This is a genomic window from Streptomyces sp. NPDC001137 (assembly GCF_040298885.1).
In the GTDB taxonomy this organism is placed as follows: Bacteria; Actinomycetota; Actinomycetes; order Streptomycetales; family Streptomycetaceae; genus Streptomyces.
Genome location: NZ_JBEPBA010000008.1, coordinates 55,914 through 113,584, shown reverse-complemented (window position 1 = coordinate 113,584; position 57,671 = coordinate 55,914). Strand labels below are relative to the sequence as shown.

The 57,671-nt window shown below is 69.1% G+C and carries 49 protein-coding genes and 3 pseudogenes (2 of these 52 cut by a window edge); 19 read left to right on the top strand and 33 right to left on the bottom strand.

Going from position 1 to position 57,671, the window contains the following annotated elements; all coding sequences use genetic code 11:
• The 4 genes from ABT254_RS17880 to pgfA form a co-directional block, all read right to left on the bottom strand.
• Positions 1–3,186, bottom strand: the 5' portion of a protein-coding gene (locus tag ABT254_RS17880) for an alpha-(1->3)-arabinofuranosyltransferase (protein ID WP_351470446.1). Its footprint begins 1,212 nt before the window's first position; the window shows 3,186 of its 4,398 coding nt (coding positions 1–3,186); the start codon lies at positions 3,184–3,186; its stop codon lies beyond the left edge, outside the window.
• Positions 3,183–3,959, bottom strand: coding sequence for a class I SAM-dependent methyltransferase (locus ABT254_RS17875; protein ID WP_351471090.1), 777 nt, complete (start codon positions 3,957–3,959; stop codon positions 3,183–3,185). Before ABT254_RS17875 ends, ABT254_RS17880 begins: the two co-directional genes overlap by 4 nt.
• A 50-nt stretch (positions 3,960–4,009) precedes the next feature.
• On the bottom strand, positions 4,010–5,161 hold the full coding sequence (locus ABT254_RS17870; protein WP_351470443.1) for a glycosyltransferase family 4 protein: 1,152 nt from the start codon (positions 5,159–5,161) through the stop codon (positions 4,010–4,012).
• A gap of 206 nt (positions 5,162–5,367) precedes the next feature.
• Positions 5,368–6,342, bottom strand: coding sequence for a cell envelope lipid trafficking protein PgfA (gene pgfA, locus ABT254_RS17865; RefSeq protein WP_351470440.1), 975 nt, complete (start codon positions 6,340–6,342; stop codon positions 5,368–5,370).
• 199 nt (positions 6,343–6,541) lie between these two features.
• Here pgfA and ABT254_RS17860 point away from each other — a divergent pair, with 199 nt between their 5' ends.
• Together ABT254_RS17860 and ABT254_RS17855 are read left to right on the top strand one after the other, a co-directional pair.
• Positions 6,542–6,694 (top strand): hypothetical protein, encoded by a 153-nt coding sequence (locus ABT254_RS17860; protein WP_351470437.1) that lies wholly within the window; start codon positions 6,542–6,544, stop codon positions 6,692–6,694.
• A gap of 3 nt (positions 6,695–6,697) precedes the next feature.
• Entirely contained in the window at positions 6,698–7,939 is a 1,242-nt protein-coding gene (locus ABT254_RS17855) for a PucR family transcriptional regulator (protein WP_351470434.1), read from the top strand.
• Positions 7,940–7,966: 27 nt separating this feature from the next.
• On the opposite strand, the gene ABT254_RS17850 is transcribed toward ABT254_RS17855, so the two are convergent.
• Positions 7,967–9,010, bottom strand: coding sequence for an NAD-dependent epimerase/dehydratase family protein (locus tag ABT254_RS17850; RefSeq protein WP_351470431.1), 1,044 nt, complete (start codon positions 9,008–9,010; stop codon positions 7,967–7,969).
• A 31-nt stretch (positions 9,011–9,041) separates the two neighbouring features.
• Positions 9,042–11,078, bottom strand: a complete 2,037-nt coding sequence (locus ABT254_RS17845) for a TerD family protein (RefSeq protein WP_351470428.1) — start codon at positions 11,076–11,078, stop codon at positions 9,042–9,044.
• Positions 11,079–11,351: 273 nt separating this feature from the next.
• On the opposite strand from ABT254_RS17845, the gene ABT254_RS17840 reads away from it, so the two are divergent.
• Positions 11,352–12,125, top strand: coding sequence for an IclR family transcriptional regulator (locus tag ABT254_RS17840; protein ID WP_351470425.1), 774 nt, complete (start codon positions 11,352–11,354; stop codon positions 12,123–12,125).
• Positions 12,122–12,967: an SMP-30/gluconolactonase/LRE family protein gene (locus ABT254_RS17835; protein WP_351470422.1), complete on the top strand. Its 846-nt coding sequence runs from the start codon at positions 12,122–12,124 to the stop codon at positions 12,965–12,967. The genes ABT254_RS17840 and ABT254_RS17835 overlap by 4 nt, the downstream gene beginning before the upstream one ends.
• 257 nt (positions 12,968–13,224) lie before the next feature.
• Here the strand turns inward: ABT254_RS17835 and ABT254_RS17830 are convergent, their stop codons facing one another.
• Positions 13,225–14,463 carry a DUF6545 domain-containing protein gene (locus ABT254_RS17830; RefSeq protein WP_351470419.1) on the bottom strand — a complete coding sequence of 413 codons (1,239 nt, stop codon included), beginning with the start codon at positions 14,461–14,463 and terminating at the stop codon, positions 13,225–13,227.
• A complete protein-coding gene (locus ABT254_RS17825) occupies positions 14,460–15,032 on the bottom strand; it encodes a toxin-antitoxin system, toxin component family protein (protein WP_351470416.1) in 573 nt (190 codons plus the stop codon). The genes ABT254_RS17830 and ABT254_RS17825 overlap by 4 nt, the downstream gene beginning before the upstream one ends.
• A gap of 256 nt (positions 15,033–15,288) precedes the next feature.
• Between ABT254_RS17825 and arfA the strand changes: the two genes are divergently transcribed.
• Positions 15,289–16,800: an arabinosylfuranosidase ArfA gene (gene arfA / locus ABT254_RS17820; RefSeq protein WP_351470413.1), complete on the top strand. Its 1,512-nt coding sequence runs from the start codon at positions 15,289–15,291 to the stop codon at positions 16,798–16,800.
• A gap of 4 nt (positions 16,801–16,804) precedes the next feature.
• Here the strand turns inward: arfA and ABT254_RS17815 are convergent, their stop codons facing one another.
• Positions 16,805–19,786: a beta-galactosidase gene (locus tag ABT254_RS17815; RefSeq protein ID WP_351470410.1), complete on the bottom strand. Its 2,982-nt coding sequence runs from the start codon at positions 19,784–19,786 to the stop codon at positions 16,805–16,807.
• Positions 19,787–19,877: 91 nt separating this feature from the next.
• Between ABT254_RS17815 and ABT254_RS17810 the strand changes: the two genes are divergently transcribed.
• Positions 19,878–20,336, top strand: a complete 459-nt coding sequence (locus ABT254_RS17810) for an RrF2 family transcriptional regulator (protein ID WP_115908355.1) — start codon at positions 19,878–19,880, stop codon at positions 20,334–20,336.
• Positions 20,337–20,340: 4 nt separating this feature from the next.
• On the opposite strand, the gene ABT254_RS17805 is transcribed toward ABT254_RS17810, so the two are convergent.
• Complete coding sequence (locus ABT254_RS17805) at positions 20,341–20,835, bottom strand: DUF3515 family protein (protein ID WP_351470406.1); 495 nt, start codon at positions 20,833–20,835, stop codon at positions 20,341–20,343.
• Positions 20,836–20,952: 117 nt separating this feature from the next.
• Here ABT254_RS17805 and ABT254_RS17800 point away from each other — a divergent pair, with 117 nt between their 5' ends.
• From ABT254_RS17800 to ABT254_RS17790, 3 genes are all read left to right on the top strand, one after another.
• On the top strand, positions 20,953–21,420 hold the full coding sequence (locus ABT254_RS17800; protein ID WP_351470403.1) for a hypothetical protein: 468 nt from the start codon (positions 20,953–20,955) through the stop codon (positions 21,418–21,420).
• Positions 21,417–21,974: a TlpA family protein disulfide reductase gene (locus tag ABT254_RS17795; protein WP_351470400.1), complete on the top strand. Its 558-nt coding sequence runs from the start codon at positions 21,417–21,419 to the stop codon at positions 21,972–21,974. The genes ABT254_RS17800 and ABT254_RS17795 overlap by 4 nt, the downstream gene beginning before the upstream one ends.
• A 200-nt stretch (positions 21,975–22,174) precedes the next feature.
• Positions 22,175–22,825, top strand: a complete 651-nt coding sequence (locus tag ABT254_RS17790; protein ID WP_351470397.1) for a DUF4360 domain-containing protein — start codon at positions 22,175–22,177, stop codon at positions 22,823–22,825.
• A 405-nt stretch (positions 22,826–23,230) separates the two neighbouring features.
• On the opposite strand, the gene ABT254_RS17785 is transcribed toward ABT254_RS17790, so the two are convergent.
• The 10 genes from ABT254_RS17785 to ABT254_RS17740 form a co-directional block, all read right to left on the bottom strand.
• Positions 23,231–24,094, bottom strand: a complete 864-nt coding sequence (locus ABT254_RS17785; RefSeq protein WP_351470394.1) for a cytochrome P450 — start codon at positions 24,092–24,094, stop codon at positions 23,231–23,233.
• A 287-nt stretch (positions 24,095–24,381) separates the two neighbouring features.
• Positions 24,382–25,572, bottom strand: a complete 1,191-nt coding sequence (locus ABT254_RS17780) for an MFS transporter (RefSeq protein WP_351470391.1) — start codon at positions 25,570–25,572, stop codon at positions 24,382–24,384.
• Positions 25,573–25,653: 81 nt separating this feature from the next.
• Complete coding sequence (locus tag ABT254_RS17775) at positions 25,654–27,255, bottom strand: B12-binding domain-containing radical SAM protein (protein WP_351470388.1); 1,602 nt, start codon at positions 27,253–27,255, stop codon at positions 25,654–25,656.
• A 22-nt stretch (positions 27,256–27,277) separates the two neighbouring features.
• Complete coding sequence (locus tag ABT254_RS17770; protein ID WP_351470385.1) at positions 27,278–28,003, bottom strand: cupin-like domain-containing protein; 726 nt, start codon at positions 28,001–28,003, stop codon at positions 27,278–27,280.
• A 6-nt stretch (positions 28,004–28,009) separates the two neighbouring features.
• Positions 28,010–29,275: a tetratricopeptide repeat protein gene (locus tag ABT254_RS17765; RefSeq protein ID WP_351470382.1), complete on the bottom strand. Its 1,266-nt coding sequence runs from the start codon at positions 29,273–29,275 to the stop codon at positions 28,010–28,012.
• 140 nt (positions 29,276–29,415) lie between these two features.
• Positions 29,416–30,549, bottom strand: a complete 1,134-nt coding sequence (locus ABT254_RS17760; protein ID WP_351470379.1) for a HesA/MoeB/ThiF family protein — start codon at positions 30,547–30,549, stop codon at positions 29,416–29,418.
• A gap of 91 nt (positions 30,550–30,640) precedes the next feature.
• Complete coding sequence (locus ABT254_RS17755; protein WP_351470376.1) at positions 30,641–30,799, bottom strand: hypothetical protein; 159 nt, start codon at positions 30,797–30,799, stop codon at positions 30,641–30,643.
• A gap of 194 nt (positions 30,800–30,993) precedes the next feature.
• Positions 30,994–31,860 (bottom strand): ParB/RepB/Spo0J family partition protein, encoded by an 867-nt coding sequence (locus ABT254_RS17750; protein WP_351470373.1) that lies wholly within the window; start codon positions 31,858–31,860, stop codon positions 30,994–30,996.
• Between the two features lie 64 nt (positions 31,861–31,924).
• Positions 31,925–32,233, bottom strand: coding sequence for a hypothetical protein (locus ABT254_RS17745; RefSeq protein WP_351470370.1), 309 nt, complete (start codon positions 32,231–32,233; stop codon positions 31,925–31,927).
• Positions 32,234–32,239: 6 nt separating this feature from the next.
• A complete protein-coding gene (locus tag ABT254_RS17740) occupies positions 32,240–32,419 on the bottom strand; it encodes a hypothetical protein (RefSeq protein WP_351470367.1) in 180 nt (59 codons plus the stop codon).
• Positions 32,420–32,787: 368 nt separating this feature from the next.
• On the opposite strand from ABT254_RS17740, the gene ABT254_RS17735 reads away from it, so the two are divergent.
• Positions 32,788–33,768 (top strand): helix-turn-helix transcriptional regulator, encoded by a 981-nt coding sequence (locus ABT254_RS17735; RefSeq protein WP_351470364.1) that lies wholly within the window; start codon positions 32,788–32,790, stop codon positions 33,766–33,768.
• A gap of 54 nt (positions 33,769–33,822) precedes the next feature.
• Here the strand turns inward: ABT254_RS17735 and ABT254_RS17730 are convergent, their stop codons facing one another.
• Together ABT254_RS17730 and ABT254_RS17725 are read right to left on the bottom strand one after the other, a co-directional pair.
• A complete protein-coding gene (locus tag ABT254_RS17730) occupies positions 33,823–34,092 on the bottom strand; it encodes a DUF397 domain-containing protein (protein WP_351470361.1) in 270 nt (89 codons plus the stop codon).
• A gap of 44 nt (positions 34,093–34,136) precedes the next feature.
• Positions 34,137–34,247: pseudogene (locus tag ABT254_RS17725) on the bottom strand (transcriptional regulator); the annotation flags it as partial.
• Between the two features lie 130 nt (positions 34,248–34,377).
• Here ABT254_RS17725 and ABT254_RS17720 point away from each other — a divergent pair.
• Positions 34,378–34,850 (top strand): annotated as a pseudogene (locus ABT254_RS17720) (ATP-binding protein).
• Between the two features lie 5 nt (positions 34,851–34,855).
• Here ABT254_RS17720 and ABT254_RS17715 read toward each other — a convergent pair.
• The 9 genes and pseudogenes from ABT254_RS17715 to ABT254_RS17675 all read right to left on the bottom strand — a co-directional run bounded on the left by ABT254_RS17715 (position 34,856) and on the right by ABT254_RS17675 (position 47,566).
• Entirely contained in the window at positions 34,856–36,895 is a 2,040-nt protein-coding gene (locus ABT254_RS17715) for a dynamin family protein (protein ID WP_351470358.1), read from the bottom strand.
• Positions 36,896–37,220: 325 nt separating this feature from the next.
• Positions 37,221–38,906, bottom strand: coding sequence for a pyridoxal phosphate-dependent aminotransferase (locus ABT254_RS17710; protein WP_351470355.1), 1,686 nt, complete (start codon positions 38,904–38,906; stop codon positions 37,221–37,223).
• A gap of 172 nt (positions 38,907–39,078) precedes the next feature.
• Positions 39,079–40,140: pseudogene (locus tag ABT254_RS17705) on the bottom strand (aldose epimerase family protein); the annotation flags it as partial.
• Positions 40,141–40,193: 53 nt separating this feature from the next.
• Positions 40,194–41,441: a multiple monosaccharide ABC transporter permease gene (mmsB, locus tag ABT254_RS17700; protein WP_351470352.1), complete on the bottom strand. Its 1,248-nt coding sequence runs from the start codon at positions 41,439–41,441 to the stop codon at positions 40,194–40,196.
• A complete protein-coding gene (gene mmsA / locus ABT254_RS17695) occupies positions 41,438–42,988 on the bottom strand; it encodes a multiple monosaccharide ABC transporter ATP-binding protein (protein WP_351470349.1) in 1,551 nt (516 codons plus the stop codon). Before mmsA ends, mmsB begins: the two co-directional genes overlap by 4 nt.
• A gap of 85 nt (positions 42,989–43,073) precedes the next feature.
• Entirely contained in the window at positions 43,074–44,183 is a 1,110-nt protein-coding gene (gene chvE, locus ABT254_RS17690) for a multiple monosaccharide ABC transporter substrate-binding protein (RefSeq protein ID WP_351470346.1), read from the bottom strand.
• 137 nt (positions 44,184–44,320) lie between these two features.
• Positions 44,321–45,289, bottom strand: coding sequence for a glycosyltransferase family protein (locus ABT254_RS17685; RefSeq protein ID WP_351470343.1), 969 nt, complete (start codon positions 45,287–45,289; stop codon positions 44,321–44,323).
• A 109-nt stretch (positions 45,290–45,398) separates the two neighbouring features.
• On the bottom strand, positions 45,399–46,406 hold the full coding sequence (locus tag ABT254_RS17680; RefSeq protein WP_502971993.1) for a zinc-dependent alcohol dehydrogenase: 1,008 nt from the start codon (positions 46,404–46,406) through the stop codon (positions 45,399–45,401).
• Positions 46,403–47,566 (bottom strand): mandelate racemase/muconate lactonizing enzyme family protein, encoded by a 1,164-nt coding sequence (locus tag ABT254_RS17675; protein WP_351470340.1) that lies wholly within the window; start codon positions 47,564–47,566, stop codon positions 46,403–46,405. Before ABT254_RS17675 ends, ABT254_RS17680 begins: the two co-directional genes overlap by 4 nt.
• Positions 47,567–47,822: 256 nt before the next feature.
• Between ABT254_RS17675 and ABT254_RS17670 the strand changes: the two genes are divergently transcribed.
• The 6 genes from ABT254_RS17670 to yjfF all read left to right on the top strand — a co-directional run bounded on the left by ABT254_RS17670 (position 47,823) and on the right by yjfF (position 55,004).
• Positions 47,823–48,620, top strand: a complete 798-nt coding sequence (locus ABT254_RS17670) for an SCO2400 family protein (protein WP_450751239.1) — start codon at positions 47,823–47,825, stop codon at positions 48,618–48,620.
• Between the two features lie 433 nt (positions 48,621–49,053).
• Positions 49,054–50,100, top strand: coding sequence for a LacI family DNA-binding transcriptional regulator (locus ABT254_RS17665; protein WP_351470334.1), 1,047 nt, complete (start codon positions 49,054–49,056; stop codon positions 50,098–50,100).
• A gap of 135 nt (positions 50,101–50,235) precedes the next feature.
• On the top strand, positions 50,236–51,240 hold the full coding sequence (locus ABT254_RS17660) for an ABC transporter substrate-binding protein (RefSeq protein ID WP_351470332.1): 1,005 nt from the start codon (positions 50,236–50,238) through the stop codon (positions 51,238–51,240).
• Positions 51,241–51,337: 97 nt separating this feature from the next.
• Entirely contained in the window at positions 51,338–52,876 is a 1,539-nt protein-coding gene (locus tag ABT254_RS17655; protein ID WP_351470329.1) for a sugar ABC transporter ATP-binding protein, read from the top strand.
• Positions 52,873–53,982, top strand: coding sequence for an ABC transporter permease (locus ABT254_RS17650; RefSeq protein WP_351470326.1), 1,110 nt, complete (start codon positions 52,873–52,875; stop codon positions 53,980–53,982). Before ABT254_RS17655 ends, ABT254_RS17650 begins: the two co-directional genes overlap by 4 nt.
• Positions 53,982–55,004, top strand: coding sequence for a galactofuranose ABC transporter, permease protein YjfF (gene yjfF, locus ABT254_RS17645; RefSeq protein ID WP_351470323.1), 1,023 nt, complete (start codon positions 53,982–53,984; stop codon positions 55,002–55,004). Before ABT254_RS17650 ends, yjfF begins: the two co-directional genes overlap by 1 nt.
• Before the next feature lie 104 nt (positions 55,005–55,108).
• On the opposite strand, the gene ABT254_RS17640 is transcribed toward yjfF, so the two are convergent.
• Positions 55,109–55,555 carry a MarR family winged helix-turn-helix transcriptional regulator gene (locus ABT254_RS17640; RefSeq protein ID WP_351470320.1) on the bottom strand — a complete coding sequence of 149 codons (447 nt, stop codon included), beginning with the start codon at positions 55,553–55,555 and terminating at the stop codon, positions 55,109–55,111.
• A gap of 123 nt (positions 55,556–55,678) precedes the next feature.
• Between ABT254_RS17640 and ABT254_RS17635 the strand changes: the two genes are divergently transcribed.
• Both ABT254_RS17635 and ABT254_RS17630 read left to right on the top strand, forming a co-directional pair.
• Positions 55,679–56,677 (top strand): NADP-dependent oxidoreductase, encoded by a 999-nt coding sequence (locus ABT254_RS17635; protein WP_351470318.1) that lies wholly within the window; start codon positions 55,679–55,681, stop codon positions 56,675–56,677.
• Between the two features lie 104 nt (positions 56,678–56,781).
• The gene (locus ABT254_RS17630; RefSeq protein WP_351470316.1) at positions 56,782–57,201 is read left to right on the top strand and encodes an organic hydroperoxide resistance protein; all 420 of its coding nucleotides are present in this window, start codon (positions 56,782–56,784) and stop codon (positions 57,199–57,201) included.
• An 84-nt stretch (positions 57,202–57,285) separates the two neighbouring features.
• Here ABT254_RS17630 and ABT254_RS17625 read toward each other — a convergent pair whose 3' ends face one another.
• Positions 57,286–57,671, bottom strand: partial view of a serine hydrolase domain-containing protein gene (locus ABT254_RS17625; protein ID WP_351470314.1) — the 3' end only. Its footprint extends 766 nt past the window's final position; 386 of the gene's 1,152 nt are visible here — the last part of the coding sequence; its start codon lies off the right edge, out of view; its stop codon occupies positions 57,286–57,288.

The following is a 57,671-nucleotide window of genomic DNA, read 5'->3' as shown; positions in this document are numbered from 1 at the left end:
CTCGGTCAGGCCCACCGGGAGCTGCAGGTCCTCGTCGGCGACGGGGTTGTGCAGGGTCAGAGGTGCCGTCCGGGTGATCGTGACGTCCAGCCGGTCGGTGGTGATCGGGTCGAAGCGGACCACGCCGTTCTCGTCGACGCCGGCGATGGTCGCGCCGTCGGGGGAGCTGATGTCCACCTGCGTGGGGCGGGTCGACAGTCCGCCCGCGGGCGCCAGCACGATCTCGCCCACCGGCTGTTTGCCGCTCCAGCTCAGATGGATCGTCGGCCGGTCGCCCGCGATCCACGCCGTCGTCAGATCGCCGTCGGTGAGGTTGCGCGCCGACAGGCCCGCGCCGAGGTCCGCCGTGGAGTCGGCGGTGGCGACGATGCGGTTCTGCTGGTCCGGGGCGACCTCGTACAGCAGCTTGTCCAGTGCCTCGCCGCTGACCGGCACGGCGCCCGCCTTCACCTCGTACGTCCCCGCCGTGGCCGTGGTGAACAGCCGGTGCAGGCCGGCCTCGGTGCCGGTCGCGGAGAGGCCGGTGGGGTCGGGGGTGCGGTGCAGGGAGATCAGGGTGGCGGCGGCGTCGGAGTCGTCCGCGTCCGTGGGCAGCCGCAGCAGCCGGGTCACCTGGACGTGCGGGAGGGCGACCTCGGAGAAGCCCGCCCCCGTCAGACCCGAGCGGCGCTCCACCGAGTCGACGATCGTCAGCTTCATCCAACTCGTCGCGCCCGCAGGTGCCTTGATGCTCTGCGTCTGGCCGTTCGGCCGCAGGAAGCTGGTCCTGGCCCCTTTCTCGGTCTCCACCCGCACCTTCGTCGCCGCCGACCGCACGCTCTCCTGCGGCAGCGGGGTCACCTTGAACGAGGACGGCATGTCGTACGAGCCGGTGAACCCGATGCGCAGCCACTGCCCGTCCGCCGAGCCGGGCGCGCCCTCCGCCCACGCGGTGTCAGGGTTGCCGTCGAAGGCGTTCACCGGGTCGTACTGCGGGAGGTGGAAGAGCCAGTTGCCGCTGGAGGACGCCGTCACCGAGCGGGCGCCGCGCAATCGGGCCACCGTCTGGTGGTCGAGCCCCGTGGTCGGCAGGATCTGGTGCGGTTTCTTCCCCGCGTCCTGTACGGCGTCCGGCGCGTTCCGCTCGGAACTGGTGTACGTGTACGAGGTGTTGCCGCTGACCAGCCCGAACCGGGTGTCCGCGCGGCGCAGCCCGTCGCCGACCACCTGGAGCGGCGGGGAGCCGAGCCCGGGGTGGTTGTCGCCGGTCAGCACGGTCGCACGGCCGCGCAGTTCGGAGGCGAGCGGCAGCAGGGCCTCGGGCCCGCCGGAGACGACCGCGGTGTCGGAGACGGGCAGCAGACGGGCCTGCCCCGGCCGCGGGACGTCCTTGTTCGAGGGCTCGTAGATCTCGACCGCCCGCTGCCGCGGATACAGCCCCTCCACCTGCAGCGGCGCGTCATGCGCGATCCGGCCGCCGGTCATGACCGGCCCGAACCCGGTCACCCTCACATACCCCGACTGCTCCAGGGTCCGCTTCACCGTCGTGGTCGGCACGGAGCCGATCTGGTCGGGATCGAGGTCGTTGCGTACGACGACGTAATAGATCCCCGCCCGGCTCAGGTAGTCGGCGAGCCCCGGGACATCGCTCCCGGAGGCGAGTGCGTCCTCCACCGCGTCCATGGCACGCCGGTTGCCGGGGGTGCCGAAGGGGACGTAGTCCCTTTGCGCCCAGCGGGACTCGGCGAGGACGTCGAGGGGCTGGTCGATGGGGGAGCCCCAGGTGTAGATGCCGTGCGAGGTGGCCGGGACGACGAGGGCGCGGGAGTCGGGGGAGTACTTCTCCAGCCAACCGGCCGTGGTCTTCCAGTACCTGGGGAGCTCCTGGAAGGACCCCGGGTTGAGGATCGAGCCGTTGAGGTACGGCCACAGCAGACCGGGCAGGATCAGCACCGCGGCGATCAGCGGGGCGAACCGGCGGCCGCGCACCTGCCGGGCACCCCGCGGCTCGGCCGCGATCCCCACCACATGCGCGAGCCCCAGCACCAGCGTCAGAGCCAGCCCCGTCTGGAACTTGTAGATGTTCCGGAAGGGGACGAGCCCGCCGTTCAGCCAGTCCTGCACGACCCCGTGGAAGGGTGCGCCGAACGCGCCGCCGTACCCGGCGAGCAGCACCAGAGCCGTGGAGATCACGGTCAGCACCAGCCACCGCCGCTCCGGCATGTCCCGTCTCGCGAGGCCGGCCAGACCGAGCCCGGCGGCGAGCGCCGAACACACGACGACGATCACCGACGCGGCGACCGTCCACCCGGCGGGCAGCCAGGCCTGCCCGAAGTGCAGATAGGCGACCCAGTTGCCGGCCCCGCGCAGGGCCTCCGTCGCCGACATGGTGGCCGTCGTGGTCTGCGAGGTCTCCACGTACGGAAGGAAGTTCTCGCCGTAGACCCCGAGCATGACCAGCGGTATCCACCACCACGCGGTCGCCACGATCACACCCGGCACCCACCAGGCGATCAGCTTGCGCTGCCGTGGCCCGGGCGGGCGGGAGAGCAGGTACAGCCCGACCGGCAGCAGCGAGGCCAGGGTGGAGGCGCCGTTGACACCGCCCATGAAGGGGACCGTCAACGCCGAGCGCAGGGCGGCGACCCGGGCGGTGTACCGCTCGTTCGTCAACGGCAGCAGCACCCATGGCAGAAAGGCACCCGGCAGCGCGGCCGCGGACGTCGACCCGACGACGATGGTGAAGACGGGCCACAGCGCATACGCGACCCCCGCGAGCAGCCGCGACCCACTGCTGCCCACCCGCAAGCGCTCGGCCAGCCGCAGCGCCCCCCAGAAGGCGACCGACACGATCAGCGACATCCACAGCCGCTCCGCCAGCCACACGGGCAGGTGCACGGCGTGGGCCAGCCAGTAGAACGGCAGCATCGGCCAGAGGTAGCCGGCGTACTGGTCCTGGATGCCGCCGAAGCTGCCCTGGTCGTGCCAGAGCTGCCCCAGGTCGGAGAAGAAGGCACCCGGGTCGACCGTCACACCCAGCTTGGTGTCGAAGGTCTGCCGACCCGGGTGCACCACCAGGAACAGCAGCAACGCCACGGCCCAGAACCCCACCAGCCAGCGCCGCGGCCTCGGGCCCTCCGGCGGGCCCGAGGTGGCCGCGGTGGTGGGGACGGCTGCCGGAGGAGGGGCCTGGACCGTGGTCGTCATGGGGGACACCGCCGGAGGATGAGGAGAAGGTTCCAGGTGGCCACCTCACGTATCCCCGGCGCTTTCACGACGGTCTCCGCGAGGAAGGGCCAGTAGCGGGAGCGCGCCGAGACGACCGTGACGTCGTCGCGGGCACGCACCTGCCGCAGGGTGGCGCCGATGTGCACGGCGAAGAGGTTCTCGCCGAGGGTGTGCTTGGCGGGCTTCCCGGTCCGCCGCCGGTAGCGGGCCCGGGCCCGCTCGGCACCGAAGTAGTGCCACGGCGCCCACTCGTGACCGCCCCACGGGGACAGCCAGTTGGTGAACGACACATAGATCAGCCCACCGGGCCGCGTCACCCGGGCGAGTTCACTGAGGAACGTCTGCGGATCGGCGACATGCTCCAGCACATTGGAGGAGAAGGTCACGTCCGCGACACCGTCCCGCAAGGGCAACAGATACCCGTCGGCGATCACGGCCCCGTCGGGCGGTTTTTCACCGAGCTCCTGTACGTCGGGCTCGAAGAGGTAGGCGTTCGCGCCCCGTCTGCGGAACTCCTCCGTGAAGTACCCGCCTCCGCCGCCGACGTCGACGACAGTGCGATCGCTGATGGGCCCGTCGTAGGCCTCGACTTGATCGGCGGCGTCACGGGCGAGCAACTCGTAGCAGGCCTCGGGGTCGTCCTGTTCGTGCCGAAAGGCTCGGAAGAGGGCGAGGGATCGGCGAAAGGAGGGATCTTTAAAACTGCCGGGTACTGGAGCGCCCCTAAAGGGGCGCGGGGCTGTTTTGAATATGCGGCTACCGCCGCGTGCGCGCGACAAGCCACGACGAACCCGCACCCGAGTCACGGAGCCCAGCTCCGCAGAGCCTCCGCGGCCACCGCCCGAAACTGTCTCACCGTCCGGTGCCACCGATACCGCGCCGCCCGGTCACGGGCAGCCTTGCCCATGAGCTCCCGGCGGTGCCCGGACAGGGCAAGCGTGCACCAGGCCGCCGCAAACGAAGACTCCCCGTGCGCCAGCACCCCGGTCTCCCCGTCCACGACGGAATCCCGCAGCCCCGGCACATCAAAGGCAATGGTCGGCGTCTCCCGAGTCGCAGCCTCGGTGACGACCAACCCCCACCCCTCCACCGCGGAGGGGTGCAGCAGCAACCAGGCCGCACACAACAGCCGGTGCTTCTCCGCCTCGGAGACATGACCCACGAACTCCACGCCGGGCCCGGCAAGCTGCTCCAGCCGCCCCCGCTCGGGCCCGTCCCCGACGATGACGAGCCGGCCGCCGGTCACCGGCCGCACCCGCTCCCAGAGCCTCAGCAGCAGATCGATCCGCTTGTACTCCACGAGTCTGCCCACCGCCACGAACAACGGCTCGGCCGACCGGTCGGCACGCGGCCCGGGCTCCTCCACGCCGTTGTGCACGACACGGATCCGGTCCCGTGAGACACCGATCCCGCGCAGGGCATGCGCCGTGGAGGGAGAGACCGCGACCAGCAGGCTGCGATGCTGCGCACCGGTCAGCGCCCACTGCTCGAGTCTTCGGCCGATCCGCGCGGCCGGCGCGAGGGGCCCGCCGAACCGCATCTTCCACAGATCGGTGTGAACGTGGTTGACCAGGCACACCGTGGGCCCGTGGTGCCAGTAGGGCGCGAGGTACGGCATCCCGTTGCAGACCTCGACCAGCAGATCGGTCTCGCCGACCTGACGGGCGAACGCGGAACGGGCACGCAGATAGTGGCCGAACTCGCCGCCGGCCGAGACGACCCGGTAGTCCCGGAAGGCCGCAGGGCCCCCGCAGATCAGGGTCACCTGGTGGCCGAGTTCGGTGAGTCCCTCGGCGAGCCGGTCGACCAGCAGCTCCGAGCCGCCGGCCGCCGGGTTGCCGAGATCCCGGTGGGCGAGGAAAACGATTCGGCGCGGTTGTGGGGGGAGCGCCGAGGGGTGCTGCGGAGCCCAGGGGTGCGTGGCGCGCAGCGGGGAAGGCACGTGCTGGGGCATGGGTGCTCCAACTCGTCTCAGGGTGCGGAACTCAGCAGTGACTTTCAGGACTTGCTGTGGGGGGACTGAGCTCTTCATGGGCGGGGGGTGTGGACACGTTGTGCTTGGGTGGGGTTGGACAGTTTTCGCCCAGCCGTTCGCCACGGCTACTCACCGGGGTGACAAATTTCCGCCTTATTAGAACTGACGTCATGTCACAACGTGAGCTAAGCCTGTGAAGTCCGGGACGTCTCGGGCGAATCGGGGCGCTTCCGTCCTCGTACCACGAAAACCCCACCCACCACCGCCAGTACGAATCCGGCCACAGCGGCGGCAATCGGCAACGTCTGCCCCACCATGAGCAGCTGACCGCTCTCCTTTTTGGCCAGCTTCACCTGGTCCTTCTGGGTGGCGGTGGTGAACCCCAGCTTCCGGCTGTCCAGCAGCACCACCGCGTCCTTCCTGGCGCCCGGCGCCCGCAGCGCGCGCCGCGGGCCGACCTGGGCGTAGAGCACCCGGCCGGTGCGCTGGTCGACGACCAGCTCGATGCCGTGGTTGGAGTACCACTCCTCGGCCAGGACCTGCGGTTTGTTCTTCTGCCCGACGATGGTGCCGGGGACCAGCCGGGTCCCGATCTTCGACGGTGGGACGGTGCCGGTGAAGCGGTAGCCCTGGTACCCCTGGATCTTCTTGGTGCCGGAGTAATGCAAAGTGACGGTCGAACCAAGTGAGTTGTCCCACCACTGGTACGACTTTCGGCGCACGTCGAAGGGGAACTTCAGATAGGCGTCGCCCTCGAAGTACGGGTTCTCCTTGCAGCAGTGCACCGGCTGGTTCGTGTGGCGGTTGGTCACCCAGCGGTTGAGGAAGAACTCCAGCGCGTCGTGCGGATCGGCGGCCGGCAGCGACTTGTCCGTGTCGACCGTCGTCGTCACGTCCCACACCGCCCGCCCGCTCTTCTCGCTGTCCGCGACGTTGCCGCGCACCTGCTGGGTGACCGTGATCCGCTTGTCGTGGACTGTCTTGATCTCGTCGGTGTCGAAGTAGCTTCCGGTGCCTCTGTAGACGGCGGTGGTGTCGATGTCGATCGGGTTCACGGCGGCCCGCGGTTCGACGTACCAGGCCAGCATCGGCGCCAGGACCAGCAAAAACGTGCCCAGTCCCAGCAGGATCAGCGAAAGGGGGGAGGCTGTACGGCGCATCCGGACACTCCAGGGGGAGGGATGGCGGAGTTGGGGCCGCTCCGGCCCGCGACGCCGGACTGGCGGGAAGACGGGGCCTTGGGCCGGGAACCGTAGGCTGCTCTTGACGGGGTGTCAATGCTTGTCGAAACTGGGGCCGACAGGCAGGGGTGGGGGCACCGGGGTGGGACGACCTCCGGACAGAGAGGCTGACCCTGCGATGTCCAGACTGCTCGCTGCCCTTCTCACCATCGTGGCCGCCGCCGCACTCGCCGTGGGCGCCGCGCTCGGCATCGTCGCCCTGCTCGACGCGACGCCCGCCCAGCCCGACACCCCCCTGATCACGTACGAGCAAGCAGGGCAAGGGAGTTGACCCGTGACGCCCGCTCACTCCCCGGCCGTCACCACCCGCTCGGCCTGGCACGACGTGCCCCGTCTCCAGGTCCGCCGGTTCGCCGCCCTCGCCATGGCCGAGGCGCCCGCGCTCGCCGAGGAGATCCTGCGCGAGATCCGCCGCGAGTACCCGCACCTGCCGGTCGTCCTCGACGAGTCGGGCGAGCCGATGGCCCTGGTCGGCATCCGCCGCGCCATCGAGGTCTTCGTCCAGCACCTGGAGCAGTCGGAGGGCCGCCCGACGGTCCCGCCGGGCGTCTTCCAGGAGTTCGGCCGCGGCGAGGGCCTGCACGGACGCTCGCTCGACTCCCTGCAGGCGATCTACCGGATGGGCGTACGGCTTGCCTGGCGCCGTTTCGCCGAGATCGGGCAGCGGGTCGAGATCCCGCCGCCCGCGATGTACGAACTCGTCGACGCCGGTTACGAGTACCTGGACGGCCTGGTCGATCAGTCGGTGCGCGGCTACGCGGAGGCGGCGGCGAGGCAGGCCGGGGAGCGGCTGAGGCTCCAGCGGCGGCTGATGGAACTGCTGCTCGCCGAACACCACCGGGGTGACCCGGCCGACGCGCTGACCGAACGGGCGGCCCGGGTCGGCTGGACGCTGCCGCGCAAGGTCGCCGTCGGCGTGCTGCTCCGCCCGGCCCGCGAGGCGGTCGCACCCGCCGTGGGGCAGGGCGTGCTGCTCGACATGGAGTACGAGCAGCCCCGCATGGTCGTCCCCGAACCCGACGCGGCCGGCCGCCCCGAACTGCTGCACCGGGCGCTGACCGGCTGGTCCGGGGCGATCGGGCCGCCCGTGCCGCTGTCCGACGCGGCGAAGTCGCTGCGCTGGGCCGAGGCGGCCGTACACCTGATGGAGCGGGGGCTGCTGCCCGCCGGGGACGTCCTGTACTGCACGGAGCACACCGAGGCCCTGGTCCTGCTCCAGCCCGAGGAACTCATCGACGACCTTGCGCTGCGCTGTCTGGCCCCGCTCGCCCACTGCGGTCCGGCGCACGGGCGCCGGCTTGCTGAAACGTTACTGGCGTGGCTGGAGACAAGAGGTGGGGCGCCGGAGGTGGCCGCCCGGCTGGGCGTCCACCCCCAGACCGTCCGCTACCGCCTCCGCCAGATCCGTGAGCTGTGGGGCGACGAGATCGACGACCCGGACCGCCGCTTCGAGCTGGAACTGGTGCTCAGGGCGCAGCGGTTGAGGGGGGTGCTGGGGGACGCGGGGCGGTCGTGATCGCGCGGCGTCCAGTGCCGGGGAGCGCTACCGGGACCGCTGCTTCCGCCACGCTTCGTAATGGTCCAGGAGGGTCTCCTCGACGGGCCGGTAGCTGACGCCCAACTCCTCGACGCTACGGCTGTTGTCGACCCGGAACCGGATCCCCAGGTGCTTGCGGATGTAGTCCTGAGTGAGCCCGAAGGCGGGCCCGAGGACACGGACGGGCCAGTGCGGAAGACGGTTTCGCGGCAGCCGCAGATCTCTCGGATACCGCCCGCGGATGATTCGCGCCATGTCGTGGAAGGACGTCATGGTCTCGGCCGCGAAGATGTACCGCCCGTGGGCGTCCGGCGTCTCGGCAGCGGCGATGTGCGCGTCCGCCACATCGCGCACATCGGCCGTGGTGAAGCTGAAGTCGGGGGCGCCGTAGAAGAAGTACCCCTTGAAGAGCTCCTCGAGGAGGAAGAGGCTGCCGGACTCGGAGGCGGGGGTGAGGGAGGGCCCGAGCACCAGCCCCGGATTGACGGCGACCATGCGCCAGCGGTCCTGGGAGCGTTCGGCCTCCCAGGCGGCCTGCTCCGCCACGGTCTTGGCGTAGTGGTACGGGTTGTTCTCGACGGTACTGGTGGTGTTGAAGTACGCCTCGGTGAGGACCTGCCCCTCCATCTCCCTCACGTCCGCGTAGTCGCCGAATATCGCGCCGACGGTGGACGTGAAGACAAGCCTGCGCACACCGGCCGTCCGCTCGACGCTCCCGATCACATTGCGGGTGCCGACGAGCGCAGGCTCGACCATGTCCCGCTGCCCGTCCTTGATCTTCTCCGGCATGAAGAAGGGCGAGGCAACATGAAAAACGACCTCGCACCCCTTCATGGCCTCGTCGAAGGCCCCCTCGACGAGCAGATCGGCTTCGAACAGCTCGAGCCGACCGGGGAAGCGGGCCTGGAGACCGCGCAGGGGTGCCACCTTCACGGCGTTGGCAGTGCTGCGTACGGTCGTGCGCACGTCGTAACCGCGCTCCAGCAGCCGCCTCACCAGATGACAACCGACAAATCCGCTGCCACCGGTCACGAGCACATTCACGCCCACTCCAATCTTCGTCCGGTCGGTCTTAACTCCCTTACCCCGCACGTTCCTTCGACGAAGCCCGCCGCGGTGTCGCGGCGTCCAGGTGGACCACCACCGTCGTGTAGAAGCGCTGTACGGCGTCGTCCACGCTGCGGATGAAGCCAGTCTCGGCGTTGCCGCGGCCGCTGCCCATGCTTTTCAGCAGAGACAGCCGGAATCCGGTGATCCGGGTGGCGGTGTTCTTCGGGAGCAAGTCGGCCGGCTCGGGGCGCAGGCGCTCCAGAGTCCCCCGAGGGCCGCCCGCCTCACCTTCGACCAGGGTCTCGACGTGGAGATCCGCCGGTGCTTCGTCCAGTCGGCGGATCAGCCGCTTCGCCCAAGTCAGTGGGTAGCCCTGGTCCGGTGCCGGGATCTCGACGGACGTGCGCAGCTTGCCGGTCCGCAGGTCGGCCGTGATGGCCAGCAGACCCGGCGCACCCTCGACACGCAGCTCCGCCTGGAGCCGCCCGTCGACGCAGAGCTGGTCCGCCAGCCGGGCCCGACGAGCTCCAGGATCGGCACCGCGCTTGGCCCGTTGGACGGGGAGGACCTTCTGCCCGAGTTCGCCGCCGAGACCGAGACACACCTGGCGGACGAGCCGCTCCCAGCTTTCCACCACCTCCAAGGCCCGCGCGTCACCCTGGCACAGGGTCTCGTCGTCGATTCCGTTGCGTACGGGCACCCAGGCCGAGCCCATGTTCTGGAAGCCGTGGCAGCCGGAGTTCTCGTGCTGCAGATACTGCAGAAGCTCCTGCAGCAGCCAGGCGTGCGCGGCGTTGCCTACGCCCTCGTGCCGGATCAACATTTGCGCCTGGTGGGCGACTTCGGCCCAGGACAGATGCCGCAGGGCCACCTTGTGCTTGCGCCGCCCGTCGATCTTGACGTCGACGAGCGGGCTGCCCTCCAGGGCAACGTCGTTCGAGAGCGTAATCACGGCCTCGTAGCCACGACGGGCGGCGATGTCCATGTACGCCTGCACCTGTTCGGCCCTGAGGGAGTTGCCGTTGGTCTTGGTCTCGATGAGCGCCGTCCACAGCTTCCCGGCCCGTTCGACACGGATCACTCCGTCGGGCCGCCGGGGTGTGTCGCCGTGCGGCAGGGAGACCTCGGTGAACGTTTCCATGCGGCCCGCCGGTGCCCCGAACGCGGCCGTGAGTCTCCGGCCGAATTCCGGCACCTGCGCTATCACCGACAACAGCACCGAGGTCGCACGCGTCTCGCGGTCCCGGTCGCTCTTGAGCACCGAGACCGGGAAGAGCCGTGCTTCCTTCCAGGACTCGTTCTCGGCCAGGGACTTCCTGGTCTCCCTGGGCAGCGTGACCTTCTTCTTCGCCGTGCGAGGTCGTGGGGCCGGCTTCCTCGGCTCGGCATCGGACTCACCGGCGGCCCTCCGGGGAGCCGGGATGGCATCAAGGGCAGCGGTCCGCGCAAGAGCCTCGACGGGCGCGGCGGGGAGCACCGCTTCGAGGTGCTCTCCACCTTCCGATGCTTCCGCCTCGGCCGCGTCGTCGTCGATATCCACGCCGAAGTCCGTCGCCAGGCCCGCCAGTCCCGCTTCGTAGCCCTGCCCCACGGCCCGGAACTTCCACTCGTCCGCACGCCGGTACAACTCGCCGAAGATGATCGCGCTCACCGAGTCGGCGTCGTCGATCGTGAAGCGCAGCAGGTGCTCGCCCGCACCGTCGGCCAGCGTCACCCTCACGTCTTCCAGTTCTCCGAACCGGGCACCCTCGTAGCGGCTCGCGGCTACGACGATCCGGTCCACGTCTGGCGGCACCGCGGTCAGGTCGAAGCCGATGCGGTCCTCGTTGCCGTCCGCCGTCGGTGTCTTCCCCAGCAACTGCACGCTTCCGTCGGCGGCCACCGGATTGTTGTAGAAGTAGAAGTCGGTGTCGCTGCGCACCTTGCCGTTCGCGTCCAGCAGTAAGACGGACACGTCCGCGTCGCCCTCGCCGCTCGGGCTGACCCAGCCCAGACCGACGACCACCGAATCGACGTTCTCGCTCAGGGCCGCCAGAGATACGTTCGAGCCCTTGACCATTTCATGCATGGAACCCCCCAATCACACAGCAGGGACGCCGCGGCCCCTCCCGCCGCGGCTGTCCCGTGCACGACATGATGTGACGTGTCGCACATGGGGGACAGTAGTACCACAGGGGTCGTCAGGTGGTCTGCGCAGAACCATTGCCCGGGCAAACGCACTATGCGTAGCCTGTGTTCGTCATGCCGATCGTCTGTTGAAATTTCGAACAGGCGGCCAGGGTGAGTACCTCAACAACCTCAGATCCTCAACAACCTCGGACAACAAGGGAGGGGGCCGGTCGTGGGACGCCTTGTACCTGCCGTGACTCGGGCTCTCGACATTCTTGAGCTCTTCCTCGACGGGGACGGGACGCTCTCCGCCCCCGACATAGTGCGCAAGCTGCAGCTGCCGCGCACCACGGTGCACGAACTCGTCACCACGCTCGCCGCCCGGTCGTACATCGTGCAGGTGCCCGGGCAGCCGGGACGCTACCGGCTCGGTGTGCGTCCGTACCAGCTCGGGAGCCGGTACGCCGAGCAGCTGGACCTCGCGGCCGAGGGACAGCAGGTGGCCCGGTCCGTTGCCGAGACCTGTGACGAGACGGTGCACGTGGCGATCCTCGAGGGTACCGACGTCATCTACATCGCCAAGGTGGACTCCACCCACGCGGTGCGTATGGTGTCGGCGGCCGGGCGGCGGCTGCCGGCGCACTGCACGTCGGTGGGGAAGATGCTGCTGGCCTCCCTTCCGGAGCAGGAGCTCACGGCGCGGATCCCGGACGACGCCGAGCTCGTCGCGATGACTCCCAACAGCATCACCGAGCCGTCCGCCCTGCGCGAGGCCCTGGCGCAGATCCGGCAGCGTGGGATCGCGGTCGAGAGCCGCGAGTCCAACCCGGACGTCAGCTGCGTCGCCGCGCCCGTGCGGGACCGCACCGGGCAGGTCGTGGCCGCCCTCTCGATCTCCGTGCCCATGATCCGCTGGAGCGACGAGCGCCGCGCCGAGCTGGAGCAGCTCGCCGCCAAGGGCGCCGTCGAGCTGTCGGAGCGCCTCGGCCACCGGACCGTCGTATGACGGCGTACGAGGTGGCGGTGCGCGCCGAGGCCACCCTGGGCGAGGGGCCGACCTGGGACGCGGCGGCCGGGCGGCTGATCTGGATCGACATCCTGGGCGCGCGCGTGTACACGTACGACCCGGTGACCGGCCGTCGTACGACCCGTGTCACCGACCAGCACGTGGGCGCGGCGAAGCCGAGGGCCGGCGGCGGGCTGGTGCTCAATCTCCGCGACGGGGTCGGCCTCGTCGACCCCGACGGCACCTTCCGCTGGCTGCACCGCGAGGTCGTCCCCGGCCGCCGTGCCAACGACGCCGCCGTCGCCCCCGACGGCTCCCTGTGGGCGGGCACCATGCGCTACGACGAGGCGGCGGGCGGTGGCACGCTGTCCCGGATCACCGGTGACGGCTCGGTCGAGCTCGTCCTCGACGATGTGGCCGTGAGCAACGGCACCGGCTGGAGCCCCGACGGCCGCCTGATGTACTACGTCGACTCGCCCACGCGGCAGGTGGACGTCTTCCACCACGAGGACGGCCGGGTGGCGGACCGCCGCCGGTTCGCGCAGATCGAGGACGGCGCCGGCTTCCCCGACGGCCTGACGGTGGACGCCGACGGCTGTGTGTGGGTGGCGCTGTGGGACGGCGGAGCGGTACGCCGCTACACACCCGACGGCGAACTGGACCGCGTGATCGAACTCCCCACCCCCCGCGTGACCGCCTGCGCCTTCGGCGGCCCGGACCTCACGGACCTGTACATCACCACAGCCCGAGTGGGCCTCACGGCCCCCCACCCGGTGGCGGGCTCCCTCCTGGTGGTCCCGGGCGCGGGCAAGGGCCTGCCCCAGCCGGCCTTCGCAGGCTGAGTGAGGGGCGGAGTGGCGTGACTGCCGTAGCCTGCGGCAGTCGTGCGGCTGTGCGTAGCCTGCGGCAGTCGTGCGAGCGTCCGTAGCCTGCGGGCGGTCGTGCGGCTGTCTGTAGCCTGCGGCAGTCGTGCGGCCGTCCGTAGCCTGCGGCAGTCGCAGCCTGCGGGCAATCGTGCCGCCTAGGGCGGCACGGGTGGGCGCAGGCGGCACCCCGCAGGCGCGGGCAAGCACACCCCCCACCCCAGGCCCCGCACCGCTCAGCTCCGAACCCCCGGCCGCTGAACACCCCCCACCCGAGCCCGCACTGCCGCCAGCTCGTCGGCCCGCCGTAGAGCCTCGGACACCGCCCCGATCTCCCGCAGCAGATCAGTCGTGTCCGGGTCATGCCCACCCTCTTCGCTCACCGACCAGCCCCGTGCCGCGATCGCGTCCTGAATGGCCACCGCGGCGGCGAGCGCCTTTGCCCGCGCAGGGTCGTGGCCCAGGGCGAGCGCCGCCTCGTACGCCCGTCGGCGACCGCCCTCGTCGATACGCCGGGCCAGCGGAAGCAGCGCGTCCCGGATGAACGTCTCCCGGCGGATGAGCCGCAGCTCCGGGCCGGCGCGCAGGACGAAGGAGACGCCGCTGCCGTTGACCGTGCGCATCAGCAGATACAGGGGGCGGAGCCGGTGGTGGGCCAGGCGCAGTCGCCACCGCTCGGCCAGGTACTGACCCGCGTGCGGCAGGATGAATCCGACCGCGATCAGAAGGGCGGAGAGACAGGCCAGCGGCGGTGCCACGGCCGTGCTCAGCCAGTCCAGGTCATGGCCCGTCCAACGAGCCACCACCGCGGGCAACTTGACCGCGTAGAAGGAGAGTTGGGCCGCGTAGCCCACCCCGAGGAACTTCAGGCCCCAGCGCAGCCACGCGTCGAGCCCGTCGGTGCGCACCCAGTTCCAGATCAGCCCGGAGGTGATCACCGTGGCCACCGCCTGCGCGAGCAGATACAGCAGGATCATCTCGCGCATGTACGGCGTGTTGGCGTAGTACGTGTCCAGGTCCCGGAGGCGCTCCACCGGCGCGTCCGCCAGCGCGAACAGCACCCACAGCGCGGCGATCACCCCGAGGGAGCCCGCCACCACCCAGCGCACGGCGCGAACGGTCGAGGCCGAGCGGTCGGACAGCCCGTTGCGCCACGCGATGATCAGCAGCAGGCACGAGCCGCAGAACGCCGTCAGCAGCGAGTACACCCAGGGCGCCGAGATGTTCGGCACGCCCGTGACCCGGTTGACCCGGGCGATCGTCGACGGCGCCACGAACACGAACACCGCGCAGGCGATGAGGAGTACACCGCCGACGGCGCGCAGCAGCGGATCGCTCCACAGGCGCACGATGGTCGGCAGCTTGATCGCCAGCGCGGCGGTCAGCACCCCGGCCGGGATCCACCAGAAGGAGGGGTAGAACTCGTTGACGAAACCCGCGGGGGACCAGGCCAGTCGGGCGAGGGCCGCTGTCACCGCCCCGTTCCCCCGCGCCCGCGGTAGCCCAGGGACCGCTGGATACGGCCGAGCGGCACGTCGGCGTCCCGCCCCGACAGCAGCGGCCGGAACGCGGCCGCGAGCCGGTGCCCGAAGTCGTCGGCCTCCGCCTCGTCGGCGACGCGGGAACCGTCGCGCGCGGCCACCGACAAGGCCGCGTCCTTGAAGGTGTTCCACTTGCGGCGGTCGGCAAGGGCCGCCCCCGCCACATGGTGATGGCTGTGCCCGGCGTGCAGATGCCACAACTCATGGCCGAGGATGACCAGTTGCTGCATCGCCTCGGCCCGCTCCTCGACGATCACCAGGTCGAAGTCGGAGAACTCCACCCACAACCCGGTGACTTCGATCTCGTCGGGAAACCGCTCGAAGCGCAGCTCCACCGGCCGCCCGCCGCGCAGCACGCTCATCTCCTCGCACAGCGCCCGGCACAGCTCCCGCGCATCGGCCGGCGGGCGCGGTCTGGCCCGCACCGCCGCCCCGAGGCCGTTGGTCAGCTTCCGCATCCCGGAGACCCTCCGCGAGCGCCGCAGTCCGGCGGCGATGTCCATCGCTCCCCCTTCTGACGCCACAGACAGGCCGTCCGAGCCTACGCCGTCGTTCAACCCCGAACTGTCGCCCTGGCCGGAAAGTCTGCCCAACCCATTGACTGGCAAGCGCTCCCTCTTTACGGTCCCGTTCGAAGTTCCGAGCGTATTTCGAAATACCGAACAGTGTGCCAGGGCAGGATACCGAGCAGTCAGGGCAGGAAGGCAGGGCATGGGACGACCCGAACGGCAGGCGAATCTGAACCTTGGAAAGGAAAAAATGAGCACCGCCCGCTTCACCCTCGACCCCGCCTTCACCATCGGTGAGGTCAACCCCCGTCTCTTCGGTTCCTTCGTCGAACACCTCGGCCGCTGCGTCTACACCGGCATCTTCGAACCGGACCACCCCACCGCGGACGAGGCCGGCCTCCGCACCGACGTCCTGGACCTCGTCCGCGAACTCGGCGTCACCGCCATCCGCTACCCCGGCGGCAACTTCGTATCGGGCTACAAGTGGGAGGACTCGGTCGGCCCCGTCGAGGACCGCCCCCGCCGCCTCGACCTCGCCTGGCGCTCCACCGAGACCAACCGCTTCGGCCTCTCCGAGTACATCGCCTTCCTGAAGAAGATCGGCCCCCAGGCCGAGCCCATGATGGCCCTCAACCTCGGCACCCGGGGCGTCGCCGAGGCCCTCGAACTCCAGGAGTACGCCAACCACCCCGCCGGCACGGCCCTGTCCGACCTCCGTGCCGCGCACGGCGACAAGGACCCCTTCGGCATCAAGCTCTGGTGCCTGGGCAACGAGATGGACGGCCCCTGGCAGACCGGCCACAAGACCGCCCAGGAGTACGGCCGGATCGCCGCCGAGACCGCCCGCGCGATGCGCCAGATCGACCCGGGGGTCGAACTCGTCGCCTGCGGCTCCTCCAGCCAGTCCATGCCGACCTTCGCCGCTTGGGAGGCGACGGTCCTGGAGGAGACGTACGACCTCGTCGACCACATCTCCCTGCACGCCTACTACCAGCCCGAGGACGGGGACGTCGACTCCTTCCTGGCCTCCGCCGTCGACATGGAGTCCTTCATCGAGAACGTGGTCGCCACCGCCGACCACATCGGCGCGAAGCTGAAGTCGAAGAAGAAGATCAACCTCTCCTTCGACGAGTGGAACGTCTGGTACATCTCGAAGTGGCACGAGATCGAGAACTCCGGTGCCCGGGACTGGGCGGAGGCCCCCCGCCTCCTGGAGGACAACTACAGCGTCCTGGACGCGGTCGTCTTCGGCTCGCTGCTCATCGCACTTCTCCGGCACGCGGACCGCGTCACCGTCGCCTGTCTCGCCCAGCTGGTCAACGTCATCGCCCCGATCATGACCGAGCCCGGCGGCCCGGCCTGGCGCCAGACGACCTTCTTCCCCTTCGCGCAGGCCTCGCGTTACGGCCGCGGCCAGGTCCTCGACGTGCGGGTCGACTCGCCGACGTACGAGACCGAGAAGTACGGCGAGACGGACCTCCTGCACGCCACCGCCGTGCGCGCGGAGGACGGCACCGTCACCCTCTTCGCCGTCAACCGCGGCCGCACCGGGGCGCTGCCCCTCGAAGTCGCCCTGAGCGGCCTGGACCTGACGGAGGTCGTCGAGCACAGCGCCCTCGCCGACGCCGATCCGGACGCCCGCAACACCCTCGACGACCCCGAGCGGGTCGCCCCGCACACGGTCGAGGGCACCGCCCTGCGGGACGGCGCCCTCACCGCCGTACTGGAACCGCTGTCCTGGAACGTGATCAGGCTCGCCTAGGACGTCAGGTCGACCGGCCGGGGGAGGCCACCGGTGCCACCGGCACTCCTCCGGCCGCCGCGCCCAGCAGCGTCAGCCGTACGTCCGACGGTCCCGAGGGTGTGGTGCCGTCGGACAGGACGGCCAGGGCGAGTGTGTTGGCGCCACGTGTGCGCAGGATCCCGTTCGGGAGCGGGAAGGTGTGCTGGGGGCCCACGTCGTTGATGTACTGGCCCATGTTCCAGCCGTTCAGGAAGATCTGGACGCGGTACGCGCGGGCCGGGTCGTCGTCGAGGACCAGACCGATGGAGGCGTCGATGCCGGCGTCGACCGCGAGCCGGAAGGACGCCCGGTACCAGGTCACCCCCTGCCGCCGGTCCGCCCGCGGCAGCTGCACCGGCTCCCAGCCGCCGTCGCCGTACCCCGGCAGATGCCAGCCGCTGCGCTCCCCGTACAGCCCGCCGTTGTTCTGCGGCCCGCGCACGGGGTCGTGCGCCGCCTCGCCCTGGAGCCGCCAGGTCAGCTGGGGGGCGGCCCCCGCGAAGGTGACCGCCGTCAGCCCGCGCGCCACCTTGTGCGTGTCCTGCGAGGTGCCGTCCTGGTCGCGCTGCATACGGCGGACGAGGACCGAGAGCACATGCGGCTCGTCCGTGCGCAGCTCCTTCGGCACGGAGAACACGGCCGTGGCCGCCCAACTCCCCTTCCGTACCGTCTTGTTGTCCGGAACGGGCATCCGGTGCGTGCCCAGCGGCCGCCCGTCCAGCCAGGCCATCAGCAGCCCTTGCGTGCCCGTGCTGTAGGCCAGCGACACGGACTCGGCGCCGGTCGCGTCGGTGAAGCGCCCGCGGTACCAGACGTCGCCGTAGTGGAAGGAGTAGTCGTCGGCGAAGAGGACGGGCTGTCCGGCGGGGACCGGTGTGGTGCTGTGGCTGGTGGTCTTGTCGGCGGGCGTCCAGGAGGAGTCGTCGAAGGCGGGGGCCGACTCGGGGTTCTCCGTCTTCCGCAGCCAGCCGTTGCTCAGCGCGGGCAGGGCGACCGCCCCGACACCGGCCAGCGGCTGCGCGGCGCGCAGGCTGCCGGAGGAGGTCGCGTGGGCCTTCAACGCCCTTTCGTTCCAGGTGAGTTCGTGGATTCCGCGGGGGCCCCACACTTCCAGGTCCGCGGCTTCGATGGTGTCCCCGGTCAGCCGGACCGTCGTTCCGTCGACGGCCGCGGTCCGCAGCAGGGCGGGCCCGTACACGAGGACCGGGCCGGACGGGGTGTCGTGCGGCCACAGTCGTACGGAGGTCTCGTCGTCGGCGAGGAGCAGGAGGAGGGGGGTGGAGGTTCCGCCGTCGCTCACCAACACCCGGGTGAGACCGTCGAGCCGGGCTTCGATCCGCAGCAGCCCGTCCGCGTACGAGTGCTCGGCCTCCCCTTCCAGCACGGTGACCGCCGGCTCGCTTGCGCACTCCAGTGCGGTCACCGTGTCCTCTCCCGGCCGCCCGGTGAGCACGGCGATCTCCTGCCGCCCCGCGGTGACGGCCAGCATGGGCTGGGCGTTGGAGTGGCGCAGCTTCCGCCGCCCCAGTCTGATCCCGGCGGCCAGCAGCCGCGCGTCCTGCGCCGGTACGGCCACGGGGACGGGGAGTTCGGCGCCGTGCAGCGGCAGCTCGGAGGCGACCGGCACCTCGCCGTCGTTGCGCAGGACGTACACATGGGCGCCGGTGTCGGGGTTGGTCAGGTGGTACACCTTCAGCCCCTCCGCCGCGGCGTCCGCCTCGACGTCCGCCGCGCGGTCCAGCTTGGCGAAGTCGGGGAAGTGCCGCAGCAGATGACCCAGTTGGTGCATCGGGATCAGCTTGGCGGTCGGCTGCCTGCCCTCGTCGATGGCCGCCCCGTAGTCGTACGAGGTGTAGACGACCGGCGCGGGCAGCCAGCCCCAGGAGGTGCCGCCGAAGGTCATGTAGACGCTGTGCAGGGTGATGCCGTTGGCGAGGTTGGTCAGGTAGAAGCGCCGCTCGTACGCCGCGTCCCGCAGTCGCCGCGACTCCGCGTAGCCCTTCCCGCCGAACCAGGCACCGCCCCACGGATCGAACCAGCCACCCCCGAACTCCGGTACGAAACCGGGGGTTTGGGGGCTGGCGGTCGCGCCGCCCTTCGCCCCGCCGACCCCGAAGTGCCCCCAGTCGGGCGGGGTCAGGGTGGGCGACGGATAGCCGTCGAAGCCGTACAGCCAGCGGCCCTTCTCGCCGCCCGTGTCGAAGGAGCCGGGGATCCAGTACCCGTTCCTGCCCTTGTCGTTGTGGAAGAGCGGTACGTCGATGCCGTCGGAGCGGACCTTGCGGTACAGGTGGGCCATGTAGTCACGGCCGGTGGGCTCGTTGACGAAGGCGTCGTACTCGTTCTCGATCTGGTAGAGCAGGACCGTCCCGCCGCCCTTTGTGTACAGATGCCGGGCGACGATGGCGTTCACCCGGGTCAGCCACTCGTCGGCGTACGACAGATACGTCGGGTCGGCGGTGCGTGCCCGGCCCTCGGTGGCCGTCAGCCAGCCGGGGAAGCCGCCACCGTCGATCTCGGCGTTGATGTAGGGACCGGGGCGCAGGATGACGTACAGGCCGGTCTCGCTCGCCGTCCGCAGGAACAGGTCCAGGTCGCGGATGCCGGTGAAGTCGTACTGCCCCGGGGCGGGGGAGTGGTAGTTCCACGACACGTAGATGCTGACCGTGTTGTAGCCGTGGGCGCGCATCTTCTGCAGGACGTCGCGCCACAGGGACGGGCTCGGCAGCCGGAAGGGGTGCATCTCGCCCGACCAGACCACCAGCCGTCTGCCGTCGACGAGGAGCGAGTAGCGGTCGAAGCCGACCGTGTGCCGCCGCCCGTCCGCGCCCGGTGTGCCGGGCGGCGGGCCCGTGGGGGCGGTCTGGGCGGCGTAGGCGCAGGTCATGGCCCCGCTGCCGCCCAGGGCCAGACCGAGGGCCGTGGTGCCGGCGAGGGCGTTGAAGGTACGTCTGCTGAGCCCCAAGGGAGCCTCCCGTCGGGCCGGCCGGTCGGCGGCGCGTGTGAGGTCATTGTGCGAGGTCATTGTGTACGGCCGCACCCAGCACAATGGTCGTATGAGGATCTCGGCACGGGCGGATTACGCGGTACGGGCGGTTCTTGAACTTGCGGTGCGGCAGGACGACGGGCCCGTGAAGGCGGAGGCCATCGCCGCCACGCAGGAGATCCCGCACAAGTTCCTGGAGGGGATCCTCGGCGATCTGCGGCGCGGTGGCATCGTCGACAGCCGGCGCGGGGGAGGCGGCGGCTACCGGCTGGCCCGCGAGGCCGCGCGGATCACGGTCGCGGATGTGATCCGGGCGGTCGACGGCCCGATCGTGTCCGTGCGCGGGGAGCGGCCCACCGGCCTGGAGTACACGGGGTCCGCGCAGCCGCTGCTGCCGCTGTGGATCGCGCTGCGGGCCAACGTCCGCCGCATCCTGGAGGGCGTCACCATCGCGGACATCGCGGCGGACGCCCTGCCGGAGCCGGTACGGGAACTGGCCGCGGAGCCGGCGGCCTGGGAGAACCCGTAGCGGGTCAGCCGCGCTCGATGCAGTGGGTCGTCTGCCTGACGGAGGAGACCGTCCGGGAGAGGTCGATCAGGGCCGCGTCGGTCTGGCTGGAGCCGTCGAAGACGACCTGGGTCGCCGGGTCGCGGCCGTAGGTGACGATCACCTTTCTGCTGGCGGTGGACTGCGCCAGGTCCATCACCCAGTCCACGCCGTCGACCGCGAAACACGGGTCGCCGGTGACTCCCGGAGGCGTGACACCGCAGCGCAGCACGATGTTCCGGTCCCCCCAGACGGCGATCCCGGGAAGGCTGCTGTCCCGGCGGGACAGGCCGCCGAGGGAGGCCGGGGCACTGTCGGCGATGCGGTGGCAGTGCGGTGCGCCGGAGAACCTGGCGGGTCGTACGCCGGCGTCGGCATCCGTGTAGGTGAAGCCGTGGACGGCGAGGGCGGCACCGCCGGCGAGGAGGCAGGCGCCCACGGCCAGGGTGAGCCGGGTGGGGCGCGGACGTATCGACGGCATGGACAGAACGTTAGGACAGCCCGCCGCCGACCCCGGACCCGGTCCCCGCGGTGCCGGGGAGCACAATGATCGTGTGGCGGGCCGCAGTTGGGGCCCGCCGGCGAAAGGGGGAGTGACGTGACTGTCACTTGGCGGGGCGCCGTTTCCTACGCGCTCACCGTCGTTGTCCTGTCCTGGCTGGTCGGGGCAGGCGTGGACCTGGCCTGGCAGGCCGCGCCCGGCGGCAGTGTCGGGGGCTGGGCCGATTTCTGGTGGAAGAACCCGTGGCACGCGGTCTTCGTGGGCGCCGCGACCATCTCCCTGGTGCTGGCGCGACGGCTGCTGGCGCCCCTGCCGCGCTGGCGCGTGATGCTGGTCGACGGGTCCGTCTACCTGGCGGCGCTGCTGGTCTGCTGGGGGGTGGCGGCATGGGCCGAGGACGACGGCGCACCGGCGGACTGGGCGTTCGTCATGGCGATCGTGGCGCTGTACACGCTCCAGCTGCCCGCCGCGTGGGTGCTGTGCGTCTGGCGGTCGGGGAGCCTGGAGGTCGTCCTCAGCGGGACGGGGACGGACGAACTGCACGGGGGAGTGGCCGGCCGATGACGAGGACTCGACGCCTGTGCGCGGTGGTGGCGGCGGCTTGTGCGGCGGTCCTCGCCGGCTGCTCCTCCCCGGCGCCGATCAGCGACACCAGTCCCGGGGATCCGCTGGTCAGGACCTGGAAGGAGGGCGAGCGGCCCACTGTTCCGGACCTTTCCGGGCCCTCCCTGGAGGGTGACAGGGTCAGCCTGTCCGACTACCGGGGCAAGGTCGTCCTGATCAACGGGTGGGCCTCGTACTGCCCTCCCTGCCGGGCGGAGGCGCCCGAGCTCAACAAGATCCAGAAGAAGTACGGCGCCCGCGGGCTGCGCGTACTGGGTCTCGACAACGACGGCGGCCGGGGTGCCGGTCTCGCCTTCCAGAAGCAGTACCGGCTGGACTACCCCTCCCTGCACGACCCGTCGGGAAAGCAGCTCCTGAGGCTGCCGCGGGGCGTGGTGACCACACAGGGGCTGCCGTTCACCATCGTCGTCGACTCGTCCGGGAAGGTGGCGGCCGTGCGGATGGGAGCGGTGACGCAGGCACGGCTCGCGAAGATCATCGAGCCGTTGCTGTGAGCGCGGCCGCGGCTTCCGTGGACCGGACGTTCGCCATGTGAAATCCCCACCTGTGAATGGCTTGAGTTCGCCCTGACCGGTTCGGGTGCGCCTCCCTACGATGCGATCGCCTCGCGCCTTCACAGGATCCCCATGGTTTCTTCAAGGGTTCCGGGCCGGGCCGAGGTGTGCCACCCCCCACTCACAGAACCGGAGAGACCATGCCTGGTGCACTCCTTCTGGGCGGCGCGGTAGCCGCTCTGCTCACCACAGCGATACCCGCGCACAACTCGTCCGGGGTGTTCGACAACCCGCCCCCGGACAAGATCGTCATCGATGTGGCGACCGTGAACGGCTCCGGCTGCCCCCAGGGCACCGCGGCCGTCGCCGTCTCCCCCGACAACACGGCCTTCACGGTGACCTACAGCCAGTACCTCGCCCAGGCCGGCGGCAGCTCCGACCCCACGGCCTTCCGCAAGAACTGCCAGCTCAACCTGATCGTGCACGTCCCCCAGGGCTTCACCTACGCCATCGCCAGCGCCGACTACCGGGGCTTCCTCTCCCTCCAGCCGGGGGCGTCCGCCACGCAGAAGGCCTCGTACTACTTCCAGGGCTCCTCGAACACGGTGCCCAAGACCCACCCGTTCAGCGGCTCGTACAACGACGACTGGCAGGCCACCGACTCCACCGACTGGGCCCAACTGGTCTGGGCCCCCTGCGGAGTTCAGCGCAACTTCAACATCAACACCGAACTCAGAGTGAACGCGGGAACGGCGAACCCCGGCAAGGTCAGCTTCATGACCATGGACTCGACCGACGGCAACATCAGCACGGTGTACCACATGGCGTGGAAGGAGTGCCCGGCAAACTGAGGCACACGGCCCGTGGGGTTTCCGGTGCGGCTTTCGGAACCCCACGGGGCTGTTTCTGCTGCCAGGACGAGACGGGTCGTGATCGCGAGTACGCGCGCCGCAGCACCATGCGTGTCCTGGGCGAGTATCTCGGGCAGGTGGAGATCCTGCGGCGCCGGATCCAGTTCCTGGACCTGGGCAAGCGGCGTCACCGCGCGGTCGTGGAGCGGTTCACGGCGATCGCCACCGTGCTCAACGAGGACGGCGAATCCCGCCTCGGGTACGCCGAGTTGTGCTGGCGCCTCGAGGGCGAACCGGAGTTCGCGGCCTGGCGTCAACCCCCTGCTGGAGAGCTTCGACGAACAGGCCCGCAGCACCACTGTGTTGTGGGGACCGGGGACAGGTCAGCTCTGGTCCACGTTCCGGCTACCAAGTCACGGGGAGCGATTCCACCTGGGGCGTGAGCCGCTTCGGAACCCTCCTGATGTCCGACATGTCCACTGCAAGCCGAAGGCCCGGGAAGTGGGCGGGCAGCCGCTCGAACAACTCCTCCATCTCGAGCCGGGCGAGAGGGGCGCCCGGGCAGTAGCGTCGGCCATGACCGAAGGTGAGATGCCGGTTGGGGCACCGACTGATGTCGAAGACGTCCGGAGAGCCGAACTCCACCGTGTCCTGATTGCATTTCAGCTTCTGGATCATGACCAGATCGCCCTTGCGGATGATGGCCCCGTGACCGTCGGCGATCGCGATGTCGTCGTGGGCGTAACGAACGATGCCGAGATGCCGGTTCTCCTCTTCGGCCGGCAGGACGTTCGCGAACCGCAGTGTTTCTTCGATGGCTGAGGCCCTCGTCGCCGAGTCCCGCCCCAGCGAGCGATACGCCTCAGGATGAGAGAGCAGCAACAGCATGGCCTTGTCGAGTGCCGCCACCGTCGTCTCGTATCCGGCGAACAGCAGGGTCGCGGAGAGCGCCACCATCTCTCGGGTCGTGACCTGCTCCGCGGTCGAGCCATGGCGGATCAGGTCACTGATGATGTCCGGGCCGAGATCGCCGGACCGTTGCTCCACCAGGGAGGCGAAGTACTCCAGCAGAGCGGCCTGTCCGGCCCGCGCCGCATCCGGATCGGCGATGGACGTCCAGGCGTCGGCCCAAGCCGCGAACCGGCCTGAATCGGCCTCGGGGACACCGAGCATCAGGCCCATCACACGGACGGGCAGCGGCCGGCACACCAGGCGGTGCAGGTCTGCGGGCCGGTCCGCGGCTCCCAGCTCCTCCAGGCACCGTGTCACCACAGCCCCCACGGCCGGACGCAGACGCTTCATCCGGCCCGGACCGAAACTCCGCGACAGCAGTCGGCGGAACCGGTCGTGTTCCAGCCTCTCGTCCTCGGGTGAGCCCCAGGGCCTACCGAACAGCGGAGAGGCGGAATACCGGGGCGCTTGCCCGACTGCGGGGTGGGAGCGGCCCAGTCGGCTGTCGGCCAGCAGAGTCCGGCCAAGGGGATAGGACGTCACCACCCACGCCTCATCCCCGGCCGGAGTCTGCACCTTCCGGATGCCGTGCTTCCTGATCGCATTCACGAGCCCACCTCCTGGGGCAGGGACGGTTCGGTCAACTGCCGCAGCGTGGGAGCTGCCGCCACGGTGACGCTGATCGCGACGATGGCCGTGAAACCGACCAGTGGCATCACACGCAATCCCAGGGCGCTCACCAGCCCTCCGACGACCGCCATGGACGCACTGGTGGTGACCAGACCCATGATCTGCTCCACCGAGACGACCCGGCCGATGACGGACTCGTCGATCGCGGTCGCCACCAGGCCGCCCCACAGGGTGGACCGCAGAGCGAGCCCGCAGCCGCTCACCGCCTGGGCCGCAGCGAGCAGCAGCAGGCCGCCGTTCACGCCGATGACCAGGACGGGCAGCGCGACGGCGAGGAGGCAGACAGCGGCGGCCTGGGCCGGACGGCGGAAGTGATACCGCCGCGCCACCACTCGCCCGGTGAACCAGCCGACGCCGTTGCAGGCCTGCACCAGGCCCCACGCCTTGGCGCCACCGTGAGTCTGGGCGGCGTACACCGGGCCCGCGACATTGAGCAGCGCTACACCGAACAGCAGCACCACGTTGGTCTGCACCCCCAGGCGCCACAGCCAGCCGATGCGGAAGTAGTCACGGAAGCCTGCCGCGACGCGGCCGGCATCTTCGCTGCCGTGGCTGCGTCGTTGACCTGTCCGGCGGGGGACGGTTCGTCCGACGGCCGCGAAGAGCAGGGCACTCGCGAGGAACGACATCCCGTTGAGCGCCACCACGCTTGCGGTCCCGGCGGCGGCGACCAGGAACCCCGCCAGGGTCGGACCCAGAATCCTGGAGACGCTCGAAGCGATGCCGAGGTTGGCGTTGAGGTCCTTGCGGCGCTCCTTGGCGAAGCCTGTGGATATGAGCTTGAGGGCGGCGGGATCGAAGAAAGAGGTCGCCGCGCCGAGCAGGACCGACGCGGTCGCGAGCATCACGACGCTGTTGTGTCCCGTCGCGATCATCACCGCGACGAATGCGGTCACACAGCCGGCCGCCAGATCGCCCAGCATCAGTATCGAGGCCGGCCGCCGGCGGTCGCTCGCCCACCCCGCGAGCGAACTCAGCAGCAACTTCGGCAGCATCTCCGCGGCGAGTACGACGCCGATGGCGCTGCTGCCGCCCGCCCGCAGCGCGGCGAAGACCACGGCCACGGTGTACATGTTGTCGCCCATCGTCGATGCGGAACGGGCCATGAGAAAGAGGGTCTCCCCTCGCCTGCCTGCATCCGCTGCCGGTGTCATCAGGAGCTGCTCCTCTGCAGGATCGGTCCGGACTCAGGAGCTCAACAGCGCGTCGAACTCACGTGCCGCGTCGGCCGACACGGGCCGGTCGGGCAGTACCCCGCGTCGCCGGGCCAGAGCTTGAATGCTTTCCTGCGCGCGCCGCAGGATGCCCGCCCCGGCCGTTCGGAGTTCACCCGCCGAGGCCGCGGTCACCAGTTCCTCCAGCACCTGGTACGGCAGTCGGCGGGCGGTGTACATGCTGTCGACGGCCAGTTCCCTGACAGTGTCGTCCCCGCGGCTGTTGCTCTCCCGGTGGATCCGGCGCCACGTGTTGACCTCGTCGTTGATCCCCTGCTGGCAGGCGGCACGGAACTCTGACAGGGCCTGCCAGACCTCGCGGACGGCCGGGTCCCGGAACCACTGCGGGTCGTCCTCGTCCACGGGGCCTTCCGTCGTCCAACGGTCGTACAACGGAGTGCCGGGATAGAAGGTCAGTCGTGTGTAGACGGCGGTGGGAAAGCCCGCGTCCGTACGTGCGGCCCTGAGGAACGCCAGGTTCTCCCGGAGCTCGGCCAGGCTGGTCCAGGGATCGAACATGATGAAGTCCACGATGGTGCGGATCCCGGAACGCTGGACGAGCTGGATCGCCTTCAGGTTCGTCGCCACGTCCAGATCCTTGCGATAGCGGTCGAGCACCGGCTGGCTGCCGCTCTCGATCCCCATCTCGATCGACGAGCAGCCTGCCCGGGCCAGCAGATCCAGCAGTTCCGGGTTGCGCACGATCTGGTCGGCCCGGCCGGCGAACGAGAAGGTGCCCGGTTTGCCGTGTTGTTCGAGGGCCGTTGTGAAGCGCCGGATCCAGTTGGGTGCGTAGGGGAAGAGGTCGTCCATGAAGGCGAAGTGGAGGTCCGGGTAGTCCTTGCGGATCAGCGACATCTCGTCCACCACCCGCTCCGGCGAGCGCACCCGGCGCATGGGCCCGCTTTCCCGGCGGTAGAACATCTGGATGTCGCAGAACGTGCACCGGTAGGGGCAACCGCGGCTCGCCGCGAGCGTGGCACAGGGCACCACGTCGAGCGTGGGCCATCGTCGTACACCCGCGTACTCGGTCAGCGGCGGCAGGAGGTGCCGAGCGGGCAGGGGCAGGCTGTCGAGGTCGTTGATGAGGGAGCGCCCGGGGTTGCCGCGGACACCGGCGGGTCCGCGTGCCACGGTCCCGGCGATCGTCGTGCAGTCCCCGTCGTGTGCGCGCCGCGTCACCAGTTCGAGGAAGGCCGCCTCGCCCTCACCCATCACCGCCACATCGAGCTCCGGGGCCTCCTCCAGGGCTGTGCGGCCGCCGATGGCACTGACATGGTGCCCGCCGATGACCAGCAGGGCCTCCCCGCCCGCTGCGCGGTAACGCCGCGTGACCTCCGCGACGTACGGGTAGGAGGGCGAGGTCGCGGAGAAACCGATCACCCCGTAGCGGTCGGCCAGGCACGCCCGGATCAGGTCGTCGACCGTGGCCCTCAGCCGGTTGCCCTCCAGTATCTCGACCTCGTGCCCTTCCTTGGCACACACCGCCGCAAGATAGGCAAGCCCCAGCGGCTGAGTGCTCCGGCCGAAGGACAGCTGCGGCGGGGTGGGCATGTTGATGAGGAGAATACGCACTGTTGGTCTCCCAACTCCGCGACTACGCGCGCAATACGAGGGATATGGAAGGGGCGGTGCACACGATGTCGTGATGCCAGCCCCGCGGGATGTACAGGGCGCTGCCCGGCGAGAGCTCGGCGCGGAAGTGTGCCCATGCCTTCTCCGGTCGCGTGACGTACGCGTCCAGCAACCGTTCGGATGCGCGGATCCTGGAACAGTCCTCGGGGGAAAGGGCGGACGGGTGCAGGAGACGGGCGCGTTTGACACCGGCCACCTGCACCAGGATTCCGTTTCCGGCGTCCTGGTGCAGAGGGGTCCTGCTGCCCACGCCGGCCAGCCAGACGGCCGAGTACTCCATGCGCGGAGCCTCCGGAAGCCAGGGTCGGTACGCCGTGAGCAACGAGCGTGCGAATGCGGCCAGTTCGGGGTGGTCGCGCAGCCTGACCCGCAGTTGCCACGGGTGGCGCGGGCCGACGGCGTGGGCCTCCCGCCAGAACTGCGCGGCGCTCATGCGGTGTTCTGTGACCTTGTCCCGGTAGTCACCTGCCGTGGATATGGAGCCGTCTCCCTGCAGACTGCGGTAGCAGGGATACTCGCGCTCTCCGAGCATCGTGAGCACCGCCTGCGGCGAGGAGGGCCCGCCGGCCGCCGCGAGACCGTTCCAGAACAGGGCCGGCGCGGCCCACCGCGGATCACCAGTGCGCCCTTCGCCGTCGCAGGTGTGCAGGGCGTCCTGTGGCCCGGTTTCCAAGGAATTCGCCGTCATGGTCGTCTACTTCCCTCCCGGGACCGTCACGTCGGTCGTCGACACGGAGGCCAGCAGCCTGTGAAGGGCCGCCTCGGCATGGCCCGCCAGGGCCGGGAATCCGCATCGGCGCGCCAGGGCCGCGATGCTCCGGTAGGCGCTCACCGCCCCTGGGTCCACGTGGACGCACGCGAGGTAGTGGGACAGCGCGGTGTCGAGTTCCCCGAGGTTTTCCCGGCACTGTCCGGCCATGTACCAGGCCATCGGCGTCAGGGGTGGTCCGAGAGCGGCCGCCCGTTCGAACGCCGCGGCCGCCTGGCCCCACCGTCCGCGGTGCGCGAGCACCTCGCCGCGCACGCTGTGCCGCATGGGATCCAGCGGGTTCATCGCAGTGCTGCGGGTCACCAGGTCCTCGGCCCGGTCGAGATCACGGTTCCACTGCGCCTCCCGCGTTCGTGTTTCAAGCAGGATCATGAGGTTGTCGCGCTTGAGGAGGTGCTCGCTGTCATCGCGCGGCTCAAGGGCCCGCGCATGGCTCTCCGCTTGGTCCAGGACCCGCCGCAGGGCGTCCCGGTCGTTCGCCATCATGGGTTCGAAGCTCACCGCACGCAGATACTTGCTGGCCAACAGCCTGTAGTGGAACGAGCCGTCGTCCTCGAAGGTGGCGAACTCCGCCGCAGCGGCCCGCGCGTACCGGTGGACGAGATCCCGGTCCCGTAAGACCTTTCCCGCGAACACGCACAGCCGCATGGCCGCATCGAGCCGGGCGCGGGAGCCGCGGGGTGCCGACTCGTGGAACTCGATGAGGTCCCTGGGCCAGTAGGCGATCTGCCGGGCGGGTGAGCCGAGCGAATAGCCGGTTGCGTAGTTGGCTCGCACGGAGAAGAACGCGTAGGCGCATGCCGCCCAGTTGGCGTCGGACTTCCAGCGTTTCCTCGCGGGCCGGGGCAGCTCGGTGAGGATGTGCCGGTAGAACCCCAGTGCGGCCAACAGTTTGACCAGGGAGTACAGCTGACGGGCGGACAACTCCCGGGCGTTGTGGACATGGTCGAGGACTATGGCGACTCCGGGCGACGTCTGCCCCGCCCACGCACGGCCGGGGTCACTGTGGGCGACCTCCGGGCTGCCCAGCGCGTGGGCGAGCAGACTCCGAAACGCCGGAGGATGCAGTTGCTGAGACCAGTCCGGCTGCACCCGGCCGGTGACCAGGTGGTCGTACGCCAGCAGGACACCGTCACCGTGCAGGGCGACCTCGCCGTCCTTGGTGAGATCGAGGTACGGACGGTAGAGCACACCGTGGAACGAGTCAGAGGGAGCGCCCGCCCGTGAGGTTGTATAAGGGGCGAATTCCGGGACCCTGGGGTTCGCCGACGTCTCGCGCAAATTGACGCTGTTGGTGCTGACCGACTTCAGACGGTGCAGTTTCATTAGCGTCATCGGGACTCCTGCAGATGCGCCGATGGACTGCAGAGCCGGCACACCGGGCTGCGCTGCAGGGGGATGCGCTGCGACTGCCCCGCGACCGGATCGACGGCGATCATGCCGTCAACGGTTGCAGGCCGACGGGTCCCGCTGAGAAAGCCCACAGCCTCGGAGGTGGCGATCCCCATCATCCACAGGTTGACTCCGGGGCGTGTGCGCGGGCTGTACGGCCCCTTGGCGTCGATGCTCGCCGAGATCTGCTCGAATCCCGCGTGCACCTGATTGGCCGCCTGCTCGTAACAGCCGAAGCAGGCGCTCTCGCCCGGCAGACACAACGGACCGCACCAGGTGTTGAAGAAGTGCAGGGATGGAATGCCCGCTTTCAGGCATGCCTCGGTGGTGGTCACGCGCGACTGACGCGGCGGGAAGTCGCCCATGTGGATCACCAGATTGGCGCCTTCGATGTGCTCTTCGAGATCCTGACCATTCATGACGTACTTCGACACTGCGGTGAACGCCAGGTCCGGAAGCCGTTGGGTGAGCCGTTCCGCCAGCGCATCGGCCTTGTAGCGGTCGACGTCCTCGGGCAGGTAGAAGAGCTGACGGTGCAGGTTGGTCTCCTCGACGATGTCTCCGTCGATGCCGACGATCCGCCGTACCCCGGACGAAGCCAGCGACGCCGCCATCAGGCTTCCGGCGCCGCCCAGACCGATGATGACCACTTTGGCGCGCTTGAGGCGGGCGAGGTAGTCGTACCTGCTCGTGGTCTCCGTCTCGAAGTCCGAGTAGTAGGCGATGTGCCTGCGGTACGAAGCGAGTTCGTCGGCCGTCAGGCCGGCCGGCACCGGAGCCGCCGCGTCCACGACGATGTGCTTCTGCGCCAGCTGGTCCACGAGGCGACGCACAGCGCCGGGGGAGACGCCCGGATGCGTGTTCAGGACATGGCCGACGACGTCGTCGACGTCCCGGGAGCCGTCGCAGGCCTCGAGTACCTTCGCGACCACCTTGGGCGTGATGCCCGCCGTGCCGCCGCCGTTGAGTTCCAGTCTGCGGTTGTCACGTGCCAGCACGGTGGTGCCGTCACCGACCCGGAACTGGCCCCAGCCCGCCACACGCTGCGGGCGGGGGTTCGAGGACTGGTACATGGCCAAACCATCTCCTTCTGCGTCCTGCGATCCTGTGGGTCTGGTCCTGGGCCGGGGCGCAGGCCGTGCTGCGCCCCGGCCCAGGGGGGTCTCAGTCCTCGTAGGTGAGAATGGCCGCGGCCTCCGGCAGCAGCTCGATGGTGCTCATGATCTGCCGCTCCTTCTCCTCCAGCGTGACGTCCTGCGCCGGGTCGGCGGTACCGGCCTGGACGGTTTCGGTGGTCGCTGCCTCGCAGTTCGGTTCGGCCATAGCTGCTCACTCCGATCGTTGTGGCTGGGAACTTCGGCCGTCCTGGGACGGTCGATCGTGGCCGCTTCCTTGGCCCTCGATCGAACAGGACGGTAGGTCGGCTCCATCGGTGTCCAGTAGTCGCAGAGGTGGTCACTGCCGGCTGGGCGCAGCGCGCGACTGCGGACTTTCCGCACCTGGACAGACGCAGCCGTCTACGCCGCAACGCGGCGGTCGGCGAGATCGGCCAGGACCCGCCACGCGTCGGCGTTCGCCTGCGCCACGCTGCGGAACAGGTCGAGATCATGGCCGGGAACGAACTCGATCAATGCCGCGGGTCCTCGTCCGATCAGGGACAGGGTGTGCAGCGCCCGCAGCAGGGCACGCCCCGGATCGGTGGCGCGCAGCGCCGGGTCGCGGGCGAGTGCCTGAAGACACTGCAGAGGATCTCGCTGGGCACGCCAGGCCAGACGTTCGACGACTGGCGACGCCGGCGCCTGCTGCTCGGCCAGACGTGCGCGTACGGTGCGGACCGTCTCCGGGGAGACACCTGCCTGCTTGGCTATCTCGCGCAGTGAGGCGTCCGGATTCTCGGTGATCAGCCGGGCGACGTGGTCCCGTCGCTCCAGCCTGCCGACGGGTCTGGACCGTCCGTCCCGGCCCACGCGTGTGTCGGCCGCTCGGGAGGGCTGTGCGCGGCGCACCGCCGCGACGGTCTTGTCCGACAGGGCGACCACGGCAGCGATCTTCCGATCGGACCAGTGGGGACGGGCCTGCAGGATGCGTACGGCCGCCGCTTTGCGGTCGGCCAGGGTCAGCGGCAGACCGTGCCGCACGTTACTGACGACGGACTGGATGAAGGCGTCGTCGGCGTCGCCGTCGTAGTACTGGACGAAGATCGTCTCGTCCCCGCGCAGCTCGGCCGCGCGCAGACGGTGCATGCCGTCGACCACGCGGCCGGTCGGCCTGTGCACGAGTAGTGGCGGCAAAGGCCCGGCCAGTTCGGCCAGCATCCGGATGTTCTCCGCGGATTCTCCGGCCAGCCGCGGAGAGTCCGCGGGAAGGAGACTTCGGACTGGCACCTCGATTGTGGGGGGAGATTTCGATTGCATGTCATGCCCTTTGAATAATCCTGGTCTCGGACTTTCACTGTCCGCTTTCGTGGCCGGTCTCCGGGTGAGGTCGCGGCCAGAGCATGGTGGCGAGCCGCCAGCAGCTGATCCAACGGAAATTCGCACACGTGGAGTCGGCGAGTTGCGCGGCGACTTCTTCGAAATCCGTCGTTTCCGATGCGAGGAAAAGGACCAGATCGAGACCTGTGTGGCGGGCCACGACGGTCAGGTGCTCGAGGTGGCCGCAGCGGCTCCCGTGCGCCCAGGCTGCGTCCCGCAACATGTCGGCCTGCAGCCTGCCTGGCGGTTCAGTGGTGCTGACGATGACCCGAATGGGGAGCATCGCGGACTAGTCCCACCCGATGCCGTCGCCCGGGGACTGCGGTGCGGTGGAGTCGTCACCGGAGGCGTGCACGACGGTGAGGGCTGTGTGGTCCGTCCCCTTGCCGGCCCCGTGCACGACGACACCGCCGAACGTGAGAATTCCAATGAAGCCGGATATGCTCAGGATGCGAACGAATTTAAGCATGACAGGGCTCTCCGTCCTTTGTGAAGGAATTCGTGTCCGGCGGGAATTGAGAGCCGGATCCCGTTCGATCGTCCGAGATCTTGACTCGCGGCGACCAACTGGTTACGAGTATTCCGAGGCGGCCGGTCGCCCGGAAGGCTTTACCGGTGGACGGATCAGGTCAGTCCTAACTAGGTCTCGACTGTCTCGACTCAAGCCTCTGCTGGATCTTCCGAGTGTGACCGGCAGGTATTCTTTGCCGATCCTTGGCGTTTTGCTGATCGATTTCACTTTCCCGTTACCTGTCGGAGATCGGCCGGGCGCCCTTGTTTATGGTATAAGCACACGTATTGGTGCGCCGAGCACAACACGGGGACAGGGAGTGGGGCGTGCTTCAGGTTCTGGGATTGAGCGAGGACGCTGAGGTCATCTATCAACGGTTGCTTGAGGATCCCCTGCTGGGTGTCGCCGATCTGCAGTCCCGGCTCGGAATGTCCGAGAACCGAGTGCGCGCGGGGCTCGACGAACTGGTGCAGGTCACTCTCGTCCGAGAGTCGCGGGAAATCCCGGGCCGCCTCAGGGCGGTCAGCCCCGAAGTCGGACTCACCTCGTTGCTGCTCCAGCAGGAGCGCGAACTGGCCCGCCGGCAACAGGAGCTCGCCGTGCAGCGGGCCGCGGTCACCGATGCCGTGGCCGAGTACGCCAGTCTGCGTCGCGATGCGGACGACGGCGTCTCGCAACGGCTCCTGAGCATGGACGCCATCCAGGCCCGCCTGGAGGAACTCGCCCACGAACTCACTCAGGAGTGCCTGTCGGTGATGCCGGGCGGCGCGCAGTCGCAGGAGAGCCTGGAAAACTCCAGGCCTCTTGACCAAGGTGCGTTGGACCGCGGCGTCTCGATCCTGACGCTATATCAGGACAGTGTGCGCAACGACCCGGCCACCTATGCCTACGCCCGGTGGATGACCGAGCAAGGAGGGCAGGTGCGTACCGCACCGGTGTTACCGCCCCGCATGCTCATCTTCGACCGCCGGGTCGCGGTCATTCCCCTCGACCCGAACAACACCAGAGCCGGTGCTCTGTGTACGACCGAGCCGGCGACCGTGGCGTCCCTCGTCGCCGTCTACGAGCATGCCTGGAACATGGCGATTCCGCTGGGCGCCAGCCAGAACGACGAAACAGGCCTCACCGCCCTCGACCGGGAACTGCTGAGGCTGCTGGGCAGTGGACTCACCGACGAAGCCGCCGGCCATCGCCTCGGCGTGTCCGCCCGTACGGTCCGCAGGCAGATGGCGAGCCTCATGGAACGCTTGAGCGCCACGAGTCGCTTCGAGGCGGGCCTCAAAGCAGCACAACGTGGCTGGCTTTGACGGCCGGGCCGGGCAGAACCTTTTCCCCACAGCACCCGGCCTGCGCTCACACTGTCACGCCGTTGGGGCCAGCCCTGCTGGACGGGCGGTGACGTGCGTGAGGAAGCCTTCCCAGGTGGGGGAGGAGAGGGCGAGTTGGGGGCCCTGCTTGTTCTTGGAGTCGCGGATGTGGATGGTGGTGGGGCAGGTGGCTACCTCTGCGCAGTCGCCGTCGCCGCTGCTCGAGCAGCTGGACTTGTGCCAGTTCAGGGCGACTTCTATGCAGTCATCGCCGGATGCGCTGCTGTAGCTGCTCTTGAACCAGGCCAGTTCGGACGTGCTCATACGTCTCCTTGCATCCGCTGCAACAGGCTCACGGAGTCCTGGATGTCCCGGCTCAGCCCCTTGTGCTCCCGCAGGGCCTGGACGACCGCCCCGAACGTCCGCAGACTGTCGGAAGACTCCGGCGCGCCACCCGTCCCGACCGCGCCATCGACCATTGTCGATCACCTCCCGCACTCATGGTCACGGGCAGTCACACGTATTGTCCAGCCCGTCACCGCGTACGCTCCCGCAGCGTACGCGCCGCCGACCTGGTGAACTGCCCTCCCCGTCCGCCAAATTGGGGCCATGACAGGCCTCCCCACCCCCCAACCCCCGGTCACCGTGCGTGTGTTCGCTCAGCGTCTGACCGCCACTCCCCGCGCCGCCCGCCTCGCCCGGCACCTCGCCCTGAACCAGCTGGACACCTGGGCATCCCGCACGGGAGCGACGCCTCCGATACCGTCGCCCTGATCGTCGCCGAGCTCGCGGCCAACGCCGTCACCCACGGCCGGGTCCCCGGGCGGGACTTCCAGCTGCGGCTCTCCCTCGTCACGGACAGCATCCGTATCGAGGTCACCGACACCCGCGCCGAACGGCACCCACGCGCGCAGCCGGCCACCGAGCTCCTCGACGAGACCGGCCGCGGACTTCTCCTCGTAGACGCGCTCGCCGAGGGCTGGGAGGTACTGGACCGCGAGCTGCCACCCGGCAAGACCGTCCGCGCCGAGGTCGACCTGCCGGGATGGCTGTCCCTTTCCAAGGGCTCGGCCCTACGGTGAAACCGTCAGTGCGCCCTGCTGCGGTCGAGCAGGTCCTGGAGGTCGGTGGAGATAGCCTGGCCCGCTTCGTCGAGGGGCGTCAGGCGCTCGACGATCGCGCGACTCCTCGTCGTGTCCTCCGCGTTGATGCGGTGCCCCAGCTCGTCCAGCGTTGCGCGCAGACGGGCTCGCTGCCGCTGGTGGAGCTCCTCGGCGGCGTCGATCAGGTGCCGTCCCTCGCTTAGTACCATCTCCTCGAAGCCGATACGGGCCTGCTTCGCCTGCTCGTCGATCATGGACTTCCGCTCCTGGCGGGCCTGCTGGATCTTGGATTCCCGCTCCTTGAGAACGTCCGTGATTCTGGCGATGCCGATGGCAGCGAGGATGGCCGCTCCCACCGGGACCGCGATGGTGGCGAGACTGAGACTGGTCGTCAGCCAGACCGCTCCGCCGGCGATGGGGCTGGCGACGCCGAGAGTGTTCGCTGCGGTCTGGACCATGCCGTACGCCGTCCAGGGGCGAGTCCCGTCCGTTTGTGCCGGGAGAGCCTCGGGGTTGAACGGCTCAGGCGTGACCAGCTGGGATCCGCTGTCCTCACCGAGCTCCGAGCGAAGGATCAGCCGGGCGCTGGCGTCGAATGCCTCGCGTTCGCGCTCCCAGAGCGTGCCGGGTCCTTCGGGAGCGGTCATCCATGCGTTGAAGACCTGGACATGGCGGACGTCGACCTCGTTCGCGTGCTCGGCGCTCAGGTTGCCGGAGTCGATCAACTCGTCCAGACCTCGGTGCAGTTCGTCCGCCAGGCCACTGAACGGCCGTTGAGCGGTACGGATTCTGCGGTGCAGTTCGTCGGTCAGTTCGGCCCTCATCCGTGCGAGGGAGTCGTCCATGCCCTCCAGACGCTTGTGGAGGGCGTCTCGCTCCGCCTCCAGGTTGCCCACTGCCATGCGGTGGGCACCGAGCATGTCGGCGATGGCACGCCGTCTGTGCCGGACGAGCCAGCCCGCCTCTTCGCCGACCTGTCGGAGGTGTTTGTGCCCGGCGCCGGACTCCAGCAGGTCCTGGAGGCGTTCGCGCAGCTCTGCCATGTGGCTGCGCCGTCGGAGCGTGCTGCCGTCTCTCCCGTTCTCCTCCTCGTACTCGGCCTTGGCCTCCAACGCCGCCGAGACGGCGAGGAAACCCTCTCCGATGAATTCTTCGGATCTGAGGTAACGCTCACGCAGATACTGGTTGTTGGTGGCCAGTACGTTCTTCCAGGCAGCCTGGTTGTGTTCGCGCTGTGCGGCCCGGTCGATCCCGGAGAGGACCCACAAAACCCGCTTGTGCGCCGGTGCGGCGTGGGCGTACAGGTCCCGGATGAGGCGCAGTTCGTTGGCGGTGAGGGCCTCGGTGGCCTGACTCACGTAGATGAAGCAATCCGCCTCCTTCCATGCCTCGTACAAGATCTCGTCGCGTTCTTCGTCCTCGGACTCCGAGCCGGGCAGGTCGAAGAGTTCGATCGGCAGACGGGCCCGGGAGATGAGTAGCTCGATCCGCTCGACCTGATGGTTGATGTGCTCGGGGCGGCGGTCTGTGATGTTGCCGTCAGCCGCCACGTAACCGGCCACTTCGGCGCGGTGCAGATTCGTGCCGATCTCCACCCAGTCGCCGATGCCCTTGAACTTCACCCGCAGCAGCCCCCGGCCGGTCGCGTCGACCGAAGGATCGTCACCTACCGGGATGACCGTCGAGGGGCAGGCGGTGGTCGGGCTTGCCGACGATGGCAGGAGACCGAGGTATTCGTCCGACGGCTCGCCGTCCTCGTCGATGATCGTGATGTACTCCAGGTGACCTTGGAGCCCGCTGATCAGGAAGCTCTTTCCCGAGGACTGCCGTCCCAGCAGTGCCACCTTGAGCATGGTCGACAGGGCGCGGGTCCGCATGGCCCGGATCTGCTCGACGGCCGAGTCCAGGTCGTCGGTCGCGGCCCCCGGAAGGATGTCCGAGGCCTCGCCAACTGTGCCCAGCCAGTCCGCACAACGGCCTAAGAGGTGTCTCAGCTCAACCCGTGCTTCTTCCAACGGCATCATGAGCCAACTTGTATCCCACGGATCGCCGCCCGGCCGGGGAACGGGATTGGCTCCCCGGAACTCTCACACCTGAGAGACACCCGGTTCGAGCGAGAGCTATCGACGCGCAAGGGGTTCGATTCCATGGTCCCGCCCGAAGCCCCAACCCGACCACCGGCGGCGGGCTCGCCAACAAGAAGTCCGGTGACCGCATCGCCTTCGGCGCGGGCGGCGACGTCTTTGCCGGCAATACGTCTTGCTGAGCTGGACTACGGGGTGGCCCATGGCCTATGGAGTCGTTCGTCTGCGGGTGCGCACCCGGCCACGCACCGCACCCTTACGACGATCAGCCCGCTTGTCCCATCCCGGCCGCGTTCGGCCAGCTCTGGGCGTTCGGCCATCCGGTTGCCGGGGCCGGGGTGAGGCCCGGGGCGGGGCCCGTGGTGCCTCGTACCTGGGCCGCCGTGAGGCCGCCGCGGGCCGGGACGCCCGGCGGCGTCCGGCCGGGGGCCGGGGCGGGCACCGGCGTGGGCATCGGCGTCGGGGCCGGCACCGGAGCGGGCGCCGGGGCCGGTTGCTGCATCGGGGCCGGTACCGGCTGCATCGGCGCCTGGACGGGGTAGCCGACCGGCTGGGGGGCCGCCTGGGCCACCGCCGGTATCGGGGCCTGCGCGGCCGCCGGTATCGGGGCCTGCGCGGCCGCCGGTATCGGGGCCTGCGCGGCCGCCGGTATCGGGGCCTGCGTGGCCGCCGGTATCGGCATGGGCATCGGCGCCCCACCCCCCATCGAACCGCCGGAGGCCATCGCGGCGAGGGGCATGCCGGCCCCGTTGGTGGCGCTGACCAGTCGGTCCACGGCCGCCGTACCCGAGCTGTAGCTGGTCCCGGTGCCCAGCTCGGGTACGGCGGCTCCCCTCCTGGTCCCGTAGAGCACCTGTTCCAGGCCGGACACCAGGCGACGCACATCCACCTGGGGGCGCACCACGAGTCGCAGGAAGCGGCTGGACGAACCGATCTTGTTGCCGCACTCGCGGACCAGGATCCGGTGCTCGGTGAGCATCCGGTCCCGGACCACGGTGCCTTCGGCGCCCACGGGGAGGCGCACGAAGAGGAAGTTGCCCTGCGAGGGGTAGACCGTGAGGCCGGGGAGGGCGGAGAGCTGGCTGGCCATGTCCAGGCGGTCGCGGCGCACCTGGTGGAGGCTCTGCGCGTACTCGGCGCCGTGCTCCTTGAGCATGAACACCACGTACTCGGCGAAGGAGTTGAGGTTCCACTTCGGGAGCATGGAGCGGACGCGCCCGGCCAGGGCCGGGTTGGCGACCAGGTAGCCGAAACGTATGCCGTGCAGGCCGAAGTTCTTGCCGAGGCTGCGCAGCACGACGACGTTCGGGCGGATCATCGCCTCCTGGACGACCGACGGTTCGGCCTCGGCGTCCGCGAATTCCAGGAACGACTCGTCGATGACGATCAGGTCCAGGTCGGCCATCGCGTCCATGAACTGTACGAGGGACTGCCGGTGCAGAAAGCCGCCGTCCGGGTTGTTCGGATTGCAGATGACGGCGACGCGGGTGCCGCGGGCCCGGATGAACTCGGCGTACTTGGCGAGGTCCAGGGCGAAGCCGCTGGACTCCTGCAGCGGGAACATGTCGACCCGCTTGCCGGTCTCCATCGGCTGGTCGGTCCAGCGGCCGAAGGTGGGGACGGGGATGGCGAGGGACTCGCGGACCATCAGATGGTCGATCCAGGTGATCAGCTCGGTCGAGCCGTTGCCCATCGCCACGCACTGCGGCGGGAGTTGCAGCAGGTTGCACAGCTCGGCGGTGATCGTGTCGGCACTGCTCGGGTAGTAGGTGACGATGTCGCGCAGGCGGGCCGACATCTCCTCGAACATGGCCGGGGTGGGGAAGTACGGATTGCAGGGGATACAGAAGTCCACGGGGCCGGTCCCGTCGCCGCCCTGCCGCGTCAGCGCCGCCATCGACGGGCTGTGTGCCGCGTTGCTGCGGAACAGCGAGGTGACGTTGTCGGCCATGGAACCTCCGTATGGGGCGGGCCCGGCAGGGACGACCGGGCCCGTCGCGTTTGGGTGGCCCGCGCGGGGGAGCACGGGCCACCCTTAGATACGGAGGCTGGGGTGACGTCGTTCAACGCATGTGAAAGAGGTGTGAGTTCGGGAACCGGTACCTCGCTTCCCGCGTCACGGCTCACGCTCCAAACGTGTGCACCGTCCGGGTGCGATACGTCTGCCCCGGCCGCAGCACCGTGGACGGGAAATCCGCGTGGTTCGGCGAGTCCGGGAAGTGCTGGGTCTCCAGGCACAGCGCGTCACCCTGGCGGTAGGCCCTGCCGCCGGTGCCGGTGAGCGTGCCGTCGAGGAAGTTGCCGGAGTAGAACTGCAGACCCGGCTGGTCGGTGGCGATCTTCAGGGTGCGGCCGGAGCGCGGGTCGCGCAGGGTGGCCACATGCTCGGGCTCGGACGTGATGCCCTTGTCCAGGACCCAGTTGTGGTCGTATCCCTTGGCCTGCACCTGTTGGGCGTGGCCGTCGCGGATGTCGCGGCCGATCGTCTTCGTCCTGCGGAAGTCGAAGGGGGTATCGGCCACCGTCGCGAGTTCGCCCGTGGGGATCAGGCCCGCGTCGGTGGGCGTGTAGCGGGAGGCCTCGATGGTGAGCTCGTGGTCCTCGATGGTGCCGCTGCCCTCGCCGGCCAGGTTCCAGTAGACGTGGCTGGTGAGGTTGACGACCGTGGCCTTGTCGGTGGTGGCCTCGTAGTCGATGATCCAGTCGCCGTGCCGGGTGAGGGTGTACGTCACCTTCGCCTTGAGGGTGCCCGGGTAGCCCATCTCGCCGTCGATGCTGGTGTGGTGCAGCACCAGGCCGACGTCGGAGCCCTCGGCGAACGGCTCGACGTCCCAGATGTGCTTGTCGAAGCCCTGCTTGCCACCGTGCAGGCTGTTGACGCCGTCGTTCACGTCCAGCTGGTAGGTCTTGCCGTCCAGGGTGAACCGGCCCTTGGCGATGCGGTTGCCGTAGCGGCCGATCAGGGCGCCGAAGTACGGGGTCTTGGCGACGTAGTCGTCGATGTTGTCGAAGCCCAGCGAGACGTTGGTGCAGCGGCCGTGCCGGTCCGGGATCTCCAGACCCTGGACGACCCCGCCCCAGTTCAGGACCTTCAGCCGGGTGCCGCCGTTCTCCAGCGACCAGCGGTGGACCTCCGTGCCGTCGGCCAGCTTGCCGAAGAGCGATTTCACCGGTCCTGCCTCTCCCTCCCATGGGAAGGGCCCCGCCTTACGGCGGGGCCCGATCCGGTCACTCCGGTCTACGAACCGGACTTGCGCTTGTTCCACACGTCGAACCCGACCGCGGCCAGCAGGGCGAGGCCCTTGATGACCTGCTGCCAGTCGGTGCCGACACTGAGGAGGTTCATGCCGTTGTTCAGCACGCCGAGGACGAGACCACCGATGATCGCGCCGAGGACGGTACCGACACCGCCGCTCATGGACGCGCCACCGATGAACGACGAGGCGATGGCCTCGAGTTCGAAGTTCAGGCCCGCCTTCGGAGAGGCCGCGTTCAGACGGGCGGCGACCACCAGACCCGCCAGGGCCGCGAGCACGCCCATGTTCAGGAAGACAAGGAAGGTGACCTTCTTGTCCTTGACGCCGGACAGCTTCGCCGCCGGCAGGTTGCCGCCGATCGCGTAGATGTGCCGGCCGAAGACCGCGTTGCGCATGACATAGCCGTAGCCGACCACCAGCACACCGAGGACGATCAGGATGATCGGCGCGCCCTGGTAGCTGGCGAGCAGCATCGTCACCGCGAGGACCGCGGCGGCGATCGCGACCAGCTTCAGCAGGAAGGCGTTGCGCGGCAGCACGTCCAGCGAGAACTCCTGCTGGCGCTTGCGGTCGCGGACCTCCTGGTAGACCACGAAGGCCAGCAGGACGAAGCCCAGCAGCAGCGTGAGGTTGTGGTAGTTGGTGTTCGGGCCGACCTCCGGCAGGAAGCCGTTGCCGAGGTCCTGCAGCCCGTTCGGGAACGGGCCGAGGGTCTGGCCCTGGAGGAAGATCTCCGTCAGACCGCGGAAGAGCAGCATGCCCGCGAGGGTCACGATGAACGACGGTATGCCGAGATACGCGATCAGGAACCCCTGGACGGCGCCCGCGAGCGCGCCCACCAGCAGGCACAGCACCAGCGCGACGGGCCACGACACACTGTGCTGCACCGTCAGCACGGCCGCGAACGCGCCCACGAACGCCGTCAGCGAACCGACCGACAGATCGATGTGACCCGCGATGATCACCAGCATCATGCCGATCGCGAGGATCAGGATGTAGCTGTTCTGCAGCACCAGGTTGGAGACGTTGCGCGGCAGCAGCAGGTCGCCGCCGGTCCACACCTGGAACAGCACCACGATCAGGCCGAGCGCGATCAGCATGCCGTACTGGCGCATGTTGCGGCGCAGGCCGCCCAGCATCAGCTGCAGCAGGTTCTCGCCGGAGGCCGACCCCCCGCTCTTCCCGGGCGGCGCCGAGGCCGGGACCTTGTCCGTCACATCCGTGCTCATCGGGTTACCTCTTTGTCCTTCGTCATCTGGCGCATCAGCACTTCCTGCGTGGCCTCGGCCCGCGGGACCTCACCCGTGAGCCGCCCGGCGGCCATGGTGTAGATGCGGTCGCACATTCCGAGCAGCTCCGGCAGCTCGGAGGAGATGAAGACGACCGCCTTGCCCTCCGCGGCCAGCTGGTCGATGACCGTGTAGATCTCGTACTTGGCGCCCACGTCGATGCCGCGCGTCGGCTCGTCCAGGATCAGCACCTCGGGACCCGCGAAGATCCACTTGCTGAGGACGACCTTCTGCTGGTTGCCGCCGGAGAGCCGGCCCACCGTCTCGAAGACGGTCGGCGCCTTGATGTTCATGGACTTGCGGAAGCGCTCGGAGACCTTCCGCTCCTCGTGCTCGTCGACCACACCGCGCCTCGCGACCTTGCCCAGGGCGGTCAGCGAGATGTTGCGGTTGATGTTGTCGATGAGGTTGAGGCCGTAGTGCTTGCGGTCCTCGGTGACGTACGCGATGCCGTGTCCGACCGCCTCCGCGACGGTCTTCGTACGGATCTCCTTGCCGTCCTTGAGGACCGTGCCGCCCGCGTACCGGCCGTAGCTGCGCCCGAAGACGCTCATGGCCAGCTCCGTGCGGCCCGCGCCCATCAGACCCGCGATGCCGACGATCTCCCCGCGCCGCACGTTGATCGACACGTCGTCGACCACCTTGCGCTGCTGGTCGATCGGGTGGTGCACCGTCCAGTTGCGGATCTCCAGCGCGGGAGCCGCGTCCACCTCGCCCTCGTACGCGGTGCGTTCGGGGAAGCGGTGGTCGAGGTCGCGGCCGACCATGCCGGAGATGATGCGGTCCTCGGTGGTCTCCGCGGACTTCACATCGAGGGTCTCGATGGACCTGCCGTCGCGGATGATCGTCACCGAGTCGGCGACCCGGCGGATCTCGTTCAGCTTGTGGGAGATGATGATCGAGGTGATGCCCTGCTTCTTCAACTCCAGGATGAGATCGAGGAGTTTGCCGCTGTCCTCGTCGTTGAGAGCCGCGGTCGGCTCGTCGAGGATCAGCAGCTTCACCTTCTTGGACAGCGCCTTGGCGATCTCCACCAGCTGCTGCTTGCCCACGCCGATGTCGGCGATCCGGGTCTCCGGGTGGTCGGTCAGACCCACCCGGCGCAGCAGCTCCGTGGCGTGCTTGAGCGTCTCGTTCCAGTCGATGAACCCGCCCGAGGCGTGTTCGTTGCCGAGGAAGATGTTCTCCGCGATCGACAGGAACGGCACGAGCGCCAGCTCCTGATGGATGATCACGATGCCGCGCTGCTCGCTCGCCCGGATGTCCTTGAACTCGCAGGGCTCACCCTCGAAGAGGATGTCGCCCTCGTAGCTGCCGTGCGGATGGACGCCGGAGAGCACCTTCATCAAGGTGGACTTGCCGGCGCCGTTCTCACCGCAGATGGCGTGGACCTCGCCCTGACGGACGGTCAGCGTGACGTCCGACAGCGCTTTGACCCCGGGAAAGGTCTTGACGATCGAGCGCATTTCCAGGACGGGTCCCGCCATGGTGTGCCCTTTCAATCCGTAGGAATGGCCGGTCCGTGTGTCGGCATGCGGCTCCGCCGCGTGGCCGACTCCACCGACAGGAGGACTACTTCAGCTGGTCAGCCGTGTAGTAGCCGGTGTCGACCAGTTCCTTCGTGTAGTTGGTCTTGTCGACGCTCACCGGCTGCAGCAGGTAGGCGGGGACGGTCTTGACACCGTTGCCGTACGACTTGGTGTCGTTGATCTCGGGCTTCTTGCCGTTGAGGACGTCGTCGATCATGTTCGAGGCGACCTTGGCCAGCTTGCGGATGTCCTTGTAGACGGTCTGCGTCTGCTGGCCCGCGATGATCGACTTCACCGAGGCGAGCTCGGCGTCCTGGCCGGTGATGACGGGCAGCGGCTTGCTGGCCGAGCCGTAACCGTCCGACTTCAGGGCGGCGATGATGCCGATGGAGATGCCGTCGTACGGCGACAGGACCGCGTCGACCTTGCCGCTGGTGTACGTGGAGGTGAGGATGTCCTCCATGCGCTTCTGCGCGGTGGCACCGTCCCAGCGCAGCGTGGTGACCTTGTTGAGCGCGGTCTGCTTGGACTTGACGACGAGCTGCTTCTTGTCGATGTACGGCTGGAGCACGCTCATCGCGCCGTTGAAGAAGTACTTGGTGTTGTTGTCGTCGTTGGAGCCGGCGAACAGCTCGATGTTGAACGGGCCCTTCTTGCCGCTGTCCAGGCCGAGCTTGTGCACGATGTACGTGCCCTGGAGCTTGCCGACCTTCTCGTTGTCGAACGAGGCGTAGTAGTCGACGTTCTTCGTGCCGAGGATCAGACGGTCGTAGGAGATCACCGGGATCTTGGCGTCCGCGGCCTGCTGGAGCACGTTGTTCAGCGACTTGTTGTCGATGGCCGCGATGATCAGGCCCTTGACGCCCTGCGTGATCAGGTTCTCGATCTGCGAGACCTGCTGGTCGGGGTCGTCCTCGCCGTAGACCAGCTTGGTCTTGTAGCCCTTGGCCTGCAGGTCCTTGACGACGTTCTTGCCGTCGGCGATCCAGCGCTCGGAGGACTTGGTGGGCATCGCGATACCGATGGTGCCGCCCTTGGCGCTGCCCTTGTCCTCCTTGCTGCCGCCCTCGCTGTTCTGGCCGCAGGCGGACAGGGTCAGGGCGAGGGAAGCGGCTCCGGCGACGGCGGCGAGTGCGGCTCTGCGAGTGCGCATGATCATCATCCTTGATGTCTGTGGGGCAGGCTCGGTCTGGCTGTGCAAGGACGCTTGGCCGGCGGGTGCGGAGACCGAGTGGTATGTGGGATTCTGTTTGAGCCCGTCTTCTTTTGTGAAGGGGCGTTGTTTGAACGTTATACGGACGTGCCGAACCGCTTGAGCGTGCCGGGCAGGCGCGACCCGAGGGGTGCCATGTCGCCGCCGGCTCCGTGCCGTTCGAGCAGGTCGAGGGCCAGGCGGCCGCGTCGGACGCGTTCCTTGGCGGTGGCGAGCGTCAGGTCACGCATGTGGTTGCCGTACGGGTAGATGCCGGGTGCCTTGGACAGCCCGAACTTCAGGTACAGCGGCGCCCCGCGTCTGATCAGCTCGGCGACCTCGTACATCCGGACATATCCCCCCAGGTCGTCGGGGGCCTCGATGTACATGTCCATGGGGGCGGCGGAGATCCGCCGGATCTCGGTGAGGTGATCCAGTGTCAGATCGCTGGGCACGTTGATGGAGTCGCCGCCCAGCTGCTCGTACACCGCGTACGCGGCAGGGTTGACCGGACCGATCAGCGCCGAGACCTTCAGGGTGGTGTCGGCCGGGATGATCCCGGCGACGCGTGCGCGGTGCAGCGTCCACAGCACGCCCTCGTCGGCGACCAGGAGGCACTTGACACCCAACTCCGTGGCACGGACGGCATCTTCGACGCACCCGGCGACGGCGTCGTACCCGCGGGCGCGCAGACCGGCCCCCCGCGAGTCGGTGCGCGTGGAACCGCCGATGTCCCAGGTGCCGCGCGGGCCGGTGAACAGGCACAGCTCGATGTCGCGTTCGCCGGTGGCCTCGACCATCTCGGTGATCTCGGCGTCGGTCAGCATCCACACGCCGCTGCCCTGGCTGATCCGGTGGATCGGCACATCGAGCCGCGAGGATTCCTTCAGGACGACGGCCAGCGCTTCGGGGCCCTCGCACGAGGGGATCTCGGTGCGCCAGCGGCCGCCGCCCGGGAAGGTGTGGGGCGAGGCGTCGGCAGGGGAGAGGTCGGGCGCGCCCAGACCGAGGGCGGCGAGCGCCTGCTCGCCGGGTCGACGGGCTGCCGGGGCGGAAGCGTCGGTCACAAGGTGTCCTTAGTGTTCGAAATTTCGGACGAAGTTCGCGGCTCAAACCGTGCGGGGCTTGGGTGTACGCCGGTGCGGAGTCGTCAGGTCACCCCGCACCGGCGTACTGCTAGGGGCGAAGGAGGACCTTGCCGACCTTCGGATCACCGGACCCGACGAGCTCGATGGCCTGCGGGAACTCGGCGAGCGGCAGCTCGTGCGTGACCAGCGGCAGCGGATCGAGCAATCCGGCCCCGAACACCCGCACGGTGTGCGCCCACGCGTCCGGCGGCGCCCCGAAGACGGAGTGCACCTCCAGCTGTCGTACGACGAGATCCGTCGGGTCGAGCCCGTTCGCACCCGGCGCCGGGATCCCGGTGAGGACCAGGCGCCCGCCACGTCGCAGCAGAGCGGCGGAGGTCCGCGCGGCGTCGGCGGACCCGGCGGTCTCGATGACGACGTCGAAGTCGTCCGGGAGCGGCTCGTCCTTCGTGCGGAAGTCGGTCGCGCCGTACTGCCGCGACAGTGCCTCGCGGTCCCGGCGGGTGCCGACGACCAGCAGCTCCACCGGCGAGACGGCCTTCAGGAACTGCACCGCGAACATCCCGAGGGTGCCGGTGCCGACCACGGCGACCTTCTCGCCCGGCTGCGCGTTCGCCTTGAGAGCGGCGGCCGCGATGCAGGCGGCCGGCTCCAGCAGGGCCGCCGCCGTCAGGTCGGCGTCGTCGGGCAGCACGTGCAGCAGCCTCGCCGGGAGGGTCAGCGTGGGCGCCATCGCGCCCGGCTGGGTGAACCCGGTCTCCTCGTACCCGGCACTGCACAGCGTGGTCTCACCCGCGTGGCAGCGGTCGCACACCTGGCAGTTCCGGAAGCCCTCGCCGACCACCTTGCGGCCGACGAGCGTCTCGGTGACGCCGGCGCCGACCCGCTCCACCGTTCCGGACCACTCGTGGCCGGGCGTGAGCGGGTAGCGCACGTACCCCTCGGGCCGGTTGCCCTGGAACACCTCCCGGTCGCTGCCGCAGATCCCGCTCGCGTGCACCCGTACCAGCGCCTCGCCCGGACCGGGGTCACGGGGTGTGTGCTCGGCCAGGTGGAACGTGCCCGGGGCGTCGACGACGACGGCGGCGGAACTCACTGGTCGCCCTTCGGGTTCCGCTTCTCCCAGCCTTCTGCCCACAGGTCGAAGTGCGCCCGCTGCTGGGGGAACTCGGCCGCGGCGTCCACATCCAGCTCCACCCCCAGGCCGGGCGCGTCGGAGAGGTGGAAGCAGCCGTCATCCGGGTTCACCTGCGGCGCGCCCTTGACCACCTTCTTGATCTCGGCGTCCGCGAAGTCGTTGAAGTGCTCGAGGATCTTGAAGTTCGGGGAGGTGAAGCCGACCTGGAGCGAGGCGGAGGTGAGCACCGGCCCGCCCACGTTGTGCGGGGCGACCAGCATGTAGTGGGTCTCGGCGGTCGCGGCGAGCTTGCGCGTCTCCCAGATGCCGCCGATGTGGCCGACGTCCGGCTGGATGATGTCGACGGCCTGGCTCTCGAAGAGCTCCCGGAACTCGATCCGGTCGTGGATGCGCTCACCCGTGGCCACCGGCATGTCCACCTTCGCGGCGACCTTCTCCAGCGCCTTGAGGTTCTCCGGCGGCACCGGCTCCTCCAGCCAGGCGGGCTTGAAGGGCGCGAGCTCCTTGGCCAGCCGGACGGCGGTGGCGGGGGAGAAGCGGCCGTGCATCTCCAGCATCAGCTCGGACTCGGGGCCGATGGCGTCCCGGACGGCCTCGATCAGCGAGACCGCGTACATGGTCTGCTCGTGGTCGAGCTCGAAGTGCCCGGTGCCGAAGGGGTCGATCTTCAGCGCCCGGTAACCGCGCTCCATGACGCCCTGAGCGGCCTTGTGGTACGCCTCGGGCGTCCGCTCGGTGGTGTACCACCCGTTGGCGTAGGCCTTCACCTTGTCGGTGACCTTGCCGCCGAGCAGCTGCCACACCGGCACGCCGAGGGCCTTGCCCTTGATGTCCCAGCAGGCCATCTCGACGACGGCGATGCCGGACATCACGATCTCACCTGCGCGGCCGTAGTCGCCGTACTTCATACGACGGGTCAGGTCCTCGACGGCGAACGGGTCCGAGCCGAGAATATGGTTCTGTTCGGCCTCTCTCAGGTATCCGATCAGCGCGTCGGTGTGACCCAGCATGCGGGTCTCGCCCACACCCGTGATGCCTTCGTCGGTGTGCACCAGGACGTAGGTCAGGTTGCGCCACGGTGTCCCGACCACGTGCGTGCTGATTCCGGTGATGCGCACGGAAGTTACCCTTCGGCTGTTCGAGATTTCGGCTCATGTTCGAAATGCTGGGCAGACAGTAAGGATGGTGTGAGCGGGGTGTCAATGGGTAGGACGCCCAACGGTTTCGCCAGTTTCGACGCCTCTTGCCCAGGTGGCCCCTCCCCGGTGTGTGCCAGTTCACTCCGGAGCTCGCGCCGATTTGGCCGGTTTCCCACACAACCTTCACAGCCGTGCCTAGGAACGTGACCCTCCGGGAACTTACTCTTCCCGCGTCATGGACTACTGCCACCCGTGCCAACGGCACCTCAACGGCGCCCTTGCCTGTCCGGGGTGCGGGACACGCGTCGAGCAGATGCGCGCGTATTGGGATGCCTACGAGCCGGAGCCCTACGATCACGCCGTCGCTCCCGTTGATCATGATGCACCGGTGGCTCCCGACGACCAAGCCGCCCACCTGGACGACGAGGATCACGGCGGTGACGAAGGCGAGAGCGACGAGCCCCACGGGCGCGCCGCGCGCCGCCGCGAGCGGGGCCGCGGCGACCGTCGGGGTCCTGCCCCCGCGGACGGTGCGACGGACGCGAGCCGTCGCGACCGCAAGGCCGCGCTCCACCGCCGGCGCCGCAAGCGCACGCTGCTCGTCGCCGCGGGTTTCGTCCTGGCGGCGGGTGGTCTGAGTCTGGCCGAACTCGGCATGGACGCACCGGTGTTCTCCTCGTCGCCCGACCCGTCCGCGGCCGGGAACGAGGCGTCCGAGGTCGAGCACTCGACGGCGAAGCCGAGCGATTCCGCGGGGCCCCGGGCCGGCGTGAGGGGTGCCTCCGACGGCAAGCCCTCGGCCTCCCCGGACGCCTCCGCCTCGCCCTCGGCGTCCAAGTCGGCCGACGGCAAGCACGACGCGTCCCCGACCCCCGGCGGGTCGACCCCGTCGGCAGCCGTCCCCGGTTCCTCCGGCTCGACGCCCCCGCCCGCCTCGGGCTCGACCCCGACCTCGGACCCGACGACCTCCAACCCGTCCCCACGGCCGTCACCGTCGGAGACGTGCAAACGTTTCCTGTGGTGGTGTACGTAACACTGCCGGGCGGTGTCAACTGCGCCTGATGTGGCGGCGGTTGAGACGATGCCCGAGCGGCCGCCCGGCCGGGCCTTCCCGGCTCCATCGGCCCGCCTCGGGCCTGTCCTCGTCGCTGTCGCGGGCGGGCACGGCTTCCTGTGGTGGTGTGGACAGCGCTGCTGGTCGGCGTCAACTTCGCGTGATGTGGTGGCGTTGTGGCACTACCTTTTACGGCCGCGTTATTCAACCGTGACAGCCTTCTGCCTGCAGCCCTCTTGACCGCCGTGATTTGTTAGCGCTCACAATGACCTCCGCATTCACCGGTCAACGTCCAACGTCAGCGTGGGAGTTATGAGCGTCGTGCCCGCAGTGTCCCGACCAGTCGATCCCGCCAGTGCTGTTGGTCCGTTCCGGAGACTTGTGTGAAGACGAGCGCCAAGGAGGTGCGGCCGTGACCAGTGCGCAGCTTCGGCCGCCCACCATGGCCGACGTGGCACGCCTGGCGGGCGTGTCCCACCAGACGGTGTCCCGCGTGCTGGGAAACCACCCCAACGTGCGGGACGAGACACGGGCCAGGGTGCTGCGTGTGATCGAGGAGACGGGCTACCGCCGCAACTCCTCCGCACGGGCCCTGGCGACCCGGCGCACCCGGACGCTGGGGGTGGTGGCCTCCGACACCACCCTCTACGGACCGGCCAGCACCTTGTTCGCGCTGGAGGAGGCGGCGCGGGCCGAGGGATACCTCGTCTCGACGGTCACGTTGCGCAAGCTGACCGTGGAGACGCTGTCCGAGGCCCTGGACCACCTCAGTGAGGGCGGGGTGGAAGGAGTGGTCGCGATCGCCCCGCAGCGGTCCGCGGTGGTCGCACTGGCCGAACTGCGCTGCCCCTTCCCGGTGGTGGTCGTGGGCAGCGGTCAGGGCGTGGAGATTCCCAGCGTCAGCGTGGACCAGCACCTCGGGGCCGAGCTGGCCACGGGCCATCTGCTGGCCGCCGGCCACCGTAACGTCTGGCACCTTGCCGGGCCCGAGGAGTGGCAGGAGGCGGCCGACCGGGCGGCCGGCTGGCGGGCGACCCTCGAAGCGGCGGGGGCGGAGCCGCCCGTGCTGCTGCGCGGGGACTGGAGTCCGCTGTCGGGTTACCGCGCCGGCCAGGAACTGGCCGGCTGGGTGGGCCGGGGGCTGACCGCCGTCTTCGTCGCCAACGACCAGATGGCGCTGGGGGTGTTGCGGGCGCTGCGCGAGGCAGGGGTCCGGACCCCCCAGGATGTGGCGGTCGTGGGCTTCGACGACATCCCGGAGTCGGAGTACTTCGCACCTCCCCTCACCACCGTCCGGCAGGACTTCTCGACGGTGGGAAGGCGCGGCATCGCGACGCTCCTGGAGCTGATCGAGGGGCGGCCACCCGCCACCGCGCGCAGGATCGCCATCGAACCCCAACTGGTCGTCCGGGCCAGTACTTTCCCGCACGCCGTCCAACCGGAGGGCGTACCTCTCTGACGTACCGACCAACCACACACGCGGTTCCGTGTGGTCGAAATACCGAACAATGATCGACAGGCTGGACGTAGTGCGGCCGGTCCCCTCGAGTACCAGCGGGTCCGTCCCCGGGCCGGCTCTTCAAAGGAGAAGAACATGCTCAACAGAAGGAACTTCCTCACCGCGGCGGTCGGCGTGGCAGCCGCGGGTGGACTGGCCGCCTGCGCCAAGAAGGACGACTCCGGCTCCGGCTCCGGCTCCGGAGGCGGCGGCAAGGCGATCTCGCTCGGCTTCTCCCAGGTCGGCGCGGAGAGCGGCTGGCGCGCCGCCAACACCACCTCGGTGAAGTCCGCGGCCAAGGAGGCGGGCATCAACCTCAAGTTCTCCGACGCCCAGCAGAAGCAGGAGAACCAGATCTCCGCGATCCGCAGCTACATCGCGCAGAAGGTGGACGTCATCGCCTTCTCGCCGGTGGTCGTCACCGGCTGGGACGCGGTGCTCAAGGAGGCCAAGGCCGCGAAGATCCCGGTGGTCCTCACCGACCGCTCGGTGGAGACCTCCGACAGCTCCCTGTACGTCACGCTGGTCGGCTCCGACTTCACCGACGAGGGCCGTCGCGCCGCCCGGATGCTGGAGAAGGTCATCGCCAAGGCCGGCCTCAAGGGCCCGGTGAAGATCGCCCAGCTGGAGGGCACCACCGGCGCCGCTCCCGCGATCGAGCGCGGCAAGGGCTTCAAGGAGGTCATGGACGCCGAGCACAAGGACTGGAAGATCGTCGTCAGCCAGAGCGGTGACTTCACCCGGGCCGGCGGCAAGCAGGTCATGGCGGCCTTCCTGCAGTCCCACAAGGACATCAACGTGCTCTTCGCGCACAACGACGACATGGCCATCGGCGCCATCCAGTCGATCGAGGCGGCCGGCAAGAAGCCCGGCAAGGACATCCTGATCGTCTCGGTCGACGGCGTCCACGACGGCTTCGTCGCCATGTCCCAGGGCAAGATCAACGGCATCGTCGAGTGCAACCCGCTGCTCGGCCCCCAGCTGATGGAGGTCGTGAAGAAGGTCCACGAAGGCCAGAAGGTCGAGCGCTGGATCAAGACCAAGGAGGGCGACTACACGCAGGACCAGGCCAAGGCCGCGCTCCCGACCCGGAAGTACTGACCGACCGCACCCACCGGCAGGGAGCCTCCGGCCGACCGAGCCATCGGTCCGAGGGGGCTCCCTGCGGGAGTGAACCAATCCCACAAGGAGCGCTGCCATGGCAGAGCCGCGGCCCGTGCTGGAAATGACGGGCATAGTCAAGGAGTTCCCGGGGGTACGGGCTCTGTCGGACGTCGACTTCCGGCTCTTCCCCGGCGAGATCCACGCACTGATGGGCGAGAACGGCGCCGGGAAGTCCACCCTGATCAAGGTGCTGACAGGGGTCTACTCCCTGGACGGCGGCACGATCACCCTGGACGGCAGGTCCGTGCTGTTCGGCAGCCCGCTGCAGGCGCAGCAGGCCGGCATCAGCACGGTGTACCAGGAGGTGAACCTCTGCCCCAACCTGTCGGTGGCGGAGAACATCTTCATCGGACGCGAGCCGACCCGCATGGGCCGTATCCAGTGGAAGCGGATGCGCAAGGAGGCGGCGGAGCTGGTGGACCGGCTCGGCCTCGACATCGACGTGACCGCGCCCCTGTCCTCGTACCCGCTGGCCGTGCAGCAACTGGTCGCGATCGTACGGTCGGTGGGCACCGGCGACAGCGACGGCCAGGGATCGGGCACCAAGGTGCTGGTCCTGGACGAGCCGACGTCCAGCCTCGACCGTGACGAGGTCCAGGAGCTGTTCCGCCTGATGCGGCGGCTCAAGGACGAGGGCGTGGCGATCCTGTTCGTGTCGCACTTCCTCGACCAGATCTACGAGATCTGCGACCGGATGACCGTCCTGCGCAACGGCACGCTCGTCGGCGAGCACATGGTCGCCGACCTCGACCAGGTCGGGCTGATCCAGCTGATGATCGGCAAGGCCCTGGACCAGCTGGAGGAACTGCACGACCAGCAGCTGCACTCCGACGTCGGCGAGACGCTGCTGAAGGCGGAGGGCCTCGGCAGGACCGGCGGCATCGCCCCCTTCGACCTGGAGATCAAGAAGGGCGAGGTGCTCGGACTCGCAGGCCTGCTGGGCTCGGGCCGCACCGAACTCGCCCGGCTGCTCTTCGGCGCCGACCAGCCGGACAGCGGCAAGGTGACCATCGGTGGCAAGCAGGTCTCGATGAGCGCCCCGAACGCCGCGATCGGCGCCGGTGTCGCCTTCTGCTCCGAGAACCGCAAGACCGAGGGCCTGGTACCCGATCTGACGGTGCGGGAGAACATCATCCTGGCCCTGCAGGCCTCGCGCGGCTGGACGCGGCCCATCCCGGTCGCCCAGCGCGACGAACTCGTCGCCAAGTACATCAAGGCGCTGGACATCCGGCCCGCCAACCCCGAGGCCAGGGTCGGCCGGCTCAGCGGCGGCAACCAGCAGAAGGTGCTGCTGGCCCGCTGGCTGATCACCCAGCCCAAGCTGCTGATCCTGGACGAGCCGACGCGCGGCATCGACGTCGGCGCCAAGGCGGAGATCCAGAAACTCGTGGTCTCGCTCTCCGAGGAGGGCATGTCCGTGCTGTACATCGCGGCCGAGCTGGAGGAGGTACTCCGGCTCAGTCACACCATCGGAGTGCTGCGCGACCGCCGGCTGGTGGCGCAGCTCGCCAACGGGCCGGAGATCACCAGCAGCCGGATCATGGAGACCATCGCGAGCGGAGAACACCAGTGAGCACCAACTCCCGATGGCGAGCACTGACACACCACCACCTGTTCTGGCCGGTCGCGGTCCTTGTCTTCCTGCTGCTCGTCAACGTGCCCTTCACCCCTGACTTCTTCTCGGTCAAGATGACGGACGGCCACCTCTACGGCAGCCTCGTCTCGATCGTGCTGTTCGGATCGCCCCTCATCCTGGTGGCGGTCGGCATGACCGTGGTCATCGCCACCGGCGGCATCGACCTCTCCGTCGGCGCCGTGGTCGCCATCACCGGGGCACTCGCCTGCTCCTACATCAGCCACCAGGCCGACCAGAACGCCCTGTCCGGGGTGCTGCTCGCCATGGGGCTCGGCCTGCTGGCCGCGGTCGTCTGCGGCCTGTGGAACGGCTTCCTGGTCGCCCGGATGGGCATCCAGCCGATCATCGCCACGCTGATCATCATGGTCGCCGGACGCGGTGTCGCCCAGCTGATCACCGACGGCCAGATCATCACCATCGACAGCGACCCGTACAAGCTGATCGGCGGCGGCTACTGGCTGACCCTGCCGTTCTCCATCTTCGTGGTGGCCGTGGTCGTGGCCGTCACCGTGGCGCTGACCCGCCGCACGGCGCTCGGCCTGCTGATCGAGTCGGTCGGCGGCAACGCCGAGGCCAGCCGCCTCGTGGGCATCAGGTCCCGGCGCATCAAGATCATGGTGTACGTGTTCTGCGCGCTGTGCGCCGCCATCGCGGGCCTGATGATCAGCTCCAACACCTCGGCGGCGGACGGCAACAACGCCGGTCTGTGGATCGAACTCGACGCGATCCTCGCGGTGGTGATCGGCGGCACCTCACTCCTGGGCGGCCGGTTCTCCATCGGTGGCACGGTGGTCGGCGCCCTTGTCATCCAGACCCTGACGACCACGATCTACACCATCGGTGTGCCGACCCAGACCAACCTGGTCTTCAAGGCCGCCGTCGTCATCGTCGTCTGCCTGCTCCAGTCCCCGAAGTTCCGCGCCAAGGTCTTCGGTGCCAGGTTCGGCGCCCGGTTCGGCGCGAAGGGCGGCGCCAAGCCGGCCGCGACCGAGGCGGACACCGCCGCGTCGACCGACGCCACTCCGAAGATGGAGGTGTCGTGATGAGCGCGACCACCCAGAGTCCTACGGCCGCGGACAGCCGTACCCCGTCCAAGGCCCAGCGTCTGCTGGGCGACCGGCGTCTGCCCGTCGCGGCGACGGCCCTGCTCTTCCTCGTGATGTACGGAGGGGGCCTGGCCCGGTACCAGTACTACGGTTTCGCCGAACCGCAGGTCTTCCTGAACCTGTTCATCGACAACAGCTATCTGCTGGTGGCCGCGGTCGGTGTCACCTTCGTCATCCTGTCCGGCGGCATCGACCTGTCCGTCGGCTCGATGATCGGCTTCACCACGATGCTGACGGCCTGGCTGGTGGAGCGCGAGGGGCTGCCCCTCCTGGTGGTGATCCCCATCGCGCTGGCGGTGGGAGCCCTCGGTGGCTTCCTGATGGGCTATGTGATCCACAACTTCGAGATCCAGCCCTTCATCGTGACCCTCGCCGGCCTCTTCCTCTTCCGCGGCCTGTGCCTGGTCATCAGCAAGGAGTCGATCTCCATCAGCGACTCCGGGGTCAGCGACATGGCCCAGGCGCAGGTCTCGCTGGGGATGGGCTTCCTGTCGATCGGCGCGGTCGTCTCGCTGGTCGTCCTCGCCGTGGCGTTCTACGTCCTGCACTACACCCGCTTCGGGCGGCGCGTGTACGCCATCGGCGGCAACGAGCAGTCGGCCCTGCTGATGGGCCTCCCGCAGGGCGGCACGAAGATCGCCGTGTACACGGTGAGCGGCTTCTGCTCGGCGCTCGCCGGCCTGCTGTTCACCCTCTACATCCAGTCCGGTGACCCGCTGCACGCGACCGGCATGGAACTCGACGCGATCGCCGCTGTCGTCATCGGCGGCACTTTGCTGACGGGCGGTTCCGGCTATGTGGTGGGCACGCTGTTCGGAGTGCTGGTGCTGGGCCTGATCAAGAGCATCATCCAGTTCGAGGGGACGCTCAGCTCCTGGTGGACGAAGATCGCCACCGGTGTGCTGCTGTGCGCGTTCATCCTGGTGCAGCGCGTCATGACGGCCCGCAAGACGACATGACGCCCCATGGCAGGAGCTGAGCCGCCCGGCCCGCTCCCTGTGTGAAGAGGTCCGGCGGGCGCATCGCGTGCGCCGGACCTCTCGTATGCCGGATCTCGCCGGCCTCAGTCCTCGGTCTGCCCCAGCATCCGCCGCAGCAGGCCCCTCAGCGCCAGCCGTTCCTCCCTGCCGAGCCCCGCCAGCGGTTCGCGCGCGAAGCGCAGGGACTCGCGCAGGTTCCTGGCCACCTGCCGGCCCTCCTGCGTGGCCGCGGCCAGTTTCACGCGCCGGTCGGCCGGGTCGGGGCGGCGTTCCACCAGGCCACGGGACTCCAGGCGGTCGACGATGCCGGTCACGTTGGACGGCTCGCACTTCAGTTTCTGGGCCAGCTTGCGCATGGGCAGCGGTTCCAGGGAGAGCAGACTCAGCAGACGGGCCTGGGCGCCGGTCAGCGAGTGCTCGGCGGCGGCGTTCTCGTAGTCCTCGTGATAGCGGGCCACGATGTCGCCGATGAGCTCGACGACCTCAAGGGTCAGTTCATCGGGACGACGGGTGTTCGGTGGAGTGGCCATGGGTTCAGCGTACCCCGTTACTTGACAACCTGAAATATTCAGGAGCATGGTTGTTTCAGGTACTGAAGTATTTGGTACCCGCAGCACCCGACGTACTTCCCGCACGCTTGAAAGGCACTCGTCATGATCAACCGCGAATGGCACCTGCTCAGCCGCCCCGTCGGCTGGCCGAAGCCCGAGGACTTCGCCCTGGTCGAGACGGAGGTCGCGGCGCCGGGTGAGGGTCAGGTGCTGGTCCGCAACAAGTACCTCTCGGTCGACCCGTACATGCGCGGCCGCATGAGCGACGCGAAGTCGTACGTCGCGCCCTTCGAGCTGGGCAAGGTCATGCAGGGCGGCGCGGTCGGCGAGGTCGTCGAGTCCAATGCCGAGGGCATCGCCGTCGGCGACCACCTGCTGCACTTCCTCGGCTGGCGCGAGTACGCGGTCGTGGACGCGAAGACCGCGGTCAAGGTCGACCCGGAGGCCGCGCCGCTGAGCACGTACCTCGGTGTGCTCGGCATGACGGGTCTGACGGCGTACGCGGGCCTGCTGCGGGTCGGCGCCTTCAAGGAGGGCGACGCGGTCTTCGTGTCCGGCGCCGCGGGTGCCGTCGGCAGCCAGGTGGGCCAGATCGCCAGGCTCAAGGGCGCCTCGCGGGTCATCGGCTCCGCCGGCTCGGACGAGAAGGTCAAGCTCCTCGTCGAGGAGTACGGCTTCGACGCCGCCTTCAACTACAAGAACGGCCCGGTCTGGGAGCAGCTCAAGGAGGCCGCCCCGGACGGCATCGACGTCTACTTCGACAACGTCGGCGGCGAGCACCTCGAGGCCGCGATCGGCGCGCTCAACCTCAAGGGCCGGGCCGTGATCTGCGGCATGATCTCGCAGTACAACTCGACCGAGCCGACCCCCGGCCCGCGCAACATGGTCAAGATCCTGCAGAACCGGCTCCGCGTCGAGGGCGTTCTGGTCGGCGACCACTACGACCTGCAGCCCGAGTTCGTCCGGGAGGTCGGCCCCTGGGTCGCCTCGGGGCAGCTGAAGTACCGCGAGACGGTCGTCGAGGGCATCGAGAACAACCTGGAGGCCTTCCTCGGGGTCCTGCGCGGCGACAACACCGGAAAGATGATCGTCAAGCTGTAGGTCTTCCGGCCTTTCCCGCTGTTTCCGGCATGCGGTAACTTCTTTCCGAAACCGTCGTCGATCGTGGGCGCGAGTCGCGGCGGACCGAGGAGGAAGACAACCGCATGTCCATCCAGCAGACCGACGTCCTCTACACCGCCGTCGCGACCGCCGAGAACGGCCGCGACGGCCGGGTCGCCACCGACGACGGCAAGCTCGACGTCGTCGTGAACCCACCCAAGGAGCTGGGCGGCAGCGGCGCCGGCACCAACCCGGAGCAGCTGTTCGCGGCCGGCTACAGCGCCTGCTTCCAGGGCGCGCTGGGCGTCGTGGCCCGCCAGGAGAAGGCCGACATCTCCGGCTCGACGGTCACCGCGAAGGTCGGCATCGGCAAGAACGACGACGGCTTCGGGATCATCGTCGAGATCTCGGCCCGCATCCCGAACGTCGACGCGGAGACCGCCGGGGCCCTCCTGGAGAAGGCCCACCAGGTCTGCCCGTACTCGAAGGCAACCCGCGGCAGTATCACCGTGACGCTGGTCTGACGCACTCGTTGCTACGACGGAGGCCGCACCCTTGGACGTGGGGTGCGGTCTCTGTCGTACGGCGAACCGACGGCCGTACGGGGATCAGGAAGCCAGCGCCGCCGTGTGTACCGCCTTCACCAGCCGCTCGTTCTCCGGAGCCGCCCCGCCCGGGAAGGCGATGCGCCGCCGGGTGTAGCCGTACGCCAGCCCGCTGCGCGGGTCCGCGAAGGCCTGGGAGCCGCCCGCTCCGGCGTGCCCGAAGGCTCCGGCGCCCAGGCACAGGTACCAGGCCTCGCCCGTCGCCTGGAAGCCGAGGCCGAAGGCCCGGTGACCGCGGGCCACCAGGTCGTACCCGACCGAGTGGACCTGCCCGACCTCGGCCAGGGTGTCCGGCTTCAGCAGCGGCGGCCGGCCCGCCACCTCGCTGATCGCCGCCGCGTACATCCCGGCGAGCCCGCGCGCCGCGGCCACGCCGCCGGCCGAGGCCG

Bases quoted from the DNA above. Each gene is read 5' to 3' on its own strand.
- ABT254_RS17870 (WP_351470443.1), bottom strand. From the start codon at position 5,161: ATGCCCCAGCACGTGCCTTCCCCGCTGCGCGCCACGCACCCCTGGGCT.
- pgfA (WP_351470440.1), bottom strand. From the start codon at position 6,342: ATGCGCCGTACAGCCTCCCCCCTTTCGCTGATCCTGCTGGGACTGGGC.
- ABT254_RS17860 (WP_351470437.1), top strand. From the start codon at position 6,542: ATGTCCAGACTGCTCGCTGCCCTTCTCACCATCGTGGCCGCCGCCGCA.
- ABT254_RS17845 (WP_351470428.1), bottom strand. From the start codon at position 11,078: ATGCATGAAATGGTCAAGGGCTCGAACGTATCTCTGGCGGCCCTGAGC.
- ABT254_RS17835 (WP_351470422.1), top strand. From the start codon at position 12,122: ATGACGGCGTACGAGGTGGCGGTGCGCGCCGAGGCCACCCTGGGCGAG.
- ABT254_RS17825 (WP_351470416.1), bottom strand. From the start codon at position 15,032: ATGGACATCGCCGCCGGACTGCGGCGCTCGCGGAGGGTCTCCGGGATG.
- arfA (WP_351470413.1), top strand. From the start codon at position 15,289: ATGAGCACCGCCCGCTTCACCCTCGACCCCGCCTTCACCATCGGTGAG.
- ABT254_RS17810 (WP_115908355.1), top strand. From the start codon at position 19,878: ATGAGGATCTCGGCACGGGCGGATTACGCGGTACGGGCGGTTCTTGAA.
- ABT254_RS17805 (WP_351470406.1), bottom strand. From the start codon at position 20,835: ATGCCGTCGATACGTCCGCGCCCCACCCGGCTCACCCTGGCCGTGGGC.
- ABT254_RS17795 (WP_351470400.1), top strand. From the start codon at position 21,417: ATGACGAGGACTCGACGCCTGTGCGCGGTGGTGGCGGCGGCTTGTGCG.
- ABT254_RS17790 (WP_351470397.1), top strand. From the start codon at position 22,175: ATGCCTGGTGCACTCCTTCTGGGCGGCGCGGTAGCCGCTCTGCTCACC.
- ABT254_RS17780 (WP_351470391.1), bottom strand. From the start codon at position 25,572: ATGGCCCGTTCCGCATCGACGATGGGCGACAACATGTACACCGTGGCC.
- ABT254_RS17770 (WP_351470385.1), bottom strand. From the start codon at position 28,003: ATGACGGCGAATTCCTTGGAAACCGGGCCACAGGACGCCCTGCACACC.
- ABT254_RS17760 (WP_351470379.1), bottom strand. From the start codon at position 30,549: ATGTACCAGTCCTCGAACCCCCGCCCGCAGCGTGTGGCGGGCTGGGGC.
- ABT254_RS17755 (WP_351470376.1), bottom strand. From the start codon at position 30,799: ATGGCCGAACCGAACTGCGAGGCAGCGACCACCGAAACCGTCCAGGCC.
- ABT254_RS17745 (WP_351470370.1), bottom strand. From the start codon at position 32,233: ATGCTCCCCATTCGGGTCATCGTCAGCACCACTGAACCGCCAGGCAGG.
- ABT254_RS17740 (WP_351470367.1), bottom strand. From the start codon at position 32,419: ATGCTTAAATTCGTTCGCATCCTGAGCATATCCGGCTTCATTGGAATT.
- ABT254_RS17730 (WP_351470361.1), bottom strand. From the start codon at position 34,092: ATGAGCACGTCCGAACTGGCCTGGTTCAAGAGCAGCTACAGCAGCGCA.
- ABT254_RS17715 (WP_351470358.1), bottom strand. From the start codon at position 36,895: ATGATGCCGTTGGAAGAAGCACGGGTTGAGCTGAGACACCTCTTAGGC.
- ABT254_RS17710 (WP_351470355.1), bottom strand. From the start codon at position 38,906: ATGGCCGACAACGTCACCTCGCTGTTCCGCAGCAACGCGGCACACAGC.
- mmsB (WP_351470352.1), bottom strand. From the start codon at position 41,441: ATGAGCACGGATGTGACGGACAAGGTCCCGGCCTCGGCGCCGCCCGGG.
- mmsA (WP_351470349.1), bottom strand. From the start codon at position 42,988: ATGGCGGGACCCGTCCTGGAAATGCGCTCGATCGTCAAGACCTTTCCC.
- chvE (WP_351470346.1), bottom strand. From the start codon at position 44,183: ATGCGCACTCGCAGAGCCGCACTCGCCGCCGTCGCCGGAGCCGCTTCC.
- ABT254_RS17670 (WP_450751239.1), top strand. From the start codon at position 47,823: ATGGACTACTGCCACCCGTGCCAACGGCACCTCAACGGCGCCCTTGCC.
- ABT254_RS17660 (WP_351470332.1), top strand. From the start codon at position 50,236: ATGCTCAACAGAAGGAACTTCCTCACCGCGGCGGTCGGCGTGGCAGCC.
- ABT254_RS17655 (WP_351470329.1), top strand. From the start codon at position 51,338: ATGGCAGAGCCGCGGCCCGTGCTGGAAATGACGGGCATAGTCAAGGAG.
- yjfF (WP_351470323.1), top strand. From the start codon at position 53,982: ATGAGCGCGACCACCCAGAGTCCTACGGCCGCGGACAGCCGTACCCCG.
- ABT254_RS17640 (WP_351470320.1), bottom strand. From the start codon at position 55,555: ATGGCCACTCCACCGAACACCCGTCGTCCCGATGAACTGACCCTTGAG.
- ABT254_RS17635 (WP_351470318.1), top strand. From the start codon at position 55,679: ATGATCAACCGCGAATGGCACCTGCTCAGCCGCCCCGTCGGCTGGCCG.
- ABT254_RS17630 (WP_351470316.1), top strand. From the start codon at position 56,782: ATGTCCATCCAGCAGACCGACGTCCTCTACACCGCCGTCGCGACCGCC.